At 72.3% G+C, this 55,115-nt stretch carries 55 protein-coding genes, 1 tRNA gene and 1 pseudogene (2 of these 57 cut by a window edge); 34 read left to right on the top strand and 23 right to left on the bottom strand.

Translation table 11 applies throughout. The annotated features are described in order from the left end of the window. The 5 genes from eboE to SGA01_RS26315 all read left to right on the top strand — a co-directional run. Positions 1–401 carry the final stretch of a metabolite traffic protein EboE gene (gene eboE / locus SGA01_RS26335; protein ID WP_141299037.1) on the top strand. It extends 811 nt beyond the left edge of the window, so the window shows 401 of its 1,212 coding nt (coding positions 812–1,212); its start codon lies beyond the left edge, outside the window; the stop codon is at positions 399–401. Positions 402–426: 25 nt separating this feature from the next. Then, positions 427–1,824, top strand: coding sequence for an alkaline phosphatase family protein (locus SGA01_RS26330; RefSeq protein WP_141299035.1), 1,398 nt, complete (start codon positions 427–429; stop codon positions 1,822–1,824). A gap of 65 nt (positions 1,825–1,889) precedes the next feature. Further along, positions 1,890–2,975 carry a sugar phosphate isomerase/epimerase family protein gene (locus SGA01_RS26325; RefSeq protein ID WP_141299033.1) on the top strand — a complete coding sequence of 362 codons (1,086 nt, stop codon included), beginning with the start codon at positions 1,890–1,892 and terminating at the stop codon, positions 2,973–2,975. 225 nt (positions 2,976–3,200) lie between these two features. After that, positions 3,201–3,285: transfer RNA gene (locus SGA01_RS26320), tRNA-Leu, on the top strand. Positions 3,286–3,390: 105 nt separating this feature from the next. Then, positions 3,391–3,759, top strand: coding sequence for a zinc ribbon domain-containing protein YjdM (locus tag SGA01_RS26315; protein ID WP_304364580.1), 369 nt, complete (start codon positions 3,391–3,393; stop codon positions 3,757–3,759). Between the two features lie 24 nt (positions 3,760–3,783). Here the strand turns inward: SGA01_RS26315 and SGA01_RS26310 are convergent, their stop codons facing one another. The 3 genes from SGA01_RS26310 to SGA01_RS26300 are packed head-to-tail and all read right to left on the bottom strand — an operon-like array spanning position 3,784 to position 5,499. Next, positions 3,784–4,494: a class I SAM-dependent methyltransferase gene (locus SGA01_RS26310; protein WP_141299031.1), complete on the bottom strand. Its 711-nt coding sequence runs from the start codon at positions 4,492–4,494 to the stop codon at positions 3,784–3,786. Positions 4,495–4,528: 34 nt separating this feature from the next. Continuing rightward, positions 4,529–5,050, bottom strand: coding sequence for a hypothetical protein (locus SGA01_RS26305; RefSeq protein WP_174867502.1), 522 nt, complete (start codon positions 5,048–5,050; stop codon positions 4,529–4,531). 5 nt (positions 5,051–5,055) lie between these two features. Next, positions 5,056–5,499, bottom strand: coding sequence for an ATP-binding protein (locus tag SGA01_RS26300; RefSeq protein WP_141299029.1), 444 nt, complete (start codon positions 5,497–5,499; stop codon positions 5,056–5,058). A 262-nt stretch (positions 5,500–5,761) separates the two neighbouring features. Here SGA01_RS26300 and SGA01_RS26295 point away from each other — a divergent pair. From SGA01_RS26295 to SGA01_RS26285, 3 genes and pseudogenes are all read left to right on the top strand, one after another. Next, positions 5,762–6,637: pseudogene (locus SGA01_RS26295) on the top strand (Sco1979 family transcriptional regulator). After that, on the top strand, positions 6,638–6,874 hold the full coding sequence (locus SGA01_RS26290) for a DUF397 domain-containing protein (RefSeq protein ID WP_055640502.1): 237 nt from the start codon (positions 6,638–6,640) through the stop codon (positions 6,872–6,874). A gap of 73 nt (positions 6,875–6,947) precedes the next feature. Then, positions 6,948–7,754: an SAM-dependent methyltransferase gene (locus tag SGA01_RS26285; RefSeq protein ID WP_055640501.1), complete on the top strand. Its 807-nt coding sequence runs from the start codon at positions 6,948–6,950 to the stop codon at positions 7,752–7,754. Between the two features lie 82 nt (positions 7,755–7,836). On the opposite strand, the gene SGA01_RS26280 is transcribed toward SGA01_RS26285, so the two are convergent. Both SGA01_RS26280 and SGA01_RS26275 read right to left on the bottom strand, forming a co-directional pair. Beyond that, positions 7,837–9,753 carry a M64 family metallopeptidase gene (locus SGA01_RS26280; protein ID WP_141299027.1) on the bottom strand — a complete coding sequence of 639 codons (1,917 nt, stop codon included), beginning with the start codon at positions 9,751–9,753 and terminating at the stop codon, positions 7,837–7,839. A gap of 91 nt (positions 9,754–9,844) precedes the next feature. Beyond that, positions 9,845–11,188 carry a 6-phospho-beta-glucosidase gene (locus tag SGA01_RS26275; RefSeq protein ID WP_141299025.1) on the bottom strand — a complete coding sequence of 448 codons (1,344 nt, stop codon included), beginning with the start codon at positions 11,186–11,188 and terminating at the stop codon, positions 9,845–9,847. A gap of 177 nt (positions 11,189–11,365) precedes the next feature. On the opposite strand from SGA01_RS26275, the gene SGA01_RS26265 reads away from it, so the two are divergent. Further along, positions 11,366–11,812 (top strand): YchJ family protein, encoded by a 447-nt coding sequence (locus SGA01_RS26265; protein ID WP_174867496.1) that lies wholly within the window; start codon positions 11,366–11,368, stop codon positions 11,810–11,812. Between the two features lie 50 nt (positions 11,813–11,862). Here SGA01_RS26265 and SGA01_RS26260 read toward each other — a convergent pair whose 3' ends face one another. From SGA01_RS26260 to SGA01_RS26250, 3 genes are all read right to left on the bottom strand, one after another. Continuing rightward, positions 11,863–13,965 (bottom strand): MDR family MFS transporter, encoded by a 2,103-nt coding sequence (locus SGA01_RS26260; RefSeq protein WP_141299021.1) that lies wholly within the window; start codon positions 13,963–13,965, stop codon positions 11,863–11,865. Positions 13,966–14,029: 64 nt separating this feature from the next. Further along, the gene (locus tag SGA01_RS26255) at positions 14,030–14,281 is read right to left on the bottom strand and encodes a hypothetical protein (RefSeq protein WP_024761539.1); all 252 of its coding nucleotides are present in this window, start codon (positions 14,279–14,281) and stop codon (positions 14,030–14,032) included. 462 nt (positions 14,282–14,743) lie between these two features. Beyond that, the gene (locus SGA01_RS26250; RefSeq protein ID WP_141299019.1) at positions 14,744–15,802 is read right to left on the bottom strand and encodes an ATP-dependent DNA ligase; all 1,059 of its coding nucleotides are present in this window, start codon (positions 15,800–15,802) and stop codon (positions 14,744–14,746) included. A 53-nt stretch (positions 15,803–15,855) separates the two neighbouring features. On the opposite strand from SGA01_RS26250, the gene ligD reads away from it, so the two are divergent. Together ligD and SGA01_RS26240 are read left to right on the top strand one after the other, a co-directional pair. Continuing rightward, positions 15,856–16,899 carry a non-homologous end-joining DNA ligase gene (gene ligD, locus SGA01_RS26245; RefSeq protein WP_141299017.1) on the top strand — a complete coding sequence of 348 codons (1,044 nt, stop codon included), beginning with the start codon at positions 15,856–15,858 and terminating at the stop codon, positions 16,897–16,899. A gap of 163 nt (positions 16,900–17,062) precedes the next feature. Next, positions 17,063–18,010 (top strand): alpha/beta hydrolase, encoded by a 948-nt coding sequence (locus tag SGA01_RS26240; protein WP_141299015.1) that lies wholly within the window; start codon positions 17,063–17,065, stop codon positions 18,008–18,010. Position 18,011: 1 nt separating this feature from the next. Here SGA01_RS26240 and SGA01_RS26235 read toward each other — a convergent pair whose 3' ends face one another. The 3 genes from SGA01_RS26235 to SGA01_RS26225 all read right to left on the bottom strand — a co-directional run bounded on the left by SGA01_RS26235 (position 18,012) and on the right by SGA01_RS26225 (position 21,587). Beyond that, positions 18,012–19,814, bottom strand: a complete 1,803-nt coding sequence (locus SGA01_RS26235; RefSeq protein WP_167534183.1) for an RCC1 domain-containing protein — start codon at positions 19,812–19,814, stop codon at positions 18,012–18,014. Between the two features lie 217 nt (positions 19,815–20,031). Continuing rightward, entirely contained in the window at positions 20,032–20,712 is a 681-nt protein-coding gene (locus SGA01_RS26230; RefSeq protein WP_141299011.1) for a TetR/AcrR family transcriptional regulator, read from the bottom strand. An 83-nt stretch (positions 20,713–20,795) separates the two neighbouring features. Beyond that, a complete protein-coding gene (locus tag SGA01_RS26225; protein ID WP_141299009.1) occupies positions 20,796–21,587 on the bottom strand; it encodes an IclR family transcriptional regulator in 792 nt (263 codons plus the stop codon). A gap of 199 nt (positions 21,588–21,786) precedes the next feature. Between SGA01_RS26225 and SGA01_RS42970 the strand changes: the two genes are divergently transcribed. From SGA01_RS42970 to SGA01_RS26190, 8 genes are all read left to right on the top strand, one after another. Continuing rightward, on the top strand, positions 21,787–21,900 hold the full coding sequence (locus SGA01_RS42970; RefSeq protein WP_371866159.1) for a putative leader peptide: 114 nt from the start codon (positions 21,787–21,789) through the stop codon (positions 21,898–21,900). A gap of 334 nt (positions 21,901–22,234) precedes the next feature. Beyond that, a complete protein-coding gene (locus SGA01_RS26220; protein ID WP_141299007.1) occupies positions 22,235–23,269 on the top strand; it encodes an ABC transporter substrate-binding protein in 1,035 nt (344 codons plus the stop codon). 82 nt (positions 23,270–23,351) lie between these two features. Further along, complete coding sequence (locus SGA01_RS26215; protein WP_141299005.1) at positions 23,352–24,356, top strand: ABC transporter substrate-binding protein; 1,005 nt, start codon at positions 23,352–23,354, stop codon at positions 24,354–24,356. Further along, positions 24,353–25,174 (top strand): ABC transporter permease, encoded by an 822-nt coding sequence (locus SGA01_RS26210; protein WP_141299003.1) that lies wholly within the window; start codon positions 24,353–24,355, stop codon positions 25,172–25,174. Before SGA01_RS26215 ends, SGA01_RS26210 begins: the two co-directional genes overlap by 4 nt. Beyond that, a complete protein-coding gene (locus SGA01_RS26205) occupies positions 25,171–25,917 on the top strand; it encodes an ABC transporter ATP-binding protein (protein WP_141299001.1) in 747 nt (248 codons plus the stop codon). The genes SGA01_RS26210 and SGA01_RS26205 overlap by 4 nt, the downstream gene beginning before the upstream one ends. Next, on the top strand, positions 25,914–26,777 hold the full coding sequence (locus SGA01_RS26200; protein WP_141298999.1) for an ABC transporter substrate-binding protein: 864 nt from the start codon (positions 25,914–25,916) through the stop codon (positions 26,775–26,777). Before SGA01_RS26205 ends, SGA01_RS26200 begins: the two co-directional genes overlap by 4 nt. A 99-nt stretch (positions 26,778–26,876) precedes the next feature. Next, complete coding sequence (locus SGA01_RS26195) at positions 26,877–27,926, top strand: LLM class flavin-dependent oxidoreductase (RefSeq protein ID WP_141299058.1); 1,050 nt, start codon at positions 26,877–26,879, stop codon at positions 27,924–27,926. Between the two features lie 46 nt (positions 27,927–27,972). Next, a complete protein-coding gene (locus SGA01_RS26190) occupies positions 27,973–28,230 on the top strand; it encodes a WhiB family transcriptional regulator (RefSeq protein ID WP_141298997.1) in 258 nt (85 codons plus the stop codon). Between the two features lie 36 nt (positions 28,231–28,266). Here SGA01_RS26190 and SGA01_RS26185 read toward each other — a convergent pair whose 3' ends face one another. From SGA01_RS26185 to SGA01_RS26175, 3 genes are all read right to left on the bottom strand, one after another. After that, on the bottom strand, positions 28,267–29,241 hold the full coding sequence (locus tag SGA01_RS26185) for an acyl-ACP desaturase (protein ID WP_056647071.1): 975 nt from the start codon (positions 29,239–29,241) through the stop codon (positions 28,267–28,269). 277 nt (positions 29,242–29,518) lie between these two features. Then, positions 29,519–29,734 (bottom strand): hypothetical protein, encoded by a 216-nt coding sequence (locus SGA01_RS26180; RefSeq protein ID WP_141298995.1) that lies wholly within the window; start codon positions 29,732–29,734, stop codon positions 29,519–29,521. 14 nt (positions 29,735–29,748) lie between these two features. Next, the gene (locus SGA01_RS26175) at positions 29,749–30,600 is read right to left on the bottom strand and encodes a helix-turn-helix domain-containing protein (RefSeq protein ID WP_141298993.1); all 852 of its coding nucleotides are present in this window, start codon (positions 30,598–30,600) and stop codon (positions 29,749–29,751) included. Between the two features lie 184 nt (positions 30,601–30,784). On the opposite strand from SGA01_RS26175, the gene SGA01_RS26170 reads away from it, so the two are divergent. Beyond that, positions 30,785–31,258 carry an ATP-binding protein gene (locus SGA01_RS26170; protein WP_229917841.1) on the top strand — a complete coding sequence of 158 codons (474 nt, stop codon included), beginning with the start codon at positions 30,785–30,787 and terminating at the stop codon, positions 31,256–31,258. Positions 31,259–31,339: 81 nt separating this feature from the next. Here the strand turns inward: SGA01_RS26170 and SGA01_RS26165 are convergent, their stop codons facing one another. The 3 genes from SGA01_RS26165 to SGA01_RS26155 form a co-directional block, all read right to left on the bottom strand. Continuing rightward, entirely contained in the window at positions 31,340–32,980 is a 1,641-nt protein-coding gene (locus SGA01_RS26165; RefSeq protein ID WP_141298991.1) for an ABC-F family ATP-binding cassette domain-containing protein, read from the bottom strand. 230 nt (positions 32,981–33,210) lie between these two features. Beyond that, positions 33,211–33,627: a spore wall synthesis regulator SsgD gene (gene ssgD / locus SGA01_RS26160; protein WP_141298988.1), complete on the bottom strand. Its 417-nt coding sequence runs from the start codon at positions 33,625–33,627 to the stop codon at positions 33,211–33,213. 141 nt (positions 33,628–33,768) lie between these two features. Further along, the gene (locus SGA01_RS26155) at positions 33,769–34,236 is read right to left on the bottom strand and encodes a (4Fe-4S)-binding protein (protein WP_141298986.1); all 468 of its coding nucleotides are present in this window, start codon (positions 34,234–34,236) and stop codon (positions 33,769–33,771) included. 102 nt (positions 34,237–34,338) lie between these two features. Between SGA01_RS26155 and SGA01_RS26150 the strand changes: the two genes are divergently transcribed. Then, positions 34,339–35,421 carry a WD40/YVTN/BNR-like repeat-containing protein gene (locus SGA01_RS26150; RefSeq protein WP_141298984.1) on the top strand — a complete coding sequence of 361 codons (1,083 nt, stop codon included), beginning with the start codon at positions 34,339–34,341 and terminating at the stop codon, positions 35,419–35,421. A gap of 41 nt (positions 35,422–35,462) precedes the next feature. Here SGA01_RS26150 and SGA01_RS26145 read toward each other — a convergent pair whose 3' ends face one another. After that, complete coding sequence (locus tag SGA01_RS26145; protein WP_141298982.1) at positions 35,463–35,762, bottom strand: YciI family protein; 300 nt, start codon at positions 35,760–35,762, stop codon at positions 35,463–35,465. 83 nt (positions 35,763–35,845) lie between these two features. Between SGA01_RS26145 and SGA01_RS26140 the strand changes: the two genes are divergently transcribed. After that, on the top strand, positions 35,846–36,571 hold the full coding sequence (locus tag SGA01_RS26140) for an endonuclease V (RefSeq protein ID WP_141298980.1): 726 nt from the start codon (positions 35,846–35,848) through the stop codon (positions 36,569–36,571). 96 nt (positions 36,572–36,667) lie between these two features. Continuing rightward, positions 36,668–37,039 (top strand): VOC family protein, encoded by a 372-nt coding sequence (locus SGA01_RS26135; RefSeq protein WP_141298978.1) that lies wholly within the window; start codon positions 36,668–36,670, stop codon positions 37,037–37,039. 30 nt (positions 37,040–37,069) lie between these two features. On the opposite strand, the gene SGA01_RS26130 is transcribed toward SGA01_RS26135, so the two are convergent. Continuing rightward, positions 37,070–38,380, bottom strand: a complete 1,311-nt coding sequence (locus SGA01_RS26130; RefSeq protein ID WP_141298976.1) for a saccharopine dehydrogenase family protein — start codon at positions 38,378–38,380, stop codon at positions 37,070–37,072. Positions 38,381–38,561: 181 nt separating this feature from the next. On the opposite strand from SGA01_RS26130, the gene SGA01_RS26125 reads away from it, so the two are divergent. From SGA01_RS26125 to SGA01_RS26110, 4 genes are read left to right on the top strand one after another with little or no spacing between them, the layout of a single operon-like run. Next, positions 38,562–39,707 (top strand): CaiB/BaiF CoA transferase family protein, encoded by a 1,146-nt coding sequence (locus tag SGA01_RS26125; protein WP_141298974.1) that lies wholly within the window; start codon positions 38,562–38,564, stop codon positions 39,705–39,707. Continuing rightward, positions 39,704–40,846, top strand: coding sequence for an acyl-CoA dehydrogenase family protein (locus SGA01_RS26120; protein WP_055640475.1), 1,143 nt, complete (start codon positions 39,704–39,706; stop codon positions 40,844–40,846). The genes SGA01_RS26125 and SGA01_RS26120 overlap by 4 nt, the downstream gene beginning before the upstream one ends. Before the next feature lie 54 nt (positions 40,847–40,900). Continuing rightward, entirely contained in the window at positions 40,901–42,115 is a 1,215-nt protein-coding gene (locus SGA01_RS26115; protein WP_055640474.1) for an acetyl-CoA C-acetyltransferase, read from the top strand. A 38-nt stretch (positions 42,116–42,153) separates the two neighbouring features. Then, positions 42,154–44,328: a 3-hydroxyacyl-CoA dehydrogenase NAD-binding domain-containing protein gene (locus tag SGA01_RS26110; RefSeq protein ID WP_141298972.1), complete on the top strand. Its 2,175-nt coding sequence runs from the start codon at positions 42,154–42,156 to the stop codon at positions 44,326–44,328. Here the strand turns inward: SGA01_RS26110 and SGA01_RS26105 are convergent. Continuing rightward, entirely contained in the window at positions 44,315–45,043 is a 729-nt protein-coding gene (locus SGA01_RS26105) for a MerR family transcriptional regulator (RefSeq protein WP_141298970.1), read from the bottom strand. The two genes, SGA01_RS26110 and SGA01_RS26105, sit on opposite strands and share 14 nt — an antisense overlap. A gap of 91 nt (positions 45,044–45,134) precedes the next feature. Here SGA01_RS26105 and SGA01_RS26100 point away from each other — a divergent pair, with 91 nt between their 5' ends. Further along, positions 45,135–45,617 (top strand): macro domain-containing protein, encoded by a 483-nt coding sequence (locus SGA01_RS26100; protein ID WP_141298968.1) that lies wholly within the window; start codon positions 45,135–45,137, stop codon positions 45,615–45,617. 93 nt (positions 45,618–45,710) lie between these two features. After that, complete coding sequence (locus tag SGA01_RS26095; protein ID WP_141298966.1) at positions 45,711–46,196, top strand: hypothetical protein; 486 nt, start codon at positions 45,711–45,713, stop codon at positions 46,194–46,196. A 29-nt stretch (positions 46,197–46,225) separates the two neighbouring features. Here SGA01_RS26095 and sph read toward each other — a convergent pair whose 3' ends face one another. Beyond that, the gene (gene sph, locus SGA01_RS26090; protein ID WP_141298964.1) at positions 46,226–47,227 is read right to left on the bottom strand and encodes a sphingomyelin phosphodiesterase; all 1,002 of its coding nucleotides are present in this window, start codon (positions 47,225–47,227) and stop codon (positions 46,226–46,228) included. A gap of 158 nt (positions 47,228–47,385) precedes the next feature. Here sph and SGA01_RS26085 point away from each other — a divergent pair, with 158 nt between their 5' ends. Beyond that, a complete protein-coding gene (locus SGA01_RS26085; RefSeq protein ID WP_055640469.1) occupies positions 47,386–47,874 on the top strand; it encodes a F0F1 ATP synthase subunit B family protein in 489 nt (162 codons plus the stop codon). Between the two features lie 146 nt (positions 47,875–48,020). Further along, positions 48,021–48,905 (top strand): oxygenase MpaB family protein, encoded by an 885-nt coding sequence (locus SGA01_RS26080; protein WP_141298962.1) that lies wholly within the window; start codon positions 48,021–48,023, stop codon positions 48,903–48,905. A gap of 19 nt (positions 48,906–48,924) precedes the next feature. Here SGA01_RS26080 and SGA01_RS26075 read toward each other — a convergent pair whose 3' ends face one another. Further along, positions 48,925–50,496 carry a M1 family metallopeptidase gene (locus SGA01_RS26075; protein ID WP_141298960.1) on the bottom strand — a complete coding sequence of 524 codons (1,572 nt, stop codon included), beginning with the start codon at positions 50,494–50,496 and terminating at the stop codon, positions 48,925–48,927. A gap of 213 nt (positions 50,497–50,709) precedes the next feature. On the opposite strand from SGA01_RS26075, the gene SGA01_RS26070 reads away from it, so the two are divergent. From SGA01_RS26070 to SGA01_RS26060, 3 genes are all read left to right on the top strand, one after another. After that, the gene (locus SGA01_RS26070; RefSeq protein WP_371866158.1) at positions 50,710–52,752 is read left to right on the top strand and encodes a Xaa-Pro dipeptidyl-peptidase; all 2,043 of its coding nucleotides are present in this window, start codon (positions 50,710–50,712) and stop codon (positions 52,750–52,752) included. Between the two features lie 5 nt (positions 52,753–52,757). Continuing rightward, the gene (locus SGA01_RS26065) at positions 52,758–54,128 is read left to right on the top strand and encodes a M14 family metallopeptidase (RefSeq protein ID WP_141299052.1); all 1,371 of its coding nucleotides are present in this window, start codon (positions 52,758–52,760) and stop codon (positions 54,126–54,128) included. Between the two features lie 118 nt (positions 54,129–54,246). Then, complete coding sequence (locus SGA01_RS26060) at positions 54,247–54,549, top strand: hypothetical protein (protein ID WP_141298959.1); 303 nt, start codon at positions 54,247–54,249, stop codon at positions 54,547–54,549. Between the two features lie 84 nt (positions 54,550–54,633). Here SGA01_RS26060 and SGA01_RS26055 read toward each other — a convergent pair whose 3' ends face one another. Continuing rightward, positions 54,634–55,115: the 3' portion of an FAD-dependent oxidoreductase gene (locus SGA01_RS26055; protein WP_141298957.1), read on the bottom strand. It continues 475 nt past the right edge of the window; 482 of the gene's 957 nt are visible here — the last part of the coding sequence; its start codon lies off the right edge, out of view; it ends in the stop codon at positions 54,634–54,636.

Genomic DNA, 55,115 nt, shown 5'->3' with positions numbered 1-55,115 from the left:
ACCAGACCCGTACGCGGACCGCCGCCGGTCTGCGGGGAACCGACGACCTTCCCGAAGCCCTCGCCACTCCCGAAGCCGGTCACGCCCCGGGTCCCGGAACCGGCCCCGGCCCAGGCCTTCCCGACGCGAGGCCCTGGCGCGCCCACTTCCACGTCCCGCTCCACGCCCCGCCCGCCCCTCCGCTCGGCTCCACGCTCCCCGTCCTCCAGGAGACCCTCGCCCTCCTCGTCGGCGGACCCCACCCGCTGACCCGGCACCTGGAGGTCGAGACGTACACCTGGCAGGCCCTTCCTGCCGACCGGCGCCCCCGCACCCGCGCCCGGCTCGCGGAGGGCATCGCAGCCGAGCTGACCCTGGCCCGCGACCTGCTGACCGACCTCGGCCTCAAGGAACTGCCATGAAGGAACCGTCCCCGAAGGAACCGTCATGAGCGACACAGCGCCGCCCGCCACGCCCACTCCTCTCCTGGTGCTCGACGTCGTCGGCCTCACCCCGCGGCTCCTCCACCACATGCCCCACCTCACCGCCCTTGCCCGAGCGGGATCCCAGGCCCCGCTCTCCACCGTCCTGCCCGCTGTCACCTGCAGCGCCCAGACCACCTTCCTCACCGGCACCCTCCCCGCCGAACACGGCATCGTCGGCAACGGCTGGTACTTCCGCGAGCTCGGCGACGTCCTCCTCTGGCGCCAGCACAACGGCCTCGTCGCCGGAGACCGCCTGTGGGACACGGCCCGCCGCGCCCACCCCGGCTACACCGTCGCCAACATCTGCTGGTGGTACGCCATGGGCGCCGACACCGACATCACCGTCACCCCCCGCCCCGTCTACTACGCCGACGGCCGCAAGGAACCCGACTGCTACACCCGGCCGCCGGCGCTCCACGACGAACTCACCGAGGAACTGGGCACCTTCCCCCTCTTCCACTTCTGGGGTCCCGGCGCCGACCTCGTCTCCAGCCGGTGGATCATCGACGCCACCCGCCACATCCTCCGCACCCGCCGACCCGACCTCGCCCTCTGCTACCTCCCGCACCTCGACTACGACCTCCAGCGCTACGGCCCCGACGACCCGCGCTCCTTCCGGGCCGCCGCGGCCCTCGACACCGCCCTCGCCCCGCTCCTCGCCGACGCCCGCGCCGAAGGACGCACGGTCGTCGCCGTCTCCGAGTACGGCATCACCCGGGTGAACCGGCCCGTCGACATCAACCGCGCCCTGCGCCGTGCCGGGCTCCTGGAGGTCCACACCCAGGACGGCATGGAGTACCTGGACCCCATGACCTCCAGGGCCTTCGCCGTCGCCGACCACCAGATCGCGCACGTCTACGTCCGCCGCCCCGAGGACCTGCCGGCCGTCCGGGAAGCACTGACGGAGCTTCCCGGGGTCGAACGCCTCCTCGACGACGAGGGAAAGAAGGAACACGGCCTCGACCACCCGCGCTCGGGCGAGCTCGTCGCCCTCGCCGAGCCCGACGCCTGGTTCACGTACTACTACTGGCTCGACGACGCCCGCGCGCCCGACTTCGCCCGGCTCGTCGAGATCCACCGAAAGCCCGGCTACGACCCCGCCGAACTCTTCATGGACCCGCTCGATCCGTACGTGCGGCTCAAGGCGGCCAGGGAGATCGCCCGCAAGAAGCTCGGCATGCGCTACCGGCTCGCGGTCGTCCCCCTCGACCCCTCACCTATTCGCGGCAGCCATGGCCGCCTCCCCACGAGCGATGACGAAGGTCCGCTCATTCTGTGCTCCACCCCCCGCGCCGTGAGCGGCCGCGTCGCGGCCACCGATGTGAAGTCCCTGCTGCTCCGACTGGCCGGACTTGCCTGAGGCGCCGACCGCCGACCTGACTCCAGTGAAACAGCCCGCACCGACACCAGAGGAGTTATCCACAGATGAATCGCACCCGCCGTACGGAAGCCACCGACCCCGAGCTCTCCCACCGGCTCAGCAGGCGCAACATGCTCGGCGTCGCCGCCGGCGCGACCGCCGCCGCGCTGCTGGGCGCGGCGGCCACCCCCGCCGCCGCGGCCGTCGAGGCCGGCGGGTCGTCCGCCGGATCCGACGCCGACTCCCGCGGCGCAGGCCACGGCCGCCCCGTGCTGCCGCCCGGCCGTCTCGGCATCCAGCTGTACTCGCTCCGCGACAAGATCGCCGCCCTCGGATTCGCCGCCGTCTTCGCCGAGCTCCGGAGGTTCGGCTACGACGAGGTCGAGTACGCCGGCTACACCCAGGGCACCGGCGGCCCCCTCACGCTCGCCGAACTCAAGCGCCTCACCCGCGACCACGGGCTGCGCGGCATCGGCAGCCACGTCGGCTACTACGCGAGCGATCCCGGTGCCTACACCTTCGCCCAGAACCTCGACCGGGTTCTCGACGACGCGGCGGCCCTCGGCCTGCCCCATATCGGCACCGCCTCCGGGCCCTGGCGGTACGGCGCCACCGTCGACGGCTGGAAGCGCTGCGCCGAGGAGTTCAACCGGTTCGGCGCGGAGGCGCGGAAGCGGGGCATGAAGTTCTACCAGCACAACCACTCCGAGGAGTTCTCCTTCGCCACCGACCGCCCCGACGTGCGGCTCTACGACGTCCTTCTCGCCGAGACCGACCCGGACCTCGTCCACCTGGAGATGGACGTCTTCTGGGCGTACGTGGGCCAGTACCGCTACTCGACGCGTCCGGACGGCACCCCCGCGCCCTTCGACCCCCTCGACTACGTCCTCGCGCAGCCCCACCGCTACCCGCTGTTCCACGTCAAGGACGGCGACCGCGACGACTCCGCCGTCCCCTACGGCTACCGCATGACCGATGTCGGGGACGGGGACATCGACTACCGGCGCTTCATCTCGGCGGTCAACCGCACCCGCCACGGCCGGCACGCCCACCACTGGCAGGCCGAGCGCGACAACCCGGTCGACTCGCTCGACTTCGCCCGCAGGTCCAGCGCCCACCTGCACTCCCTGCGCGAGAAGGGCGGCCGCTGACCCGCCCCTCGGGCCCCTCGCGAAGAGGGGCCCGAGGCCGCACCGCGACCGTTCGTACACACCTTGCGACGCGCAGTACACACCGTCGGACAATTCGGACTGGATCATGATGGCTGGGGCTGTTCCACCCCGCTGACCACGGAAAACCCTGGTGAAGGGCACCTCGAACCCCTGGTAGAGTTATCTCTGTCGCCGCGGGGGAAACCCCGAAACGACAAACACCTAGTCCGGGTGGCGGAATGGCAGACGCGCTAGCTTGAGGTGCTAGTGCCCTTTATCGGGCGTGGGGGTTCAAGTCCCCCCTCGGACACCGAAGAGAAGTGCCGGTCGATCTCGAATCGACCGGCACTTCTCGTTTTCCACAGGCGGGTGATCGGCCCCACCGGCGATGCAGGCCGACGCCTATCCTGGGGGAGTGATCGAGAACATTCCCCCTTGTCCCCAGTGCTCCAGCGAATACACGTACGAGATGAACAACCTCGTGGTCTGCCCGGAGTGCGGCCACGAGTGGGTCCCGGCCGCCGAAGGCGCGACGGACGCCGCCGGTACGGCAGCGGCGGGCGAGCGCGTGATCAAGGACGCCGTCGGCAACGTCCTCAACGACGGCGACACGGTGACCGTGGTGAAGGCTCTCAAGGTCAAGGGCAACCCGTCCGGCATCAAGGCGGGCACCAAGGTGCGCAACATCCGCCTCGTCGACGGAGTCGACGGCCATGACATCGACTGCCGGATCGACGGCTTCGGCGCGATGCAGCTCAAGTCCAGCGTGGTCAAGAAGGCCTGACCCGAGGCCGGCGCGCGAAGCCCCCTAGGCCTTCCGGGCCACCACCAGTCGGCAGTGGGGGCTGCCGTCGGCGCGTCTGCCCAGGGACTCGATCGGGGTCAGGGTGACCTCGAAGCCGGCTTCCTCCAGGCGGGCGCGGACGTCCGGGAGGCGGAAGGTGCGGTAGTACATGACGAACCGCGGGTGCCACAGTGCGTTCCGGACACGCATCGCGGCGTCGAAGCCCCACAGCGTCCAGTAGAGGCGCGAGCCGACCAGAGGTGGGGCCGGGAGCGGGAAGGCGAAGGTGCCGCCGGGGCGGAGCGCGGCGTGGACCTGGGTGAAGAGTGTGCGCTGGGCGTCCGGGACGAAGTGGCCGAAGGCGCCGAAGCTGACGGCCAGGTCGAAGACGGGGGCGAAGGGCAGGGCCAGGGCGTCCGCGCGGACCAGGGTGGCCGTGGGGTGGGCGCGGCGGGCCCGGGTCAGCATGCCCGTACTGAAGTCGACGCCCGTGACGCGGCCCGCGCACACGGAGCGGAGGACGTCGAGTCCGGCGCCGGTGCCGCAGCAGACGTCGAGTCCCGACCCGAAGGGGCCGAGCTCCTCCAGGGTGTCGGCCACGGCGGTCAGGAGGCGGTCGGAGGTGCGGAAGGGGGTCGCGTCGAACTTGTTCGCGAGCAGGTCGTAGCCGTGCTCGACCGAGGAGAGGGCCTGGACGGTCAGCTCACGGAGGCTGGGGCCCTGCGGGGTGAACATGCTCCCGAGCCTATGCCGTCACCGGCCCTGAGCGTCAGAGCGCACTGCGCACGGGGGGCGCCGGGGGCGTGGACCACGCGGGGGCGATGCCCGTCAGCTGGCACACGAGCAGGTAGAGGGGGATCGGCGGCGTGTAGGGAGAGGTGCCGTCGGGGTGGTGGACGAGGCGGGGTCCGCGGTCCGGGACCTCGGCGCCTCGCGCGTAGCAGGCGGGCAGCGGCCAGGTCAGGTCCAGGTCGGAGCCGGCCGGGACGAGCCACCACCACCAGTCGGTGTCGGCGTAGACGCAGCCTTTGGCGGGGAGGCGGGAGAGGATCTTGAAGCCGAAGCGGGCGGGGACGCCGACGGCGTCGCAGCCGAGGCCCGTGCGCAGGCCGACAGGGACGGCCAGGCGGGTCGAGCCGAGTTCCGCGGAGTCGAGAGTCCTGGAGCCTGGCGACGCCGAGCCCAGGGGCTTGGCCTGCGGTCCCTTGGGGTCCGAGGCGCCGCGCTGGCGCGGGACGGTGGCGTTCTCCGACGGCTTGCGGGCCGACCGGGGGATCAGCAGGGTGGCCATCGACCTCAGCACGGTTCCCCCATGCCGTGGGCCAGCTCCGCCCAGACGATCTGCGCCGTGCCGTGCCCGGTGCGGTCGGCGCCCCAGGCGGTGCACAGCGCGTCGACTATGAGGAGTCCGCGGCCGCGTTCCTCCTCGCCGCAGTCCCGCATCCGCGGTCCGGCGGGGCCGCCCTCGTCCCGTACCGCTATACGCAGGGTGTCCTCGCCCTCACGTATCTCGCAGATCACCCGCCCGCTCGCGGTGTGGACGACGGCGTTGGTGACGAGTTCGGAGACGACCAGGGCGACCGTGTCGCGGATGCCGGGGCCGCAGCCCCAGAGGATGAGGCGCTCCTCCGCGAGCCGGCGGGCCCGTGCCACCGAGGAGGTCAGGGCCGGGAGCTCGAAGGCGAAGCGGCGCACGGAGTCGGCGCGGGTATCGGTCCGGGGTTCTGGGCGCGGGGCCATGACTCGAGGGCTCATGAGACCTGAAGGCTGCGCGTTACCAGAAGCCACGACCGGTTCCTCACAACAGTGGGCAGGACTGCCGTACGGCGCTGCCCCCGAGGCGCGATGGCGCACGGCGGCAGCGTGTACTGGTTCACCGGAACACTGTCCTCCTGACTCGGACACTTGGCAAGTGGCACTCTGAAAATTGCAGAGTGCTGTGTTCTCTCTGGCTCGGCTTCGTGGCACACTCGTCGAAACAGTGCGTCGGGGAGGTCTGAGAGTGAGCGAGCCGCGGTCCGCCCCCACGGTGGGACAGGTCGTTCTCGGAAGGCGCCTGCAGGATCTGCGTGAGCGGGCCGGCCTGAAGAGGGAAGAGGCCGCCAAGATCCTCCGAGTGGCCCCGGCCACCGTCCGGCGCATGGAAACGGCCGAGGTCGCCCTGAAGGTTCCGTACGTACAACTCCTGCTGAAGGAGTACGGGATCGCGGACGCCGAGGCGGAGGCCTTCGTCGCCCTCACGGAGGAGGCCAACCTCCCGGGTTGGTGGCAGCGGTTCCACGACGTGCTGCCCGGCTGGTTCTCCATGTACGTGAGCCTGGAGGGGGCGGCCAGCCTGATCCGGGCCTACGAACCCCAGTTCGTCCCCGGTCTCCTGCAGACCGAGGCCTACGCCCGAGCCATTCTGCGCAGCGGGGCGGTCGGTGGCGGCAGCGATGCCGGCAAGGACGAGGACGCCGAACGCCATGTAGCCCTACGGATGGAGCGCCAGTCCCTGCTGACGCGGGAGGACGCTCCGAAGTTCTGGGTGATCATGGACGAGACGGTGTTCCGCCGACCGGTCGGTGACGGGCCCGAAGTGATGCGCGACCAGCTCGACCGGCTGCTCGAAGCGTCCGAGTTGCCGAACGTCACCCTGTAGATCGCGGAGTTCGCGTCCGGCCACCACCCCGGCACCTACGGACCGTTCGTCCTCTTCCGCTTCGCCATGCCCGAACTCCCGGACATGGTCTACAGCGAGTACCTGACCGGCGCCGTCTACCTCGACGCGCGCCCCGAGGTGGCATCCCACCTGGAGGTCATGGACCGCATGGCGGCTCAGGCCGCGACTGCACAACGCACGAAGGAGATCCTCCGGGATCTCCGCAAGGAGCTGTGAATGGATCGCATATACAACGGCATGCCCGCCGCTGAGCTCGGTGCCGATGGCTGGCACAAGCCCTGGAGCGGCGGGAACGGGGGCAACTGCGTGGAGGCCATGAAGCTGGCCGACGGCAGAGTCGCCGTGCGACAGTCCGCAGACCCTGAAGGACCCGCGCTCATCTACACCCACGGGGAGATCGCCGCTTTCATCCAGGGGGCCAAATCCGGTCAGGCTGACTTTCTCCTCACCTGACCCTTCCGCCCCGCCCGCTCCGTCGCGTAACTCTTGTTGCAGTGCCACCCGTTCGTCCCGACCAGGAGAGCCGATGACCCAGGACCCCGCATCCGTGAGGATCGACACCAGTAAGCCGCATCCGGCGCGCATGTACGACTGGTTCCTGGGCGGCAAGGACAACTACCCGGTCGACGAGGCGATGGCGAAGCAGCTGCTCACCGTCGACGCCCGGGGCCGGGACATGGCCCGCGTCAACCGGGCCTTCATGCACCGCGCCATCCGCTGGCTCAGCGCCCACGGCGTCCGGCAGTACCTGGACGTCGGTACGGGCATCCCGACCGAGCCCAACCTGCACCAGATCGCGCAGGAGGCTGCGCCGGACTCCCGCATCGTCTACTGCGACAACGACCCGATCGTGCTCGCGCACGCGGCCGCCCTGCTGCGCTCGACCCCGGAAGGGGCCACCGAGTACATCCAGGCGGACGCCCGCGACCCCGAGATCATTCTCGAAAGGGCCGGAAAGGTCCTTGATTTCGACAAGCCCATCGCGCTGTCGATGCTCGCCCTGCTGCACTTCGTCGGGGACGAGGACGGGGCGTACGACCTGGTCGCCAAGCTCGTCGACAAGCTGGCGCCCGGCAGCTACGTCGTCCTCTCCCACGTCACCGGGGACTTCGACCCGGAGGGCGCGGCGAAGGCGAGCGCCATGTACAAGGCGCGCGGGCTGACTCTGCGGCCCCGCTCGCGGGACGAGCTGGCAGCGTTCTTCGAGGGCCTGGAGTTCGTCGAGCCGGGTGTCTCGCTCACCGCCGAGTGGCACCCGGAGCTGGGCGAGCCCGTCCCGGTCCAGGGCGACGACCCGATCCCGGGCTGGGCCGCCGTGGCCCGCAAGCCCTGACGGGATCTCTGAACAGTGCGGCGCGAAGGCCCGCGGACCGGAAGGTCCGCGGGCCTTCGTTCATGCGAGCCCGTCGACGTCCTCAGCCCGCCGGTCGGTCGGCACCGGCCCGCTCGACCAGCGTCACGCGGAAGCTCCGGGCCCGGCTCACGTTGCCGGCTGCGTCGATCGTGCGGTGCTCGATCGTGTGCGTGCCGTAGTCAGGGGTGGCGTCGTCCCACGGCACCACCCGGCTCCGGCCCAGCTTCCCGTAGACGAGGTCGTCGATGACCGTGCCGCTCGGCGAGAAGCGGAACGGCGCGTCGGCGTCCGTCGGCCAGCCGTAGTACGTGTACCAGCCGTCGCCGTCGACGCGGAACTGGCTCACCACGGCGCCGTCCTGGTCGTCGCGCGCGGTCAGCCGCATCGTGAACGGCCCGTCGTAGACGTACTCGACGGGGAGCCCGGGTCGCCGGACGGTGCGCAGCGGCGCGGACAGTTCGTACGAGGACGTCGCCGGACGGGCGTCGACCGCCCAGGCCAACTCCTCGGCCGTGCCCGGGATACGGGCCGTCAGCGTGTGCGTGCCGGGGGAGAGGTCCAGCGAACCCAGGTCCAGGTCACGGTCGTTGCGGCCGGACGGGTGGACGGGCCGGCCGTCCAGGCGCCAGTGCACGGCCGGGGTGCGGTCCGTCGGATGCGTGGTGTCCGCGTGGACGACCGACCGGCCGCCGACCGGGTCCCCGGTGGGGGTGTGCCCGGTGAACGCGGCTTCCACCGGCGCCTTTTGGGTGGTGAGCGAGGTGTCCACGGTCCAGTCGACGGTGCGGGTGAGCGCCGTCGAGGCGCGGACCGCCGGGTCGCGCACGAAGGGCGTCGGGTCGGTGACCGTCGCCGTGAGCGTGTGCGTGCCGGGGGAGAGGTCCAGCCTCCGCAGGTCGACCGTGCGGGCGCCGCGGGTGGGGAGGGTGCGCCCGTCCAGCCGCCAGGTCACGGCGAGTTCACCGCCGACGGGGTGCAGGGTGTCCACCCACACGGTCCGGTCCGCGCCGATCGGTGCGGTGTCGGGGGTGTGGTCCTGGATCAGGCTGACCTTCGCGGAGATCGCCCGGACCATCACCTCGCGCTCCACCTGGTCGAAGGCGTATCCGAGGGTCTTCATCAGGGAGTGCCGGCTGGGCCGCCAGACGCCCTTCGTGCTGTACAGGCCGCCCTCGTGGCGGCCGATGGTCCCGCCCGACTCGCTCTCCTCGCCGAGCCAGCGCCACCACTTGGCCCGCCGCTCCCGCATCTGGTCTTCCGTCAGGAGGGTGTGGTGGACGGAAGCGGGTTCCGGTCCCTCGTAGGTCTCGCCCGGCACCCCGCGCCCGTAGTAGTCGTACTCGTCCTGGAGGCCGCCGAGCGAGTGGCCTATCTCGTGCGGGGTGATGAGGGAGGACAGGGCGTTGCCGCCGGAGGCCGTGGCGTAACTCCCGCCCGCCCCGCCGTAGGTGGAGCTGTGGGCGAGGGCCACGATCTGCCGGTTCGTGCGGCTCGTGCCCGGGACGAGATCGGCGAGCGCGCCGGCCTTCGCGCTGTCGACGGTGAGCAGCCGCTGCACACTGCCCGGGTTGCAGCCGCCCCAGAAGCCCATGTCGAGCGCGGTGTCACGGGCGGGTGACGCCAGGCCCGGATCGCAGTCGACACCGGACTCGGCCGAAGGGACCTCCACCGCCCACACGTTGACGTACGAGCGGTACGAGGCGAAGGGTTCGATGCTCCACAGCGTGTTCAGATGCCGTTCCAGGTCGGCCCGGAAGGCCGGCATCTCCGCGGCCGTGTAGCCGTCACCCATGAACACCAGGTTGAACCGCCGGTCCGCGGGGCCGGTCGTCTGGACGGGGACGACGACCGGACCGTCGGCCGTCGTCGGTGTCTCGGCGGCCGCCGGTCCCGTTCCCACGAGTCCGACGGCCAGCAGACAGACCGCGACGAGGCGGGCCAGGCCTCTCCGTGCTCCCTTGCGACGCTGTGAGGTCATGGGGCGCGAGCCTAAGCCGCGCCCCCGATCCCGTAAAGATGTTCGTCAGTCGTACTGCTCCACGACGATTCCGTGAACGCTCCGCGTCGGTTCAGCGCCGCAGATAGGCCAGACCGGGGTGCTCCGCCGTGTAGTTCTCCACCAGCCGCCGGGCCACCGACACCGAGTCGACCAGCGGATGCAGCGCGAAGGCCTTGACGGCCGTCGCCCGCGAGCCGCTCTCCACCGCCACGAGCACCTCCCGCTCCACCGCCTTCACGGCGGTCACGAGACCGACGGCGTGGTACGGCAGCGGGGACACCGACACCGGATGGGCGCCGTTGGCGTCGACGAAGCAGGGGACCTCGATCACGGCGTCCGCGTCGAGGGCGGCCAGCGTGGATCCGTTGCGCACGTTGAGGATCAGCGTGGTCCGCTCGTTACGCGCCACCGCCCGCATGAGGGCGAGTGCCACCTTCTCGTAGCCGCCCGACTCCAGGTCCTCCTCGTCGCGTTCGCCGATGCCGGCGGCCTCGCGGTTGGCGGCCATGTATGTGGCCTCCCGGTCGGCGAGCGTCCGGTGCCAGGTGTCCAGGGCGGGCGTGTCGGGCTTGCCCATCTCCTCGTAGAAACCCGCCTGTTGGTCGCGCAGATAGGCGCCGCGGGTGCGCTCCGCGGTCCGGTAGGCGTGTACGGCCTCCCGGTTGAAGTAGTAGTAGTGCAGGTACTCGTTGGGGACGGCACCGAGCGAACGCAGCCACTCCGGGCCGAACAGCCTGCCCTCCTCGAAGGAGCCGAGCGCCTGCTCGTCGGCGAGGAGCCGGGGGAGTACGTCGCGCCCACCGACCCGCAGACCGCGCAGCCAGCCCAGGTGGTTGAGGCCCACGTAGTCGATCCACACCTCGTCCGGGTCCGCACCGAGGACCCGGGCGACGCGGCGGCCCAGGCCCACGGGGGAGTCGCAGATGCCGACGACCCGGTCGCCGAGGATCCGGGACATGGCCTCCGTCACGAGCCCGGCCGGGTTGGTGAAGTTGATGACCCAGGCGTCGGGGGCGAGTTCGGCGACCCTGCGGGCGATGTGCTCCGCGACGGGCACGGTCCGCAGGCCGTACGCGATCCCGCCCGCCCCCACGGTCTCCTGCCCGAGGACCCCCTCGGCGAGTGCGATCCGCTCGTCCGCCGCCCTGCCCTCCAGGCCGCCGACCCGGATCGCGGAGAACACGAAGTCGGCCCCGCGCAGCGCCTCGTCGAGATCCGTCGTCGCCGTCACGGCGGGCGCGTCCGGCACCCCCTCGCCCTGCTCCACGAGCACCCTGGCGATGGCCGACAGGCGGCCCTCGTCGAGGTCGTACAGGGTGACGTGGGTGACCCGCCCCTCGGCGTGGTCGCCGAGGAGAGCGCCGTACACCAGCGGCACCCGGAATCCGCCGCCTCCGAGAATCGTCAGTTTCATGCCCGTACGCTACTCGGGCGCACCCGGCCGGCAGCGGGACGACGGGCGGGCGTCCACGGCGGAGTCCACATGGCGAGCGCCGGACCGGCGAGGACCGGACAGGCCAGGGCCGGACAGGCGAGCTCCGGACCGGCGAGGACCGGACAGGCGGGTCGCCACCTGAGAGAGAATGGCGGCATGTCCCGACGCAAGACCCGCCCCCGTACCGCCCCGGCCGCCGTCGCCCCGGCCTTCACCGCCGACTCCCCCTGCCCCTGCGGCCTCGACGCCGCGTACGGCGCGTGCTGCGGCCGATTCCACAGCGGTACGGCGGGCACGGCACCGACGGCCGAGCTGCTCATGCGCTCCCGCTACAGCGCCTTCGTCGTCCGCGACGAGGCGTACCTGCTGCGCACCTGGGCGCCGGAGACCCGTCCCGGCGAGGTCGACTTCGATCCGGCGCTGCGCTGGACCGGCCTGGAGATCCAGGCGGCCACCGACGGCACCGCCTTCCACCAGCACGGCACCGTCACCTTCACGGCGGGCTACGTCCACGGCGGCGAGCCGGGCGCACTGCGCGAGCGGAGCCGCTTCGCCCGCCACGAGGGCGCCTGGGTGTACGTGGACGGCGACGTCAGCGAGTAGCTTCGGGTGCCGTGACCGCACAGTGGCGCGCGGTCGGCCGCCTCACCGCCTCACCGCGTCACGGACACGGGTGCCCGGTCCTCCGTCCCCCGCCCCGGGAGTCCGGTCGCCAGGTCCTCGGCGACGACCTTCTTGGCGATGGCGTCCGTCGCCACCCGCAGCTCCGGGCCGCTCGGCCGGCCGCGCTCCTGCTCGATCCGGTCGGAGAGCCAGTCGCCCCAGGCCCGGGTGATCACCGTCGCCTCGCGCTCGCCCGCCGGGGTGTGCGAGAGCAGATTGCCGTCCCGGGTCAGGAAGCCCTCGTCGACCATCCGCTCGAAGACCGGCAGGAGCACCTCGGGCGGCACCCTCCGGCCGGCCGCGATCAGGCCGAGGCTCGCGTGCCCGACGGTCCGGGTGTAGAGCTCGACCTGCATCACCGCCCAGGCGCCCGCCGTGTCGAGCCGGGTGTCGGAGACGCGGACGATCCGCCGTGCGGTGTCGAGGTCGATGCGGCGCAGGAGCCGCCCGACGGAGAGTTCGAGGAGCTTCGCCGAGTCGCCGGACGAGGTGGGGGAGGCGAAGCCCTCGCCCATGTCCGGTGCGGCGGCACGGGCCGAGTCGCGGAGCGTCACCTGCTTGAGGAAGAGGGCCACGACGAACCCGACGGCGGCGACCGGCACCGTCCACAGGAAGACGGTGTGGAGGGTGTCGGCGTAGGCGTGCACGATCGGTTCCGCGACCTCGGGCGGCAGGCCGTGCACCCCGGCCGGGCTCTGCGCGGCCTGCGCCAGGCCGGCCGGGTCGATGCCGAGGCTGCCGGCGACCGCCGCGGCCTCGCCGACCCCCGCCGCGAGGTTGGGCTTGAGGGAGTTGACGTAGATCGTGCCGAAGACGGCCGTGCCGAAGGAACTGCCGAGGGTACGGAAGAAGGTGACGCCCGAGGTCGCCGTGCCGAGGTCGGCGTAGTCGACGGTGTTCTGCACGGCGATGGTCAGGACCTGCATGCACAGGCCGATGCCGACGCCGAGGACGAACATGTACAGCGACGCCAGCCAGGTGCTGGTCTCCGGCCCCATGAGCGAGAGCAGATAGAGGCCGACGCCCATCACGAAACAGCCCGCGATGGGGAAGACCCGGTAGTGGCCCGTCTTGCTGACGACGTTGCCGCTGAAGATCGAGGCGATGAGCAGTCCGACGACCATGGGCAGGGTCCGGATGCCGGAGACGGTCGCCGAGTCCCCGTCGACGTACTGGAGGTAGGTCGGCAGGAAGGTCATCGCGCCGAGCATCGCGAAGCCGACGACGAAGCTCAGTACGGAGCAGACGGTGAAGACGGGGTTGGCGAACAGCCGCATGGGCAGCATGGGTTCGGCCGCCCGGGTCTCCACCCAGCAGAACAGGCCGAGGGCGACGAAGCCGCCGACGAAGAGCCCGATGATGACGCCGGACGTCCACGCGTACTCGTTGCCGCCCCAACTCGTCGCGAGGATCAGGGCGCTGGCGCCGACGGCGACGAACGCGATGCCGGCGTAGTCGATGACGGGGCGGCTCGCGGAGCGTACGGAGGGGATGGTGCGGGCGGCGGCGATCACGACGAGGATCGCGATGGGGACGTTGACGTAGAACGCCCAGCGCCAGCTCAGGTGGTCGGTGAACAGACCGCCGAGGAGCGGGCCGATGACGGTGGCGACACCGAACACGGCCCCGATCGCGCCCTGGTACTTTCCGCGTTCGCGCAGCGGGATCACATCGGCGATGAGGGCCATCGAGGTGACCATGAGGCCGCCGGCGCCGATGCCCTGGAGACCGCGCCAGGCGATCAGCAGCGTCATGTTCGTGGCGAGCCCGCAGAGGAACGAGCCGGCGATGAAGACGATCGCCGAGATCTGGAAGATCAGCTTGCGGCCGAAGAGGTCGCCGAACTTGCCGACGAGGACGGTCGCGACGGTCTCGGCGAGCAGATAGGCGGTGACCACCCACGACATGTGCGCGGCGCCGCCGAGATCCGAGACGATCGTGGGCAGGGCGGTGCCGACGATCGTCTGGTCGAGGGCGGCGAGGAGAACGCCCAGCATGATCGTGCCGAACACGATGTTGCGGCGGCGCTTGTCGAGCACGGGTGGTTCGGTGGCGGCCGGGGGCGCGGGCACTGCGTCGCTGGTCGTGGTCACCTTCGCAGCGTCACACCGCCACCGGCCGCATGCATGCGGGGGACGGCCGAACAGGTGTACTGGGTCAGGGGGTGACCGGCAGCTGGGGGTGGTGCTTGGCGAGGATCTTGTTGGCCCGCGCCAGTGCCGCGAGGGCGTGCTCGCGGTCCGCCCGGTCCTCCGCGCAGAGCGGCCCCCGGAACCGATACACCTCGCGCGCCGCGCAGTCCGCGTCGACCTCGGCCTGGAGGACGTGCAGCGGAAGACAGGCGCCGATCAGTGCGGCCACGCTGTCGGGGATCGGTACGGGGACGAGGGGCGAGGGCGAGGCGATCACGGGTCAGTCCTTGTGGGTCCGGGGAGGGTGCGAAGTGTCTCCACCTCCAATACGTACCGGATCGCGGTACGGGTTCCGGCACGGGGCTGTCCCGACGGCGCGACGACAGGACGCCCCGCGGGAGCGGAAGACGACCGCCGGGGGAGCGGGGGCCGCGCCGGGGGCCGACAGCGCCGGCGGCGTTCCCGCAGGTGCGGGGGTGGTCGGCGGCTCGCGCGAGGAGTCGCGGTCCCCGCTCATCGAGAAGGAGTTCGACGAACGTCTTCTCGATGGCGAGGTGTTGGAGAGATCGTCGGCTCGCGGAATGTGAAGCATCTCACTCGCCGCTCCGACGGCTTCCGCCCGCGACCATTCCGTGCGTACGTGCTGTGCACGGGTGTGCGATCCACCCGATCCACCCGATCCACCCGATCCACCCGATCCACCCGATCCACCCGATCCGCCTGAGGTGATCCGTGGGTCCTACGAGAGGATCTCGGACAGGTCGTACGAGACGGGCTCGTCCAACTGTCCGTAGCCGCAGGACTCCGGCGTCCGGTCCGGGCGCCAGCGCTTGAACTGGGCGGTGTGCCGGAAGCGGTCGCCCTCCATGTGGTCGTACCCGACCTCGCACACCCGCTCCGGCCGCAACGCCACCCATGACAGGTCCTTCTTGCCCGACCAGCGGCTCGGCGCACCCGGCAGCCGCGCCCCCGCGTGCGCGGACTCCTCCGTCCACGCCGCCCACGGGTGCCCGTCCGGCGGATCCATCCGCAGCGGTTCCAGCTCCTCGATCAGCTCGGCGCGCCGGGCGGCGGTGAAGGCCGCGCACACGCCGACGTGCTGGAGGACGCCCCCGTCGTCGTACAGGCCGAGCAGCAGCGAGCCGACCACCGGTCCGCTCTTGTGGAAGCGGTAGCCGGCCACGACCACGTCGGCCGTCCGCTCGTGCTTGATCTTGTACATGAGGCGGGCGTCCGGCCGGTACGGCAGGTCGAGCGGCTTGGCGATCACCCCGTCGAGCCCCGCGCCCTCGTACTGCTCGAACCAGCGGGCCGCGACCTCGGCGTCCCGGGTCGCGGGCGCCAGATGGACCGGCGCGTCGACCCCGTCGAGTACCCGCTCCAGGGCCGCCCGCCGCTCGCTCAGCTCCACGTCCAGCAGGGACTCGTCCCCGAGGGCGAGCAGGTCGAAGGCGACGAACCGTGCCGGAGTGGTCTCCGCGAGCATGCGGACCCGGGAGTCGGCCGGATGGATCCGCTCGCTGAGCCGGTCGAAGTCGAGGTGGCCGTCGTGCTCGATCACGATCTCGCCGTCGACCACGCAGCGCTCCGGCAGCCGGGCCGCGAGCGCCTCGACCAGCTCGGGGAAGTACCGGGTCAACGGCTTGCCGGTACGGCTCCCGATGACGAGCTCCGGCCCGTCGCGGTGGACGATCGCGCGGAATCCGTCCCACTTCGCCTCGTATTGCATCCCGGGCGGAATCTTCTTCACGGACTTGGCGAGCATCGGCTTCACGGGCGGCATCACCGGCAGATCCATGGGCCCGATTGTCCGGTATGCGGGACTTGTCGGCGAACCCTAGGCTGGCCCGCATGGCAGGCAAGGCGGCAGCGGTGGAACTGGAAGTCGGCGACCGGACCGTACGCGTGTCCAATCCCGACAAGGTGTACTTCCCCGAACCCGGATACACGAAGCTCGACATGGTCAGCTACTACCTGGCCGTGGGCGACGGCATCACCCGCGCCCTGCGGAACCGGCCCACCACCCTGGAGCGCTACCCCGACGGGGTGACCGGCGAGTCCTTCTTTCAGAAGCGCGCCCCCAAGTACCTCCCCGACTGGATCCCGACGGCCCACATCACCTTCCCCAGCGGCCGGTCGGCCGACGAGATGTGCCCCACCGAACCGGCCGCCGTCCTCTGGGCCGCCAATCTCGGCGCCGTCACCTTCCACCCCTGGCCGGTACGGCGGGAGGACACCGACCACCCCGACGAGCTCCGCATCGACCTCGACCCGCAGCCCGGCACGGAGTACGCCGACGCCGTCCGCGCCGCCCACGAGCTGCGCTCCGTCCTCGACGGGCACGGGCTGCGCGGCTGGCCGAAGACCTCGGGCGGCCGGGGGCTGCACGTCTTCGTGCCGATCACGCCCGACTGGACCTTCACGCAGGTCAGAAGGGCGGCCATCGCCTGCGGCCGGGAGCTGGAGCGGCGGATGCCGGAGCGGGTGACCACGAAGTGGTGGAAGGAGGAGCGCGGGGAGCGGATCTTCGTCGACTACAACCAGACGGCCCGGGACCGGACCATCGCCTCCGCCTACTCCGTACGCCCGCGCCCGCACGCCCCCGTCTCGGCGCCGCTGCGCTGGGACGAGATCGACGACGCCGTGCCGCGGGACTTCGACATCAGGACCATGCCGGCCCGCTACGCCGAACTCGGCGACATCCACGCCGACATGGACGACGAGCGGTTCAGCCTGGAGTCCCTGCTCGAACTGGCCCGGCGGGACGAGGCGGACCACGGCCTCGGCGACCTGCCGTATCCGCCGGAGTATCCGAAGATGCCGGGCGAACCGAAGCGGGTCCAGCCGAGCCGCGCGAAGAAGGACCCGAAGCAGGAGCCCTCCGAAGAGGCGTGACGGGGCCGGTTCGGTGCGCGACGAGGCGGGTCGGGCAGTGCGCGACAGGGCGGGCCGGCCCGTTCCGGGTGGGGGCGGGCCCGCCCTGTCGCCTCGACCATAAAACAACACGAACGGTCGTGCTAGCATTTTCTCGTATCCAGGCCGACCGAGGAGATCCGGCATGTACCCGATGGCTCCGCTCGTACGCACCGTCCTGAACACCACCGCCCGCCTCGCCCCCGGGCCCGCCGGACGCATGGCCTTCCACCTCTTTGTCCGCCCACTCGGCCGGGCCCGCCCGCGGCCGGAGGAGCAGGCGCTCTTCGCCGCCGCCCGTACGGGACGCCTCCGCGTCCGGGGCAAGGACGTCGTCACGTACGCCTGGGGTGACGGGCGCCGGCCGGTTCTGCTCGTCCACGGCTGGTCCTCGCGCGCCTCACGGCTCACCGCCTTCGCCGAGGCCCTGCTCGCACGCGGCTACAGCCCGGTCGCCTTCGACGCTCCGGGGCACGGCGAGTCCCCGGGCAGGGCGAGCAACATCATCGAATACCGGTACATCATCAGGGAGTTGCACGCCAGGCACGGGGACTTCGACGCCGTCGTCGCCCATTCCTTCGGTGTCCTCGCCACCCACCTCGCCTTCCGCGACGACCAGGGGGAAGGTGTCCGCGCCGCTCGCTTGGTGGGGCTCGGCGGGGTCGGCTCCTTCACCATGCTGCTCGCGGGCTTCCGGGCCGGCTTCGGCGTGTCCGACCTGGTCGTCCGGGGCATGCGCGCGTACGTCGAGCGACGGATCGCGCCCGGCGAGCCCGGCATCTGGGACCGGTTCGACGCCGACGGGGCAGCGGCCGAACTCGACCTCCCCGTCCTGTTGTTCCACGACGAGGACGACGACATGGTCCCCGTCGTCCAGGCGCGCCGGCTGGCCCGCGCCCACGGCGACCGGGCCCGGCTCGTCGTCACCCGCGGCCTCGGCCACCGCCGCATCCTGACGGACCCGGGGGTGGTGGCCGAGGCCGTGGAGTTCGTGACAGCCGGATCCATGCCGGAGCCGGCGGTCATGGCGCCCGAGGGCGGGATCGCGCGCGAAGGCAGGACCGCGCCCGAGAGCAGGATCGCGACAGGCTGAGTCAGCTCACCGGCGTCGTGATCACGGCCGAGTTGTTGTTCGGCCTGGGGTCGGGCGTGTCACTGGTCGCGAAGACGATGTTGGTGACGGGGTTGGTGACGCCTCCGGCGCCGGTGGCCGAGCGGACCTTCACCGCGATCGTGACGGTGGCGGCCCCGCCCCTGGGCACGGTGCCGAACGAGCAGGTCACGGTGTCCGTGGTGCCGGTCGGCGGAGTGTCGCAGTGGCCCGTGGACGGGCTCGCGGAGGAGTAACGGACGCCGACCGGGAGCTGGTTCGTGAGGACCACGTTCTCCGCGGCGGTCGGACCGTAGTTGTGGACGCGCACGGTGTAGGTCAGCGTCCCGCCGTTGGCGACCGGCTCGGGGCTCGCCGCGATCGACGTCGCCAGGTCGGCGAGCGGCTGGAACACGACGACGGTGTGCCGGTCGCCGGCGGTGATCGCGGTGGCGCCTTCGAGGAACTGGGTGCAGGGAGCGGTCTGGCCGTGGGCGCAGACCCGGATGGGTGAGGTGCGGTCGGTCGTGGTGCCGTCGCCGAGCTGGCCGTATGCGTTGTGTCCCCAGGCGCGGAGCGAGCCGTCGGAGCGTAGCGCGAGGCTGTGCAGACTTCCGGAGCCCGCGGCGACGTTGACAACACCCGTCAGGACTCCCGCGCAGCCGCCCGGCGCACACACCTGGACCGGGACCGGCCGGCTGAGGGTGCTCCCGTTGCCGAGCTGTCCGAAGAAGTTGTTGCCCCAGGCGACGGCGGTTCCGTCACCGCGTGCCGCGAGGCTGTGGATCGCGCCCGCCCCCACGGACTTCACGCCCGAGAGGAAGGCGGTGCAGGGCGCGATCTGCCCGATCGCACAGACCTGTACGGGGGTCGTCTGCTGCGCGCCGACCCCGTCGCCCAGCGCGATTCCGGTGCCCCAGGCGCGAGCGGAGCCGTCACTGCGGGCCGCGACACTGTGGGAGACGCCGCCGGCCACGGAGACCACGTTGGTCAGGCTGGAGACGCTCACCGGGGCGTTACGGTTGTCGAGCGTGCCATCGCCGAGCTGGCCCTCGTTGTTGATGCCCCAGGAGCGGACGTCGCCGTCGGCGCGCACCGCGAGACTGTGCTGGAAGCCGGCCGCGATGCTGGTGATGTTGGTCAGGTGCGACGTGCACGGGGCGACCGAGCCCACGGCGCAGACCCGGACCGGCGACGTCTCGTGGTTGATCACGCTGCCCGCACCGAGCTGGCCGCTGGTGTTGTTGCCCCAGGCCACGACGGTCCCGTCGGTGAGCAGAGCCAGGCTGTGGAGGGCGCCGACCGCGACGGAGACGACGCCTTTGAGGAACGAGGCGCACGGAGCGGGCTCGCCGACCGCGCAGACCCGGACAGCTGTGGTGCGGTCGGTCGTGGTGCCGTCTCCGAGCTGGCCGCTGAAGTTGGCACCCCAGCCGATGACGGAACCGTCCTCGAGTACCGCGACGCTGTGCGCCTGGCTGCCCGCGACCTGCACGACCTTGCCGAGCGGCGTCGTGCAGGTCGCGTTCCCGCAGACCCGCCCGGGGATCGTGCTCTGCCCGGCGGTGTTGCCGTCGCCGAGCTGGCCCGACTCGTTGGTTCCCCAGACGAGGGCGGTGCCAGGCGGCGCCGTACGGATGTCCCGCGAGCCCGCGCTGTCGGCGTACGCGGGGGAGGGGACGGACAGGCCGACACCGGGCAGTACCAGGGCGGCGGCCAGCGAGGTGGCCAGGGCGGCCATCGCGGCGAGTGGTCTTCGAAGACCGGCCCTCCGGCGGGCGCCGGGACGGGTGTCCGAGACGGACATACGCGCTCCTCTCACGGGGCGGACCGGACCGCGGGCGGGATCGCCGAGGGCTCCGGCCGACGCGCTCACCATGGGGGCGCGCCCCGGCGCGTACGCGTGAACGACACCCGGCCTTCACCTGATCAGTTCCCGGGCAGGAGTCGGGTGGACTGCCCGGGGTGCGGAGACCGGCGGGACGTGAGAGGAAAGACTCTTGGGGGGAGGAAGGCGGAGGAGCTCAGGCCTGTTCGGCGAGCGCCGCGCGGCCCTGCTCCGTGGCCGAGGAGCGCAGCCGGGCCGTGACGCCGCGCTCGGCGCGGCCGTACGCGTGGGTGTCGCCGAGCAGCACGGACTGCGCGTTGGCCGCCTCCATGAGGGCGATCACCTCGAAGGCCAGCTGCTCCACGTCCAGGTCCTCGGTGAAGTCCCCGACGGCACGTGCCTCCGACAGGGTCCGTTCCATGTACGTGGTCCAGTCGAGGCGCGTCCGGGCCACGGCGTCGTGGACCGGCCCCGTACGGGCGTCGAACTCGGCCGAGACCGCGTAGAAGAAGCAGCCGCCCGAGAAGACGCGGTCCGAGGAGTACGTGAGCCAGTTCCGGCACAGCGCGCGCACGCGCGCCGCCCCCGGGGGCACGTCCTTGAGGGGGGCGACGACCTGTTCGGCGAAGACGGCGACGGCGGCCCTGACGGTGGCGAGCTGGAGCTCCTCCTTGGAGCCGAAGAGGGCGAAGACGCCGCTCTTGCTCAGCTCCAGCTCGGTCGCGATCCGGCCCAGGGACAGGCCTTCGAGGCCCTCGACGGACGCGATGTCCATCGTCCGGCCGAGCACGAGGCGTCGTGTCTGGTTGCCGCGCTCGACACGCCCGTCCGTCTTGGTGTCGGTACCCGTGGTGCCGCTTCCGGTGCTGCCGCTCATGCCCTCATCGTACTGAACGCACGACCGTGCGGAAATCTCCGTCCGCCCGGTCGTCGGATCCCGCCCCGGGTGAAGGGAGGCCGTCAGGGCCGCTCCCCGGGGTCCCGCCGTTCCGTCGGGGCGAGGAGAAGGACCTCCAGCGCCCTGGCGCACTCCCGTGCCTGCGTCAGGTACCAGTCGAGCCGCGCGTCGGTGATCAGCTCCGGCGTCGCGCGGACCGCGAGCGCGAACCGCGCGTGCCCCGCCCGCTCCAGGACCGGTACGGCCACGGTCCGCACCCCGTGGGCCGACTCGCCGTCGTTGAGCGCGTACCCCGCCTCCCGTACGCGTGCCAACTCGGCTGCCAGGGCGGGAGGTTCGACGATGGTCCGCTCGGTGAACGCGGGCAGCGCCGGCAGGGAACGGGGGCCGCCCTCGCCCGCGCGCGGCCAGGCGAGCAGCACCTTCCCGAGCGCCGTGGAGTGCAGAGGCCGGCGCAGACCGACCTTCGGCGTCACCGAGCCGCCCGCCACGATCACCACGTGCGGACCGCTCCGCAGTGCCAAGTCGGCCGTCGCGCCCGTCCGTTCGGCCAGATCGGCGAGCTCGGGCGTGGCCAGGTGCAGCCCCCGCTGGTGGTACGAGAGGCGGCCCAGCTCCGTCATCGCCGGACCGAGCCGGTAGCGGGCGGTCCGTGCGTCCTGCTCCAGGAAGCCGGCGCCGAGCAGGGTCCGCGCCAGCCGGTGCGCCGTGGAGGTGGAGAGCTCGAGCCGGCGCGCGAGGTCGGAGGCGCTCAGGTCGGGCCCGTTGTCGTGGAAACAGTGCAGTACGTCCAGCGCGCGGCGCACCGCCTGGGCGCCGGCCGGGGGTCGGAGGATGCCGGCCTCGGTCGTCATAGGGTTCGCTCCCCGTGGGTGATCGGGCCCCCACGCTCCCACATGACGGGAGCCGAATCGGGTGGGGGACGGGGTCGGAAACACTCTGTTCATACGCAATCCCACATCGTGGGAGTCGAGTTGTGAGGGGCGGAACTTCCGTGGCAGGGTTCCGGCCAACACACCACAGCGGTGACGACGCGAAGGGAGCAGGCCGACGATGAACGGACGACGTACCGCACGCACCACGCCCGCCGTCTCTCCCGAGGTGCCCGCGCTCACCCGGCGCCGCCACATCGACCTGGCACGCGTCGCCGCCGCCACCTGTCGCTGAGCCGTCGTCCCGGCACACTCGCGCCCTGTTCGCGGCCGGATCGGCGCGCTCACCGCGCCGCCCGCTCCGACGCCGATGGGCGCTGACCGGCGTCGACGGCGTCGACCGGCGCCGAGCCCGCTGACATCGATTCCGGCCGGCCCCGGTTCGCGTCGACCGCAGCGCACGCTGACCCCAGGGTGCGCCGACCCCGGTTCGCGCCGACCTGCCCCCGCCGTCCCAGGCCCCTCCCCACGTACTCGGTGACCCCCATCCGGTCCCGCCCCTCGCGTCGCGTCGCGCTGCCGACTCGCATACGCACACCTCCACGCCACCACACCCCGGGAATTCCTCCATGACCCCTGCCCGCGTCCCCGACACGCTCTGGTTCACCCGCTGCCCGGTCCCCACCGCCACCGGCGTCGCCGCCGACCGCGGCTGGCTGGCCGGGGAGTTCGCCCCGGACGGGATCGCCGTCCGCTCGCTCCAGGACGCCGAACCCGGCGCCGACCGCGCCGCCCACTTCACCCACGCCCTTCCCGGACTCTTCCGCGAGGGCGGCAACGTGCCCGCGCTGTGGGCCCGTTCACGCGGCGAGCGCACCCGGCTCGTCGGCCTCACCTGGATCGAGGAGCGCCAGGCCGTGCTCGTCGCCCCCGGCTCCCCGCTCCGCGGGGCCGCCGCCCTGCGCGGCCTCCGGCTCGCCGTGCCCCGCCACTCCGTGCCGATCGACTTCTGGCGGGCGATGGCCCTGCGCGGCTTCGAGGGCGTCCTCGCCTCGGCGGGGTACGGACTCGACGACGCCGTCCTCGTCGACGTACCGGCCGACGGGCACTCCGGACAGTGGGCCGCCGAGCTGGCCGCACTGCGCCGGGGCGAGGTCGACGCCGTGTACGTGAAGGGGGCCCTCGCCGTCGAGGCGGCCCGCCGCGCCGGAGCCGAGGTCGCCGTGGAACTCGACGAGCTCCCCGACCCCGCGCACCGCGTCAACAACGGCACCCCGCGCCCCCTCACCGTGCACCAGGACCTCCTGGACGAGCATTCCGAGCTGGTGGCCCGCTTCCTCGCCGTCCTGCTCCGCGCCGCCGACTGGGCCGCCGACGAGCCCGCCGAGGTCGCCCGCATCCTCGGCGCCGAGACCGGCGCGGGCGCCGAGGGCGTCGCCGGTGCCTACCGGCCCGGCACCCACCGCACCCTGCACCCCGACCTGTCGGCCACCCGGCTCGACCTGCTCGCCCGACAGGAGGAGGCGCTGCGCGCGCACGGCTTCCTGCCCGAGGCCGTGGACGTACGGGCCTGGGCCGACCCGGAGCCCCTGCGCCGCGCCCGCCTCCTCACCCCCGACCCCGCCACCGCCACCGGGCGGCGGTCCCCGCACCCCGCCCCGTAACCCGAAGCGCCGCCCGGCTCGCTCCGCATCCCCGCCCGGCTCGCTCCGCATCCCCGACCCGCCTCCGAGAAGGACGACCGTCATGCGCCCACTCACCCCGCTCGCCGCTCTGGCGGCCCTCGCCGTCCTCTCCACCGTCACCGCCTGCGGCGGCGCCTCCACGGGAGCGGACGCGTCCAAGGGAGCGGGCGGCACCGTCACCGTCCGCATCCCCGACCCCGGCAACGCGGGTGTCCTCGCCCGCGGCAAGAAGGACGGCAGCCTCGACAAGGCACTCGCCGCCGTCGGCGCCAAGGTCGCGTGGACCGGCAGCGCCGGCCCCTTCGCCCCCGCCGCCCAGGCCATGAACGCCGACCAGCTCGACATCGCGACCGGCTCCATCACCTCCGGCATCACCTCGCTCTCCCAGAGCCCCGGCTTCGCCTTCTTCACGGCGACCGACCCCGACCCCGTCGGCGAGGGCATCCTCGTTCGCGAGGGCTCGGACATCACCTCCGTCTCGGACCTCGTCGGCCGCAAGGTCGCCGTCAACAAGGGCGGCACCGGCGAGTACCTGCTGCTCAAGGCCCTCGCCCGGGCAGGCGTCCCCGCCGACAAGGTCGAGCGCGTCTATCTGCGCCCCGACCAGACGGCCGCCGTCTTCAACGCGGGCCAGGTCGACGCCTGGGCCGTCTGGTCCACCTACGCGGTCGCCGAGATCGGCTCCGGCAAGGCGCACTTCGTCGCCGACGGCACCGCGATCGGATCCGACAACTACAGCCTCAACGCGGTCCGTTCGGACTTCGCCACGCAGCACCCCGAGGTCGTGAAGGCGCTCTACCGCTACCTCCACGAGAACAGCGCCAAGGAGAAGAGCGACCCGGCCGCCTACCTCAACGTCTTCACCGACGCGGGTCCCACGGCCGTCAACGGCAAGGCCAAGGAGGTCCAGATCGACTTCACCCGCCGGGGAGGCACCGTCGACCCGATCGGCGCCGAGGACATCAAGCGCTTCGAGACCGTCGCCCGGTTCTACGCCGATCAGAAGGTCACCCCGAACAAGGTCGACATCGCCGCCCACCTCCTCGACATCGAGAAGCTGTCGTGACCGTCACCGGACTCGTCGCACCCCGCCCGCCCGTCCGACGTCCCCGCTCCCGGGCCCGCTCCGTCACCGTCCGCGCCCTCGGGCCGGTCGCCCTCCTCGCCCTGTGGTGGATCTCCTCCGCCACCGGCCTCCTCACCCCCGACGTGCTCGCCTCTCCACCCCAAGTCGTCGATGCAGTCGGAGAGTTGTGGGGGAACGGTCAGCTTCCCGACGCGCTCGCCACCTCCCTCACCCGCTCGGGCATCGGACTCGTCATCGGCCTTGCCGCCGGGCTCACCCTCGGTATCACCACCGGCTTCACCCGGCTCGGCGACGAGCTCCTCGACTCCTCCCTCCAGACCCTGCGGACCATCCCCTTCCTCTCCCTCGTCCCGCTCTTCATGGTGTGGTTCGGCATCAACGAGACCGCGAAGATCCTGCTCATCGCCGTCGCCACCACCTTCCCCATGTACGTCTCTACCTCCGGCGGCGTCCGCAACACCGACCGCAAGCTCGTGGAGGCCATGCGCAGCTTCGGACTCGGCCGCCTCGCGATCGTCCGCCAGGTCGTCCTGCCCGGCGCGCTGCCCTCGCTCCTCGCCGGACTGCGGCTCTCCATGACGCTGAGCGTGATCGCGCTCATCGCCGCCGAGGAGATCAACGCCACCGAAGGCATCGGCTACCTGATGTCCCAGGCCCAGAGCTACGCCCGCACCGACATCCTCGCCGTCTGCATCCTCGTGTACGGACTGCTCGGCCTCACCGCCGACGTCCTCGTCCGCGGACTGGAGCGGGTCCTCATGCCCTGGCGCACCGCCGGACCGGGAGGGACTAAATGACCGCCGTACACGTACGAGGACTCCGCCGGGTCTTCGGTGACCGCGCCGTCATCGACGGTCTCGACCTCACCATCGGGCGGGGCGAGTTCGTCGCCCTGCTCGGGGCGAGCGGCAGCGGCAAGACGACCCTGCTCCGCATCCTCGGCGGCCTCGACGGCGCCGACGGGGGAGAGGCCCTCGTCCCCGCCGCCCGCACGATCGTCTTCCAGGAACCCCGGCTCATCCCCTCCACGAAGGTCCTCGGCAACGTGACCGTCGGGCTGCCGCGCGGAGCGGCCACCAGGGAGATCGGCCTCCGGGCCCTCGCCGAGGTCGGTCTCGACCGTCATGCCGAGGCCTGGCCGGCCACCCTGTCCGGCGGCGAGGCCCAACGCGTCGCGCTGGCGCGGGCGTTGGTGCGGGAGCCCGAACTCCTCCTCCTCGACGAGCCGTTCGCCGCGCTCGACGCGCTGACCCGGCTCCGTATGCAGGACCTCGTCGGCGAGCTGCGCCGCGTGCACCACCCCGCGGTCCTGCTCGTCACCCACGACGTCGACGAGGCCGTGCGCCTCGCCGACCGGGTCGCCGTCCTGCGCGACGGGCGGCTCGTCACCGACGTACCCGTCGCCGTCGACCGGCCCCGCGACCCAGGCGACCCGGCCTTCGTCGCCCTGCGCCGCCGCCTCCTCGCCGACCTCGGCGTCCACGTGTCCGAGGAAGCACCCACCGCCGACCCCCTCCCTCTCGAAGGAGCCCCCGCATGACCGTCACCATCGGTGTCCACCGCAGCAACCCCTCCCTCTACCACCTCTCCCGCCTCGGCTTCGCGGAGCAGGAGCTCGCCGCCCTCGGCGAGACCGTGACCTGGCATCCGTACACCGACGGCGTCCGCACCGGGGCCTTCCTGGCCGACGGCACCATCGACTTCGGCGGCACCGGCTCCACCCCGCCCGTCACCGCGCAGGCCGCCGGCCACGACATCGTCTACACCGCCGTCTCCGCGCCGCGCCCCGACCACGGCGCCCTCCTCGTCCCCGAGGACAGCCCGGTCCGCACCGTCGCCGACCTCAAGGGCGCCACCGTCCACCTCGCCGTCGGCTCCTGGCAGACGCATCTCGTCGCCAAGGCCCTCGACGACGCGGGACTGTCCTACGCCACCGACATCACCCCCGTACGCGGCGACTCCACCAGCGAGGCGAAGCTCCGCTCCGGTGAGATCACCGCCTGGGTCGCGCAGGGCGCCGAGCTCGCCGCCGCCCGCCGCACCGGGGGACTGCGCACCCTGATCCGTACCGGTGAGGTCATCACCGACCGGTCCGTCTTCTTCGCCCGCCGCGACCTGGCCGAGCAGCGGCCCGAGCTGGTCGAGGCGCTCACCCGCGCGCTCCGGCGGGCCGACGACTGGGCCGCCGCGCATCCGCGCGAGGCCGCCGAGATCGCCGCCGCCGACCAAGGCGGCACGGCGGACGACTGGGAGACCGCGCTGCGGGCCCTGCCCTGGACGATCGAGCCGGTCACGGAGGAGTTCATCGCCGAGCAGCAGGAGGCGGCGGACATCTTCCACCGCACCGGATTCATCGACCGCGCGATCACCGTCGCCGACGCCCTGCCCCGGAAGGCCTGACCCGTGACCTCCCCGACCCCCGGTACGGCTCCGGCCCCCGGAACCTCACAGACCGCCCCGGGCTCTCCGTCCTCCACGGCGCCCGAGGTCCTCTGGTACATCATCCCGCGCGAAGGTGCCTACCCGTGGGAGCCGGCGGGCCGCCGGCCCGTCGACCTCGGCTATCTCCAGCAGCTCGCCGGCACCGTCGAACGCCTCGGCTACACCGGCGCGCTGCTCGCCACCGACCTCTACGACGTCTGGCCGCTCGGCTCCGCGCTCGCCGCTTCCACCAGCACCCGCTTCAAGCCGCTGCTCGCCGTGCACCCGGGCCTGATCGCCCCGACCCTGCTCGCCAAGATGGCGCTCAGCTTCGACAACCTCTTCGGCGGCCGGCTCCGCTTCAACGTGGTCAACGGCTCCACCTCGGCCCTGCGCGAGTACGGACTGCACGTCGGGCACGACGAGCGCTACGAGCTCAGCGCCGAGTACTGGTCGATCGTCAAGCGGCTCACGGCGGGGGAGGTCTTCGATCACAAGGGACGCTTCTACGACCTCAAGGACGCGGGCGCCTCCTTCAGGGACCTGAGGCCCGTCCAGGAACCGCACGTCCCGCTGTGGTTCGGCGGCTCCTCGGAGCCCGGCATCGAGATGGCCGCGGAGCACGTCGACGTCTATCTCACCTGGGGCGAGCCCCCGCACCTGCTGAAGGAGAAGCTCGACCACGTACGGGCCCGGGCCGCGGCCCACGGCCGTACCCTCCGGATCGGTCTCCGGCTCCACCTCATCGTCCGCGACACCGAGGACGAGGCATGGGCGGCGGCCGACCGGCTGCTCGGCGTCACCAGCGAGGAGACCTACGCCCGGCAGCTCGGCGGGCGGGCCGGCGAGGACGGCGTCGGCTGGCAGCGCCAGTTCCGGCAGCACGGCGGCCGGGTGCCCGCGCGGGCGCGTGAGCTGGAGGAGTACCCGAACCTCTGGCCGGGCATGAGTCTGTTCCGGCCCGGTCCCGGAACGGCGGTCGTCGGCTCCACGGCCCAGGTCGTCGAGCGGTTGCGGGAGTACCAGGAGCTCGGCGTGGACACGTTCATCCTGTCCGGGAACCCGCTCCTGGAGGAGGCCTACCGGGTTGCCGAGACGGTCCTCCCGGCACTGGGTATACGCCATTGATCGAACGTTGATGGCCTGTTTACGCCCGGCAGGCAAGGTGTCGGTCATGCAGACGGATACCGACGTGCTGACCGCTCCCGACTTCTCCTGGCGTGAGAACGCCCTGTGCGCCCAGGCGGGCCCGGAGTTCTTCTTCCCGGCCCCCGGCTCGTCGACGCGCGAGGCCAAGATGCTGTGCGGGGCGTGCGAGGGGCGCGTGGCGTGCCTGGAGTACGCCATGGATCACGACGAGCGGTTCGGGGTGTGGGGCGGGCTCTCCGAGAAGGAGCGCGTGCGGCTCAAGCGGCAGCAGGGCCGTCGCTGAACCGCACGCGCTCCTCCCCGGGGCGCGGAGTGTGGATCAGCCGGCCGCTCGGGCCGCCATGCGGGCCTTGCGGGCCGCGAGCTTCTCGTCGAACTTGGAGGCCTCGCTGTCCAGGCCGTTCATGTACAGACCCAGCTCGTCCTGGGCCTGGAGGCCCTCCGGGCCGAGCCCCTCGATCTGCAGGACCTTGAGGAAGCGCAGGACGGGCTGGAGCACGTCGTCGTGGTGGATGCGCATGTTGTAGATCTCGCCGATCGCCATCTGCGCCGCGGCCCGCTCGAAGCCCGGCATGCCGTGTCCGGGCATCCGGAAGTTCACGACCACGTCCCGCACGGCCATCATGGTCAGGTCCGGGGCGAGCTCGAAGGCCGCGCCCAGCAGGTTCCGGTAGAAGACCATGTGCAGGTTCTCGTCGGTGGCGATGCGGGCCAGCATGCGGTCGCAGACCGGGTCGCCCGACTGGTGGCCGGTGTTCCGGTGGGAGATGCGGGTCGCGAGCTCCTGGAAGGCGACGTACGCCACGGAGTGCAGCATCGAGTGCCGGTTGTCGGACTCGAATCCCTCGCTCATGTGCGACATCCGGAACTGCTCCAGCTTGTCCGGGTCGACGGCGCGGGAGGCCAGGAGGTAGTCGCGCATCACGATGCCGTGGCGGCCCTCCTCGGCGGTCCAGCGGTGCACCCAGGTGCCCCAGGCGCCGTCGCGGCCGAAGAGGCTGGCGATCTCGTGGTGGTAGCTCGGGAGGTTGTCCTCGGTGAGCAGGTTGACGACGAGGGCGATCTTGCCGATCTCGGTGACCTTGGACTGCTTCGGGTCCCAGGCCTCGCCGTCCTCGAAGAGGCCGGGGAAGTTCCGGCCGTCGGACCACGGCACGTACTCGTGCGGCATCCAGTCCTTGGTGACCTTGAGGTGCCGGTTGAGCTCCTTCTCCACGACCTCTTCCAGCGCGTAGAGCAGGCGCGCGTCGGTCCACTCCGCGGAGCTGCCGAGGTGGGGAGAGGTGAGCGTCACGGGGACTCCTGGGGACGGAGAGAAGGGCATACGGGATTACCTACGGATTCGTAGGTTACGAGACCGTAGGTTAAGGCTCCGTAAGGCGTCGGCCAAGCCCGATCGGACGATGTCCGATTACGTTCCGTTATGTGCGCTGCTCCGCCGGGGTGCTGGAGACGCAGGTCACGCCCCGTCCGGCCACTCCAGGTCGACGGCTCGGCTACGCAGAGCAGATGAATCGGAGCGGACGGTTCAGGGGTGGACGCGTCAGGGGCGACGGTTCAGGGGCGACGGGTCAGAGCAGGTGGTCCGCCGCGCCGGCCTTCACCGCGGAGATCAGGGCGCGGAGTGCCTCCACCGAGTCGCTGACGTACTCGTCGGGGGCCAGGGTCGAGCCGATGTAGGCCCGGCCGGAGTCGTCGAGGCCGAACCGGAAGCAGTTCGCGCCCTCGCTGCAGAAGGCCTCGTTCCAGTCGATGTCGACGGCGTGGGGGGTGGTGGTGACGTCCATGGTGGGGCGGTCCTTCACAGATCCTGGGCGATGGTGCGTATGAAAGCGCGCGAGTCGGTCGTGGGCAGGGCGAGCCCGCGCAGCCGCTCCAGGAGCCCCCGGTAGCGGCGGAGCTGCATGTCGGCGTCGAGGAGGATCGATCCGTGGGAGGAGTCGAGCTGCACGGTGTCGAGCTGCGGCACGGGCGCGGACACATAGGTGAACGACTGGCCCGCGCCCGGGAAACCCCCCGTGGCGAAGGGGATGACGCGGACGGTCACGGTGTCCCGCTCGGAGTACGCCAGGATGTGCTCCAGCTGGTCCCGCGCGACCTTCGGTCCGCCGAACTGCATGCGCAGCGCCGCCTCGTGGATCACGGCCTCGTAGGGCACGGGCCGGTCCCGGTCCAGGACCTCCTGGCGGCGCAGCCGCAGGGCGAGGCGGGCCTCGAGATCGGGTTCCGGCAGGAGCGGGACGGCGGTGTCGAAGACGGCCCGCGCGTGCTCCTCGGTCTGTAGGAGGCCCGGGATGTGGGTGGTGACCGCGCTCTGCAACTCCGAGGCGTGGAACTCCAGTTCGGCGATGTCGGTGAGTGCGGGCGGCAGCAGGCCGCGGTTCTCCTCCCACCAGCCCCGGTCCCGCTCCCGGGCGATGTCGGCGAGCAGGTCGACCAGGGCTGTGTCGGGGCAGCCGTAGTTGAAGGCGAGGGTGCGGACGCGCTCGGGGCTGATGCCGAAGCGGCCCGACTCGATGTTGGGGATACGGGTGCGGTCGACGCCCAGGAGGGCGGCGGCCTGCTGCGCCGACATGCCCGACTGTTCGCGCAGTTTGCGCAGTTCGCCTCCGAGGCGCTGCTGTCTTGCGGTCGGGCTGCTCCTGGGTGGCACGCTCGTTCTCCCCTTGCGTTGCGTGACGTCGGCGACCCCCGCGGATCGCCGTTTCGGCCGGAATGGCACGACTACCCGCAAGTAGTAGCACTGTGCTCCGCTCGTGCGCTACGGTCGGTAGCGCAAGTCTCACACGGGGCGACCGACCCCGTGTGTGTGCGTACCCCCCCAATGCGCAAGAAATGTGAGCAACCCGATGAAGGGCGCACTGCGTTGCCTCCCGTCCGCCGTGGCGGCCGGACCCATACCTCCCGCCACGGAGAACCTCAGCTACTCGATGCTCCTCCCCGGAGGTGCCTACTGCGCCGGACTCGCCCGTGAGGCGGTCGGCACGCTCCTCACCCGGCACGGCCTCTCCGAGCTCTGCGAGACCGCCGCACTCGCCACCTCGGAACTCGTCGCCGCGGCGTACCGCTTCACCCCCGACCGCGAGATGATCCTGCGCGTCCGCTGGCAGTACGAGGCACTGCGGATCGTGCTCTACGACCAGCACCCGGCCCATGGCTCACCCACCACCGCCGAGGAATGCCGCGACCGCCGAAGCCGCAGCATGTGGCTGCTGGCCGCGGCGGTCGACGCGCACGGAGGCGACTGGGGCCTCGCCCCCGTACTGACACCGGGTGGCGGCACCAAGTCCTGGGCCTTACTTCACCGTTGACACACCGGATCCCCATCCTGACGGTTCGCCGCTCCGTCCCGACGGCCCGACCCCGACGGATCGCCGCCCCGTCCCGGCGGCCTAACCGCGAGAAGCCACTCCCCGAACCTCTTCCGCCGTCGTCGGCCGCAGCTCACCGTCGAGCAGCAGCCAGCGCGTGATGCCCAGCGACTCCAGGAACGTCACGTCGTGGCTCGCCACGATCAACGCCCCCTCGTACGCGTCGAGGGCCGCCGTCAGCTTCCGGACCGACGCCATGTCCAGGTTGTTCGTCGGCTCGTCCAGCATCAGCAACTGCGGAGCCGGCTCCGCCAGGAGCAGCGCCGCGAGCGTCGCCCGGAACCGCTCCCCGCCCGAGAGGGTGCCCACGGGCTGATCCGCCCGCGCCCCCCGGAACAGAAACCTCGCCAGCCGCGCCCTGATCGCGTTCCCCGTCGCCGTGGGCGCGAAGCGGGCCACGTTCTCCACCACACTCAGCCCGTCGTCGAGGACGTCGAGCCGCTGCGGCAGGAAGCGGAGCGGTACCCGCGCGTCCGCCTCGCCCGACAGCGGCTCCACCTCTCCCGCGATCGTCCGGAGCAGCGTCGTCTTGCCGGCGCCGTTCCGGCCGACGAGCGCGATCCGCTCCGGACCGCGCAGCGCGAACTCGCCGCCGACCTCGGCCCCGTACCGCAGCTCCAGTTCGCGCAGGAACAGGACCTCGCGGCCCGGCGGCACGGACGTGCGGGGCAGTTCGACGCGGATCTCGTCGTCGTCCCGTACCGCCTCCACCGCCGCGTCGAGCCGCTCCCTGGCCTCGGAGAGGCGCTCCGTGTGCAGGGTGCGGTGCTTCCCGGCCGCGACCTGGGCATCGCTCTTGCGGCCGTTCGCCACGATCTTCGGGACGACCTTGTTGTCGTAACTCTTCTGCGCGAACCGCTTGCGGCGCGCCAACTTCGTCTGGGCGTCGCTCAGTTCGCGCTTCTGGCGCTGGACATCGGCCTCGGCGACCCGCACCATCCGCTCCGCGGCCTCCTGTTCGGCGGCGAGTGCCGTCTCGTACGCCGACCAGGGGCCGCCGTACCAGGTGACCTCGCCGTCGCGGAGGTCGGCGATCTGGTCGACGCGCTCCAGGAGTTCACGGTCGTGGCTGACCACGACCAGGACCCCGGACCAGCCCTCCACCGCCTCGTACAGGCGGGCGCGGGCGTGCCGGTCCAGATTGTTCGTCGGCTCGTCGAGCAGCAGGACGTCCGGCCGGGCGAGCAGCAGCGCGGCGAGGCGCAGCAGGACGGACTCGCCGCCCGAGACCTCGCCGACCGTCCGGTCGAGACCGACGGAGACGAGCCCCAGCTGGTCGAGGGTGGCGCGGGCCCGCTCCTCGACGTCCCAGTCGTCGGAGAGTGCGGTGAAGTGCTCCTCGGCGGGATCGCCCGCCTCGATGGCGTGGAGCGCGGCGCGCTTCGCCGCGATGCCGAGGATCTCGTCGACCCGCCGCGAGGTGTCCAGGACGACGCTCTGCGGCAGATAGCCGAGCTCGCCCGTGACGCGGACCGTCCCCTCCGTCGGGGTCAGTTCCCCCGCGAGGAGTTTCAGCAGGGTCGACTTGCCGGAGCCGTTGAGCCCGACGAGCCCGGTGCGGCCGGGACCGACCGTGAGACGGAAGTCGTCGAGGACCTCGGTGCCGTCCGGCCAGGAGAAGGAGAGCGAGGTACAGGTGAGAAAAGTGGGGTGATGCGCCATGGAGGCCTCCCGGTTGCGCGAGCGCGAGCATGAATGGGCGACGCGAGAGACACCGGGGCGCGGGCAGTGGAAAGAACGGCTCGTACGCCGAGGTCGAGAACGGCACACGCGGCACAGGGGGCACGCGCGGCGCGGTGTCTCGCAACCTCAGACGAGCAACGTCCTTCTCCGATCAACGACAACAAGGTCAGGTACGACGGTACGACCCGGACCGGGCGGGGGCAAACGAATTACGGGCGCTCGCGCAGCAGCTCCGCCAGGTCCTGGTCCCAGTTCAGGTACTCGCGCTCGCTTCCGGCCGGCACCAGGTGCTCCGAGCGCGCCAGGAAGCGGCGCAGCTCCGAGGTCCGGACGTGCACCATCGCGACACCCTCCGGGGCGTGGAACTCGACCACCGTACGGTCGTACCCGTACGGTCGCAGGCGGACGTCGCCGACCCCCGCCGGGCGCTCGACGCCCTGGACGAGCAGCTCGCGGGCGAAGGCCCAGGAGACCTCGACGCCCTCCAGGGTCGCCGGGGGCGGGAAGGCCATGCTCACGGCGTACGGGTCCTCGCGGTCGTACCGCAGGGTGGCGGGGACCGTCTCCATCCGCGGTGCGGATGCGACCAGACGGGCCTGGACGGACTGCTCGATGACGGCGGGCAAGACCGGCTCCTCTCGCGCGGCTTCGGATCCTGTGCGTCTCCCCGACACCAGGGCAGCTCACACCAAGCAAGACGAGCGGCGCGGCCGGAACGTGCACTCGGGGACCACGTGACCTGCGTCACCGGGCGGAGGCGTCCGAGGTCAGCGCCGATCGGCGTCGTCGTCGTCCGGCTCGGCGCAGGGGCCGGAGTGGTCGCAGTACGGCTGGTTCGCGGAGGCGCCGCAGCCGCACAGCATCACCCTCGTCTCGTGCCGCTCCCCGTGCGGGCCGGTCACGAGCAGGTCCCCGCGCAGAACGAGCTGGCCGGAGGGGGTGCGGCGCACGGAGGTGGGGGAGTCCGGGGGCTCCGCCCCGGCCTCCGCCGGGTGGTACTGGAGCGCCCCCGAAGGACAGCGGCGGATCACCTCGGCGACCAGGCCGGGATCGGCGGCGTCGGGCTGCACCCACGGGCGCCGGGACAGATCGAAGACCTCGGGCAGGCCGCGTACGCACTCGGTCGCGTGCAGACAGCGCCGTGGCTCGAAAGTGACGGTGATGCCCTCGCCCTCGTACTCCTTGAGCCTCGGCTTCTCCTCGGTCGGCGCACGCTCGCCGGGACGATCGCTCATGCGACCCAGCCTAGGAACGCCCGGCCGGGGACGCACCCCGGGGACGCACCCCGGGGACGCACCCTGGACGGGGACCGCCCCGGGGCACTAGCTTCCGGCGCCATGACGTCCATGGGGAAGACGAGACGAATGATGTCGGTGGGGCTGATCGGGGCGGCGCTCGCGCTGAGCCTGGCGGCCCCGGCGCGCGCCGGGGAGACCCCCACGGCCGCGGCCGGCTGGCAACTGACACCGACCGGCACCGACGCCCGCTTCCGCGGGCTCGCGGCGGTCGACCGCAGGACCGCGTGGGCCGCGGGCTCCAAGGGCACGGTGCTGCGCACCACGGACGGCGGTCGGAGCTGGCGAAACGTCTCGCCACCCGGCGCGGGCGAGCTCGAGTTCCGCGACGTGGAGGCCTTCGACGCCCGCCGGGCCGTCGTGCTCGCGATCGGGGAGGGCGAGGCCTCGCGCCTGCTGCGCACCGAGGACGGCGGCGCCACCTGGACCGAGTCCTTCCGGAACACCGACCCGCGCGCCTTCTACGACTGCGTCACCTTCTTCGACCGGCGGCACGGACTCGCCATGAGCGACCCCGTCGACGGGAAGTACCGCATCCTCTCCACCAGCGACGGCGGCCGCTCCTGGCGGGTGCTGCCGAGCGCGGGGATGCCGGACGCGCTCCCCGGCGAGGCCGGCTTCGCGGCGAGCGGCCAGTGCCTGGTGTCCTCCGGACCCCGGGACGTCTGGCTCGCGACGGGCGGCGGTGCCACGGCCCGTGTGCTCCACTCCGCCGACCGCGGTCTCACCTGGACCGCCACCGCCACGCCGATCCCCGCCGGGGATCCGGCCAGGGGCGTCTTCGGCCTCGCCTTCCGCGACCGTACGCACGGCATCGCCGTCGGCGGCGACTACCGCAAGGACCAGCCGTCCCCGCAGGCCGGCGCCGTCTCCACGGACGGGGGCCGTACCTGGCGCGCCTCGGACACGCCCCCGCCGGCCTACCGCTCGGGCGTCGCGTGGCTCCCGCACAGCAGGACGGCGGCGCTCGCCGTCGGCCCGACCGGCACGGACCTGACGACCGACGGCGGCCGCACCTGGCGCACGCTCGACACCGGCTCGTACGACACGGTGGACTGCACGAACGACGGCTGGTGCTGGGCCTCCGGCGAGAAGGGCAGGATCGCCCGCCTCGGCCGCGGTTAGGCCCCGCCCGGCGAGGCCCGCAGTGCCCGCCTCCGCCGAGGTCAGGAGGGCAGCTGCTCCCGGTACGCGGCGATCTCGTCGGCCGTCTTGGTCGCGTAGAACTCCGTGATCCGGTACGCGCACACGCCCTCGGTGCTGAACGGGTCGGCCGCCGCGATCGCCTCGATCTCCGCGCGGCCGACCCCGGCAGCCAGGATCACCCCGCCGTCGCGCGGGTTCTTCCGCCCCGAGGCGATGAACACCCCGGCGGCGTACTGCGCGTCGAGCCACTCGATGTGCGCGTCGAGCAGCGCGTCCACCCGCTCGACGGGCGCGGTGTAGGTCAATTCCAGTACGAACATGATCGCCAGGCTACCGGGCACCCGGCGGGCGCCGACGAGGCGTTCCGGTCCTCGGAACGGGGAACCGTAGGGTGGCTCGCACTATGACGATCATCGGTATTCCGGCGGGCTGGCCCGCCGACGAGGACACCGCGCGGGACGTCCAGCGGGAGCTGCGCGGGCGGATCGAGCTCGACGAGCCGGGGCCGGCCGTCGGCGAAGGGCACGTCACCGGGCTCGACGTGGCCTACGACGACGAGCGCGACCTCGTCGCCGCGGCGGCCGTCGTTCTCGACGCCCGCACCCTCGACGTGGTCGAGGAGGCCACGGCGGTCGGCCGCGTCTCCTTCCCCTACGTCCCCGGGCTCCTCGCCTTCCGCGAGATCCCGACCGTGCTCGCCGCGCTCGACGCCCTGACCGCCGACCCCGGCCTGCTCGTCTGCGACGGCTACGGCCTCGCCCACCCCCGCCGCTTCGGCCTCGCGAGCCACCTCGGGGTGCTCACCGGGCGGCCGTCCATCGGCGTCGCCAAGAACCCCTTCACCTTCACGTACGAGCAACCCGGCTCCGCGCGCGGCGACTTCGCCCCGCTCCTGGCCGAAGGCGAGGAGGTGGGGCGGGCCCTGCGGACGCAGCCCGGGGTGAAGCCGGTCTTCGTCTCCGTCGGCCACCGGATCTCCCTCGCCAACGCCTGTGCCCACACCCTCCACCTCGCCCCGCGCTACCGCATCCCCGAAACCACCCGCCACGCCGACTCGCTCTGCCGCCGCGCCCTGAAGGAGGCGCTCGGGGACTCAGACAGGGGCGCCGATCACCTCAGGAAGCCCTGAGTACGCGTACGGATGCCGGAGTCCCGGACGGCCCGGCATAGTGGGGTTCATGACAACACCCCGTGCCCTGTACATCCTCGCTGTCCGGACCCCCGTGTGATCGGGCGGTTGCGGAGCCTCGTACTCGACTGCCCCGATGCCCGGGAACTCGCCGAGTTCTACCGGCAGTTGATCGGCGGTCAGGTGGAGAGACCGGAAAGCCGATGGGCCGTCGGCGAGGGCTCCGCCGTGTTGCGCGGCGAGCGGGGTCCGGTCCTGACCTTCCAGAGCGTGGCCGATCACCGACCGCCCGTCTGGGGTGCGCCCGAGCAGCAGTTCCACCTCGACGTGCGGGTCGAGGACCTGGGCGCCGCCCATGAGGCCGTCCTCGCGCTCGGGGCCGTACCGCTCGACGGCGGGAGTGATGACGCGGCCTGGCGTGTCTATGCAGACCCGGCCGGTCACCCCTTCCGTCTCGTGCGGTTCTGAGGGCGAGCCCGCCCCGATCCGCCGCGCGCCTCACCCCCGGTGCGCCACCCGGAAGTCGATCCCCGCCGCGCGGAGCCGCTCGATCAGCGCGTCGCCCATCGCGACCGCCGTCGTCACCTGGCCCGCCGTCTTCGGCAGCGCGTCGAAGGCCAGGCAGAGCGCCGACTCGGCGAGCATCTTGGCCGTCTCGTCGTACCCCGGGTCGCCGCCCGACACCTCGGTGAAGACCCGGCGCCCGCCGCCCTCGCCCACGAAACGCACCGAGAACCAGCTGCGGGCGCGCCGCTCCTCCGACGGGCCCTGACCCGGACGGTAACGGTCCATCAGCCAGCGCCGGACCGGGGGGAGTTGGGCCGCGGCCACGCCCGCGCCGATGGCCGCCGTGCCGCCCAGGGCCATCGGGAGCGTCTTCACGGAGGCGTAGTGGCGGTAGCGGAAGTCCGGACCGTACCGGTCGAGGGCGGCGGCCGAGCGGGCCACCACCTGCGGGTCGAGCGTCGGCAGCGGCAGGGCCCAGGTGCCCGTCTCCCGGCTGAAACGGGGGCTGCCCAGCGGCGCGCGGGCCCGCCGCCCCATCAACCTCGGTGCGTACAGGCGCCGTTCGCGGGCGGCCTCCAGGATCTGCGGGCCCCGGCCGAACGCGGTCAGCGCCGAGGCGAAGGTGCCACCGGAGAAGGTGGCCCCGACCCGCACGAAGCCGTCGACGCGGAGCGGTACGTCCGCCGGGAGCTGCTGGACGGTGAAGTACGCGCCCAGGTCGTGCGGGACGGAGTCGAAGCCGCAGGCGTGCACGATCCGGGCCCCGGTCTCACGGGCGCGCGCGTCGTGCCGGACGTACATGAGGTCCACGAACTCGGCCTCGCCGGTGAGGTCCACGTAGTCCGTCCCGGCCTCCGCGCAGGCGGCGACCAGGCCCTCCCCGTACCAGACGTAGGGGCCCACGGTCGTCGCCACCACCCGGGTGGACTCGGCGAGCGCGCGCAGCGCCTCCGGATCGTCGGCGTCGGCGACGAGCAGCGGCAGCTCCGCGCAGTGCGGCCACCGGGCGGCGAGCCGCTCGCGCAGGGCCGTGAGCCCGGTGCGGCTCCGCCCCGCGAGCGCCCAGCGGCACTCCGCGGGGGCGTGCTCGGCCAGGTACTCGGCGGTGAGCCCGCCGACGAACCCGGTCGCTCCGAAGAGCACCACGTCGTACGTCCGCCGGGCACCGTCTCCGGCTGCCGAGCCGCCCCACGCCGCCGAGCCACGCTCCGCGCCCGCTCCGTCCGCCGCGCCTCCCGCTCCGTCCGCCGCGCCTCCCGGTCCGGCTCCGGCCCCGTGTCCCGCGCCCGCCCCTGTCTCCATCCAGCCCCTCATTTCGGCCGTACCGCGCCGCCGCGCGCGGTTGTCGTCGGCGGAGAATAGCGGAACTCCGCACCGACGTGATTTCCAAGCGCTTGCTCGGCCGGGGGGCTTGTGCCGAGTGGAACACGTTCCTAGCATCTCCGGTGTTACATCATTGGTGTCACACACTCCTGGGGGCTCGATGAGCACGACCCACACCGCCCGGAACGGCCCGCTCGCCGGGGTGCGCGTGGTCGAACTGGCCGGCATCGGCCCCGGCCCCTTCGCCGCCATGCTCCTGGCCGACCTCGGAGCGGACGTCGTACGCGTCGACCGCCCCGGCGGCGCCGGCCTCGGCATCGACCCGGCCCGCGACCTCACCAACCGCAACAAACGCTCCGTCCTCGTCGACCTCAAGGCCGAGGACGGGCCCGCCACCGTGCTCGACCTCGTCGCGCGCGCCGACATCCTCGTCGAGGGCTACCGCCCCGGCGTCGCCGAACGCCTCGGCGTCGGCCCCGAGCCCTGCCTCGCGCGCAACCCCCGGCTCGTCTACGGCCGGATGACCGGCTGGGGCCAGGACGGGCCGCTCGCCACGACCGCGGGGCACGACATCGGGTACATCGCGATCACCGGCGCCCTCGGCATGATCGGACCCGACCCGGACGGCCCGCCCACCGTCCCCGCCAACCTCGTCGGCGACTACGCGGGCGGCTCCCTCTACCTCGTCATCGGCGTCCTCGCCGCCCTCCAGCACGCGCGGACGCACGGCGAGGGCCAGGTCGTCGACGCCGCCATCGTCGACGGCACCGCCCACCTCACCACCATGATCCACGGCATGCTCGCGGCCGGCGGCTGGCAGGACCGCAGGGGAGTCAACCTCCTCGACGGCGGCTGCCCCTTCTACGGCGTCTACGAGACCTCCGACGGCGGCCACATGGCGGTCGGCGCCCTGGAAGGACAGTTCTACGCGGAGTTCGGCCGCCTCCTCGGCATCGAGGACGCCGACGTCCTGCGGGGAGACCTCGCCCGCTGGCCCGAACTGCGCGCGGCCGTCGCCGACCGCTTCCGGAGCCGTACGCGCGAGGAGTGGACGTCCGTCTTCGAGGGCACCGACGCCTGCGTCGCCCCGGTCCTCTCCCTCCGTGAGGCGCCCGCCCACCCGCACCTCGCGGCCCGCTCCACCTTCACCGAGCACGCCGGCCTCACCCAGCCCGCCCCCGCACCCCGCTTCTCCGTCACCCCCGGCACCCTCCGCACAGGCCCCGCCCTGCCCGGTGCCGACACCGCCGCCGTCGCCCGCGACTGGGCCGTGCCCGCCCTGAAGAGCCAGGAGCCCGAAGCATGAAGCGCCAGCTGTACACCGCCGACCACGAGGCCTTCCGCGCGACCGTGCGCACCTTCCTGGAGAAGGAGGTGCTGCCGCACTACGCCCAGTGGGAGAAGGACGGGATCGTCTCCCGCGAGGTCTGGCTCGCGGCCGGACGGCAGGGGCTGCTCGGGCTCGCCGTCGACGAGGAGTACGGCGGCGGGGGCAACCCCGACTTCCGCTACGGAGCCGTCCTCGCCGAGGAGTTCACCCGCGCCGGCGCCCCCGGACTCGCCATCGGCCTGCACAACGACATCATCGGCCCGTACCTCACCTCGCTCGCCACCGACGAACAGAAGCGGCGCTGGCTGCCCGGCTTCTGCTCCGGCGAGACCGTCACCGCCATCGCCATGACCGAACCCGGCGCGGGCTCCGACCTCCAGGGCATCCGCACCACTGCCGAGGACCACGGCGACCACTGGATCCTCAACGGCTCCAAGACCTTCATCTCCAACGGCATCCTGGCCGACCTCGTGATCGTCGTCGCCCGGACCACCCCGGAGGGCGGCGCGCACGGCCTCTCCCTCCTCGTCGTCGAGCGCGGCGCCGAGGGCTTCGAGCGCGGCCGGAACCTCGACAAGATCGGCCAGAAGTCCCAGGACACCGCCGAACTCTTCTTCACCGACGTCCGCGTCCCGAAGGAGAACCTCCTCGGCGAGCTCAACGGCGCCTTCGTCCACCTGATGACCAACCTCGCCCAGGAGCGCCTGGCCATCGCCGTCGCGGGCATCGCCGGGGCCGAGCACCTCCTGGAGATCACCAGCCGGTACGTCAAGGAGCGCGAGGCCTTCGGCCGGCCGCTCGCCAAGCTCCAGCACGTCCGCTTCGAGATCGCCGAGATGGCCACCGAGTGCGCCGTCACCCGGACCTTCGTCGACCGCTGCATCGAGGAGCACGCGAGCGGCGCACTGGACGCCGTCCACGCCTCCATGGCCAAGTGGTGGGCGACCGAGCTCCAGAAGCGCGTCGCCGACCGCTGTCTGCAACTGCACGGCGGGTACGGCTACATGAGCGAATTCCCGGTCGCCCGCGCCTACACCGACGGCCGGATCCAGACCATCTACGGCGGCACCACCGAGATCATGAAGGAGATCATCGGCCGGTCACTCCTCGGCTGACCTCCCGCAGCCCGCCCGCCCCACGAACACCACCCTCATCGCGAAAGGCTTTACGTGAGCACCGAAGCGTACGTGTACGACGCGATCCGCACCCCGCGCGGACGCGGCAAGGCCAACGGCTCCCTGCACGGCACCAAGCCGATCGACCTGGTCGTCGGCCTCATCAGGGAGATCCAGGCCCGTCAGCCCGGACTCGACCCGGCCGCCATCGACGACATCGTCCTCGGCGTCGTCGGCCCGGTCGGCGACCAGGGCTCCGACATCGCCCGGATCGCCGGCATCGCCGCCGGGCTCCCCGACACCGTCGCCGGCGTCCAGGAGAACCGCTTCTGTGCCTCCGGCCTCGAAGCGGTCAACATGGCCGCGATGAAGGTCCGCTCCGGCTGGGAGGACCTCGTCCTCGCCGGTGGCGTCGAGTCCATGTCGCGGGTGCCGATGGCCTCCGACGGCGGCGCCTGGTTCGCCGACCCGATGACCAACCTGGAGACCAACTTCGTCCCGCAGGGCATCGGCGCCGACCTCATCGCCACCATCGAGGGCTTCAGCCGCCGCGACGTCGACGAGTACGCCGCCCTGTCCCAGGAGCGCGCCGCCGCCGCCGTCAAGGACGGCCGCTTCGCCCGCTCGATCGTCCCCGTGAAGGACCGCGCCGGACTCACCGTCCTCGACCACGACGAGTTCCTGCGCCCCGGCACCACCGCCGACTCCCTCGCCCGCCTCAAGCCCTCCTTCGCCGACATCGGCGAGCTGGGCGGCTTCGACGCCGTCGCCCTGCAGAAGTACCACTGGGTCGAGGAGATCGACCACGTCCACCACGCCGGCAACTCCTCCGGCATCGTCGACGGCGCCTCCCTCGTCGCCATCGGCTCGAAGGAGGTCGGCGAGCGGTACGGACTGACCCCGCGCGCCCGGATCGTCGCGGCCGCCGTCTCCGGCTCCGAGCCGACCATCATGCTCACCGGCCCCGCCCCGGCCACCCGCAAGGCGCTCGCCAAGGCCGGCCTCACCATCGACGACATCGACCTGGTCGAGATCAACGAGGCCTTCGCGGCCGTCGTCCTCCGCTTCGTCAAGGACATGGGCCTCTCCCTGGACAAGGTCAACGTCAACGGCGGCGCCATCGCCCTCGGCCACCCGCTCGGCGCCACCGGCGCGATGATCCTCGGCACCCTCGTCGACGAGCTGGAGCGCCAGGACAAGCGCTACGGCCTGGCCACCCTCTGCGTGGGCGGCGGCATGGGCATCGCCACCATCGTCGAGCGCGTCTGACGGTCCCGTCCGAACCCCTCTCACAGAGAAGCAGAGACATGAGCGAGAGCACCACCATCCGCTGGGAGCAGGACGCGACCGGGATCGTCACCCTCGTCCTCGACGACCCGAACCAGTCCGCCAACACCATGAACCAGGCCTTCCGGGCCTCGATCATCGCGATCGCCGACCGCGTGGAGGCCGAGCAGGACTCCATCCGGGGCATCATCTACACCTCCGCGAAGAAGACCTTCTTCGCCGGCGGCGACCTCAAGGACATGGTCAAGGCCGGCCCCGAGCACGCCCAGGACATCTTCGAATCCGCCCTCGGGATCAAGAACGCCCTGCGCCGCATCGAGACCCTCGGCAAGCCCGTCGTCGCCGCGATCAACGGCGCGGCCCTCGGCGGCGGCTACGAGATCGCGCTCGCCTCCCACCACCGCGTCGCCCTCGACGCCCCCGGCTCCAAGATCGGCCTGCCCGAGGTCACCCTCGGCCTGCTGCCGGGCGGTGGCGGCGTCGCCCGTACCGTACGCCTCATGGGCATCACCGACGCCCTGCTCAAGGTGCTCCTCCAGGGCACCCAGTACACCCCGAAGCGCGCCCTCGACAACGGCCTCGTCCACGAGGTGGCCGCCACCCCCGAGGAGATGATGGCCAAGGCCATCGCCTTCATCGACACGCACCCCGAGTCCCGCCAGCCCTGGGACGTCCCCGGCCACCGGATCCCCGGCGGCACCCCGTCGAACCCGAAGTTCGCCGCCAACCTGCCGGCCTTCCCCGCCAACCTGCGCAAGCAGCTGAACGGCGCGCCCTACCCGGCGCCCCGCGCCATCATGGCCGCCGCAGTCGAGGGCTCCCAGGTCGACTTCGAGACCGCGAGCACCATCGAGAGCCGCTACTTCACCGAGCTGGTCATCGGGCAGACCGCGAAGAACATGATCCAGGCGTTCTTCTTCGACCTCCAGGCCGTGAACTCGGGCGCGAGCCGCCCGAAGGACGTCGAGAAGCGGCAGGTCCGGAAGGTCGCCGTCCTCGGCGCCGGCATGATGGGCGCCGGCATCGCGTACTCCTGCGCCCGCGCCGGCATCGAGGTCGTCCTCAAGGACCTCTCCGCCGAGTCGGCGGCGAAGGGCAAGGCGTACTCCGAGAAGCTCTGCGCCAAGGCCGTCGCCCGGGGCCGCACCACCCAGGAGAAGGCCGACGCCCTCCTCGCCCGCATCACCGCGACCTCCGACGTCCAGGCCCTGGCCGGCTGCGACGCCGTGATCGAGGCGGTCTTCGAGGACACGTCCCTCAAGCACAAGGTCTTCCAGGAGATCCAGCACGTCGTCGCCCCCGACGCCCTGCTCTGCTCCAACACCTCGACCCTGCCCATCTCCGTCCTCGCCGAGGGCGTCGAGCGCCAGTCCGACTTCATCGGCCTGCACTTCTTCTCGCCCGTCGACAAGATGCCGCTCGTCGAGATCATCAAGGGCGAGCGCACCGGCGACGAGGCCCTCGCCCGCGCCTTCGACCTGGTCCGGCAGATCAACAAGACGCCGATCGTCGTCAACGACTCGCGCGGCTTCTTCACCTCCCGCGTCATCGGCCACTTCATCAACGAAGGCGTCGCCATGGTCGGCGAGGGCATCGAGCCCGCCTCGATCGAGCAGGCCGCCGCCCAGGCCGGCTACCCGGCGAAGGTCCTCTCCCTCATGGACGAGCTGACGCTGACCCTGCCCCGCAAGATCCGCAACGAGACCCGGCGCGCGATCGAGGAGGCCGGCGGGGAGTGGGCCACCCACCCGGGCGAGGCCGTGATCGACCGCATGGTCGACGAGTTCGGCCGCCAGGGCCGCAGCGGCGGGGCGGGCTTCTACGACTACGCGGAGGACGGCAAGCGCGGGAAGCTGTGGCCGGGCCTGCGCGAGCACTTCACCAAGCCGGGGTACGAGATTCCCTTCCGCGACATGCAGGAGCGGATGCTGTTCTCCGAGGCGCTGGACACCGTCCGGCTCCTGGAGGAGGGCGTCCTGACCTCGATCGCCGACGCCAACATCGGCTCCATCATGGGCATCGGCTTCCCGGCCTGGACCGGCGGCGTGCTCCAGTACGTCAACGGCTACGAGGGCGGTGTCGCCGGCTTCACGGCCCGCGCGCGCGAGCTGGCGGAGACGTACGGCGAGCGCTTCACCCCGCCGGCCCTCCTCGTCGATAAGGCCGAGCGCGGCGAGGTCTTCACCGACTCCTGAACGCGGCGCGCAGCTCCTCGCGGAGCGAGCGCTGGAAGGCCGTGACCAGGGCCTGGACCACCATCGGCTGCATATGGGCCGAGAGCGACCGCATGGCGTTCAGGTGGTCCGGGTCCTCGGCGCTCTCCCGGTACGGGTTCCACACCTCGTCCCGGAAGAGCCGGGAGAGCTCCTGGGCGGCGGCGCGGGCGTGCTCCACGAGGACGGTGCGGGAGGCGAGGATCGTCTCGTGCTCGATCGGCACGTCGAGCAGCTCGACCCCGAGCCGCAGCAGCGTGCCGTCGAGCCGGAAGGTGTCGGCGTCGGCGGTCCGGTCCAGCACCCCCATGGCGGCCAGCCGGTCGACGTCCTGCCCGGTGAGCCCCCGCCCGGCCCGCCGCTCCAGCTCGCGCAGCGTGATCTCCTCGGCCGACTCGGGCGCCCAGGAGGCCACGAGCGCCCGGTGGATGGCCAGGTCCTGCTCGCTGAGGTCGGCCGGCAGCTGCTCCAGGTACCGCTCGATCGCGGCCAGCGTCATGCCCTGCCGCTGCAACTCCTCGATGAGCGCGAGCCGCGACAGATGCCCGGGCCCGTAGTGCCCGACCCTCCGGGCCCCGATGACGGGCGGCGGCAACAGCCCCCGCGTCCCGTAGAACCGCACGGTCCGCACCGTCACCCCGGCCCGCGCGGCCAGCTCGTCGACCGTATACCTCGGCTCGTGCTCCTCGTCGCTCACTTGGACAGTATTGCTGTCTCACCAGCTGTGTAAAAGACCACGGGGTAAAAGGCCGTCGCCACTGTCAGTGGCTGTCCGTAGCGTGATCGACATGAACGGGATCACATACGTCGAAGGTGACGCGACCGCGCCGCACGGCGAGGGCGTGAGGATCATCGCCCACGTCTGCAACGACGCCGGGCATTGGGGCAGGGGCTTCGTCGTCGCGCTCACGCGCCGCTGGCCGGAGCCGGAGAAGGCCTTCCGGCAGTGGCACCGTGACCGGGCGGGGAACGACTTCGGACTGGGCGCCGCACAGTTCGTCCGGGTCGAACCCGACCTGTGGGTGGCCAACCTCGTGGGCCAGCACGACATACGGACCGTGCGCAACCAGGCCGTGCCCGTGCGGTACGGGGCGATCGACGCCGCGCTCGCGCTGCTCGGCGACAAGGCGGCCGAGCTGGGCGCCTCCGTCCACATGCCGCGGATCGGCTGCGGGCTGGCGGGCGGCACCTGGGACGAGGTCGGGCCGCTCGTCGTCCGCAGGCTGGTGGACCGGGGGATACCGGTCACCGTGTACGACTTCGACGCGTAAGGGGCGCGGGGACGGGGCACGACAGGCGCGGCGGGCGGCGCGGGTTAGAGTCGGCGGCTGTTCGTATCGGGGGAACAGGAGCAGGGGAGTCGGATGTACGTGCAACTCAGGGAGACGGCCGATGAGTTGGCCCGCGTCCTGTGGCGGGAGCATACCGTGTACCGGGAGCGGGGTGGCGGGGTGGTCATCCGGGGCGAGCACGTGCGCCGCTGGATCAGTCTCGCCCCGACCGGGGGCAAGGACCGGGCGCTGCTGCGCGCCGGGCGGATACTCGACGGGGGGACCACCGCGCCCGCCCGGAGCGAGATCGTGGTCGATCTGACGTCCGGGACGGCGGAGCTGGCGACGATCTGCCGGCGGCTGCTCGCCGACGTCGCCGCCGGCGCCGACGCGGCCCCGGGGCCGTCCCGCGCGGGACGGCCCAAGGAGAAGGCGGGCAGGCCCGGCAAGCAGGCGAAGCCGGGGCGGCGGCCGCGTAGATCGCGGCACACGAGCCCCGGCTCCTGGTTCGTCCTGCTCTGCGTCGCCGCGGTCCTCGGCGCCTGGCTGTACAGCCTCTTCGGGCGAGCCGGGTACTAGCCGGGCAGGCGCCCCTCAGGTCCGGTCGGTCAGAAGGCGGTGACCGGGTAGTGGTCGGAGAGGTTGGTGTACGTGTAGCGCGTGCCCCAGCTGGAGACCGTCCACGGGGCGCTCTGCTCCAGGACCACGTGGTTGGTCCAGCCGGCGGGGCGGGCGTTGCCGGCCCGGTGGAGGACGTAGTCGAGGTCCTCGCGCGGGTCGTCCGGGTAGCGCTCGGAGGCGATCGAGTTCAGGTCGGTGTCGAAGGAGTACGTGTGGCCGGTGCGGGCGTCGGCCCCCACCAGGCCCGCGTCGGCGAGCATCGTGCCGTACTCGGGGGTGCGCGAGTCGACGTTCATGTCACCCGCGACGATGACCTGCTCGTTCGCCGGGATGTTCTTGGCGTCGAGGAAGGCGTCCATCGCCTTGAACTGGCGGCTGCGCATCTGCGCCGCCTCGCCCGCCGAGCAGCCCGGGTCGGTGGACTGGGCGTGGGTGCCGACGACGTGGACCCGGCTGCCGTTCACGTCCAGGACGGTGTAGACGAAGCCCTTGTTCGAGTACCAGTCGGCGCCGCAGGCGTCCTTGTAGACGTACTGCTCCTTGCGGACGATCGGCCACTTGCTGAGGATCGTCACGCCGCCGTCCTCGGGAGTGGTGGCCGAGTAGGCCCCGCCGGTGGCGTCCCAGCCCGTCTTGGAGCGGCCCATGACCGGCGTCTGGTGCGGGTACTGCGCGGCGGCGTTCGCCTTGAGCGCGTCGGAGGAGGAGTTGTCGAAGGCCTCCTGGATCACGACGACGTCCTGCCCCTGGAAGAAGGGGGCGGCGGGGATCGCCTTGGCCCGGTGGTCCTGGCCCCAGTTCGGGTACAGCGTCTTGGAGAAGAGGAAGGTGTTGTACGAGAGCACCTTCAGGCGCGGGGTCTCGGCGGTCGCGGCGGAGGCGGCGCCGGCGGCCGGGGCGGTCGCCGCGAGGGTGGCGGCGGCGAGCGCCAGCGAGAGGGCGGCGCCGGGGGCGCGGCGGAGCACGGCGAAGGACACGGGAACTCCCATATGAAGGTGGGGGGTTGGCCTGGCGCCGCACATACAATCAGTCGTGGTTACCTTCCGGTAGCCTTTGGGTGCCGGGAATCTTGCCGAACTCGCACAACCGCGCCAACTCTCCTCCCACTGTCTGAATTGTCCTTGTTTGATCCAGGTAGAATGCGCGCATGACCCTCGCGAGTAACCCCACCGTCTTCGAAATGGACCTTGGTCCCCTCAACCCCGTCTGGGCCGAGCTCATCCTCGGCGTGGTGTTGTTTGCGCTCACCTTCCTCATCCTGGCGAAGGGGATCCTGCCCAAGATCCGCCGCACGCTCGACGAGCGTGAGGACGCCATCGACGGCGGCACCGAGCGCGCCGACGACCTGCGCTCCGAGGCCACGCAGATCCGCGAGCAGTACGAGGCGGAGCTCGCCGAGGCCCGCCACGAGGCCGCGCGCATCCGCTCCGCCGCCATCGAGGAGGGCTCGGCAGCCATCGCCGCCGCCCGCGCCGAGGGCAGCGCCGAGCGCGACGCCATCATCTCCGCCGGTGCCGCGAAGATCGCCACCGAGCGCGCCGCCGCCGAGCGCGAGCTGACCGCGGACGTCGACGCCTGGGCCCACGCCCTCGCGGCCCGCATCGTCGGCGAGCCGGTCGGGGCCGACCGCTCCTGACCCACCCCGGTCCTCGCGAAGGGGCCGCCACCCGGGCAGCAGAACGCCTGCCCGGGCGGCGGCCCCTTCGTCATGGGACGGGTGGGTGCAGTCTGGATGTGTGAGACCGGTCGCGCACGGCCGGACGCGTGAGGAGAGCGACCGCAATGAGCCACCCGCAGCAGCCCGCCGCCCGGACCCCGGCCGGCGATCCCGCACCCCCGCCCGTCGGCGGCGTGCTGTGGAGCGTCGCCGGCGACATCCGGGCGCTCCTGATGCTGCCCGCCGCCCTCACCATGCAGGTCGCCCACCCCGCGATCGGCGCCGGCGTCGACGAGCACTCCGTCTTCCGCACCGACCCCTGGGGCCGCGGCGAGCGCTCCCTGCGCTCGGTCCAGCTGTGGGTGTACGGAGGCGAGGACGCCGCCGAGGAGGGCCGCCGCCTCCGGCGGCTGCACCGCGACATCCAGGGCACCGACGCCCACGGCCGCGCGTACCACGCGCTCACCCCGGCCTACTACTCCTGGGTGCACGCGACGGGCTTCCCCGTCTACCGGTACGGCCTCGGCCTCCTCGCCCGCCCCCTCACCGACGCCCAGGAACGGCAGCTGTACGCCGAGTGGCTCCAGGTCGGCCGCGTCCTCGGCATCCACGACCGGGACATGCCGCAGACGATCGACGAGTTCTGGCCGTACTACCGGAAGGTCCTCGCCGACGAGCTGGAGGCGACCGTCGTCGTCCGGGAGCTGCTCGACCCCGACCTGCCGGTGCCCGCCCCGGACCGTGGCCCCCTGCCCCTCCGGCCGGCCCTCCGGCTCGTCTGGCCCGCCCTGCGCCGCCCGTTCCTGCGGCTGCGGGCCTTCCTCACCGTGGGCCTGATGCCGCCGGACGCCCGCGAGGCCATCGGCCTGGAGTGGACGGACGCGCAGGAGCGCACGCTGCGCCGGTTCGCCCGGGTCGTCCGGGCCGTCGTCCCCGTCCTGCCCGAGCGGCTGCGCTACCTGCCCCTGGCCCGGACGGCACGCGAGGCCGCCCGCCGCGCGAAGCGCTGACGGACGGCCCCGGCCCGGCTCAGTGCTTGCCGTGGCCCACGTGCTCGTCGTGGTCGTGCACCGTGTTCGTCGCCGCGATCTTCTTCCACGACTTCGGCTGCACGGGCTTGGGAGCCGCCGACCGGGCCGCCGACCGCGCGGCGGGACCGGAGGCCGGAGCGGCCGCCTTGGGGGCGGACGGGCCGGCCGCGGCCGCCGTCGACGCGGCCGGCTTAGACGGCTGGTAGAGCCAGGTGTCGAAGAGCCCGGCCAGCGGCTTGCCGGAGACCCGCTCCGCGTACCGCACGAAGTCGCCGACGCGCGCGTTGCCGTAGGCGAACTCCTGCGGCCAGCCCTTCAGGATCGCGAAGAAGTCCTCGTCGCCGATCTCGTTGCGCAGGGCCTGGAGGGCCAGCGCGCCCCGGTCGTAGACGGCGATGTGGAACTGGTTCTCCGCGCCCGGGTCGCCCGGCTTGACCGTCCAGAACGGGTCCTCGGCCGTCCGCGTGGCGTACACGTAGTCCGCCAGCTCCTGGGCCGTGCCCTCGCCCTCCTTCTCCGACCACAGCCACTGGCTGTAGCGGGCGAAGCCCTCGTTGACCCAGATGTCCTTCCAGTCCCGGACGGACACGCTGTCGCCGTACCACTGGTGCGCCAGCTCATGGACGACGACCGACACGTTCGCTCCGTTGGCGAACTGCCGCGGGCTGTAGAACGGCCGGGTCTGCGTCTCCAGGGCGAAGCCGCTCGTCACGTTCGGCACGTACCCGCCGAGGGAGTTGAAGGGGTACGGCCCGAAGACCCCCTCCAGCCACTCCGCGACCTCGGTCGTCCGCTCGATCGAGGCGCGCGCCGCGCCCGCGTTGTCGCCGAGGTCCTTGCTGTACGCGTTGAGGACGGGCAGTCCGTTGGCCGTCTTGTCCGTCGTGATGTCGAACTTGCCGACGGCGAGCGTGGCCAGGTACGTCGCCTGCGGCTTGTTCGAGCGCCAGTTGAAGCGCGTCCAGCCGAGCCGCGAGGACTGCGACTGGAGCACACCGTTGCTGATGGCCTGCGTGCCGTCCGGCACCGAGACGGAGACGTCGAAGGTGGCCTTGTCCAGCGGGTGGTCGTTGGACGGGAACCACCAGACGGCCGAGTCCGGCTCCTGCGCGGCGACGCCGCCGTCCGGGGTGCGGGCCCAGGCCGACCAGCCGTCGACCTTGAACTCGGAGGGCTTGCCCGCGTAGCGGACGACGACCGAGATCGCCTTGTTCTTCTCCAGCGGGACGGCCGGGGTGACCTCCAGCTCGTGGTCGCCCGAAGTGGCGAACTTCGCGAGGCGCCCGTTCACCCGGACCTCGCTGACCTTCAGGCCGAGGTCCAGGTTGAAGCGGGACAGGTTCTGCTTCGTCGTGGCGACGATCGTCGCCGTGCCCTCGAGCAGGTCGGTCTCCGGCTGGTACTTCAGCCGCAGGTCGTAATGGGAGACGTCGTAGCCGCCGTTGCCGCTGGCGGGGTAGTAGGAGTCGCCGATGCCCGGGGCCCCGGGGGTGAAGTCGGCCGCCGATGCCGGGATCGCCAGCAGCAGGGAGGCCGCGAGGGCGCTCGGAACGATGATTCTGCGGTGCAAGGGTGCTCCCCAAGTCATAAGAAACGTAAGACGCGCGGGTGGTCGTCGGTCCTTAGCTCGGACCCTATTCAGCCCTCCGACGCACCGTCACGTCCAGAGGACCCGCTGTCACACGATCGCCATTCGGCCGACACGAACCGTCGGTCACCCTCATCGCCCTGAATCCCTTCGGCACTCTTTTGCGCGGGAGTTGACCGGGGTACGTTCCGGCGCATGCCGATGCGAAAGCGGAGAACCCGCGGAGCCCGCCTGCCGTACGGAACCCTCGTGGCCGCGGCCACGGCCGCCTTGCTCGCGACCCTGGTCACCCCGGCGGGCGCGAGCCCGGAGCCCTCAGCGCCCACCGCGCCCACCGCCTCCTCGGCGGGGTCGCCGCGCGAGTCACGGCCCGTCCACTCCTACGCCGACGCCATCCGTGAGTCCGTCTGGGTCGACACCGGCCTCGACGGCGACGGGGACGGTCGTACCGACCGGGTCGCCGTCGACATCATCCGGCCCCGGGAGCCCGCCGCCGCGGGCCGGAGGATCCCGGTCATCATGGACGCCAGCCCGTACTACGCCTGCTGCGGGCGGGGCAACGAGAGCCAGAAGAAGACGTACGACGCCGACGGGAACCCCGTGCAGTTCCCGCTCTTCTACGACAACTACTTCGTCCCGCGCGGCTACGCCTTCGTCGGCGTCGACCTCGCCGGCACCAACCGCTCCGACGGCTGCGACGACGTCGGCGGGCGCTCCGACGTCCGGTCCGCCAAAGCCGTCGTCGACTGGCTGAACGGCCGAGCCCGCGGCTACACCACCCGCACCGGCACGACCAGGGCCGGGGCCACCGGCTGGAGCACCGGCAACGTCGGCATGATCGGCAAGAGCTGGGACGGCACCGTCGCCAACGGCGTGGCCGCCACCGGCGTGGAAGGGCTGAAAACGATCGTTCCGATCGGTGCCATCTCGTCCTGGTACGACTACTTCCACTCCCAGGGCGCCCCGCTCTACAACGCCAACCCGAGCTGGCTCTCCGACTATGTGAGCAGCCCCGACGCGCGCACCCGTTGCGGGGCCGTCCAGGAGCGGATCGCCGCGGCCACCCCGTACAGCGGCGACTGGACCCCCGCCTGGAGCGAGCGGGACCACGTGCGGGACGCCTCGAAGGTGAAGGCGAGCGTCTTCGTCGTGCACGGACAGCAGGACCTGAACGTCCGCGCCAAGCAGTTCGGGCAGTGGTGGGACGCGCTCGCCGCGCAAGGCGTCGAGCGGAAGATCTGGCTCTCCCAGACGGGCCATGTCGACCCCTTCGACTTCCGGCGCGCCGACTGGGTCCGCACCCTGCACCGCTGGTTCGACCACTACCTGCTCGGATACGACAACGGCATCGACCGTGAGCCGGTCGCCGACATCGAGCGCGCCCCGGACCGCTGGACCACGGACCGGCAGTGGCCGCCGCGCGGCACCGCCGCCACCACCCTGCGCCCCGCCGCGGGCGCCGAGCCCGGCGTCGGCACCCTCGGCCGGACGCCCGCAGCCCCCGGCTCCACCGCGACCTTCACCGACGACCCCGCTCTCGGCGAACTGGACTGGGCCGCCCGCGTCGACTCCCCGACCCCCGAGAAGGCCGGGTTCGTCACCCGGCCGCTCTCCCGCGATCTGCGGATCTCCGGCTCCTCGAAGGTGACGGTCACGGCGACCCCGACGACCGCCACCGCGCACCTGTCCGCCGTCCTCGTCGACCTCGGCCCCGACACGATCCGCGACTACGGAGCGGCGGGGGAGGGCATCACGACGCTGGCCGACCGCAGCTGCTGGGGCGCGAGCACCCCCGGCGACAGCGCCTGCTTCAAGGAGACCCGGGCCAACACGGCGGACGTCGGGTACACGGTCGTCAGCCGCGGCTGGGCCGACCTCGGCACCTGGGCCGACCCCCGCGAGGAGCGGCCGCTGACCCCCGGCAGGGCGTACACCCTCACCCTGGACCTCGCCTCCGCCGACCACGTCGTCCCGGCGGGCCACCGTCTCGCCCTGATCGTCGGCGGCACCGACCGGGACCTGATCGACCCGCCGTCGACCACGCCGACACTGACGCTCGACCTCGGCCGTACGTCGGCGAAGCTGCCCCTGGTCGGCGGCCTGGCTGCGTTCGCCCGGGCGACGACGGGACCGGCCCCCGCCCTGCCCGCGCCCACCGCCCGGCCGTCCTTGGCCGGTCCCGTACCCCCGGCCGCCGTCGGCGGACCGCGCCTCCCCGCGTCAGGAGCCGCCCGATGAGCCCCATGAGGCCGACGAACCCGACGGACCGGACGAGCCGTTCGGAATCGACGAGCCCGACGACGCCGACGAGGCTCCGTACCGCGCACCGGAGTTCGCGGCGGGTGCTCGCCCTCGCGGCGGGTGCCGCCGTCCTCACCCTGCCCCTCGTCACCGTCCCCGCCAAGGCGGCGGACAGCGCGCCCCCGCGCCCCCTGCCACGCACCGGATTCGAGACCAGCCTCGGGGTCCGGTGGACCACGGAGGCCGAGGAGCGGGACTTCCTCGCGGCCGTCGACCGGGGGAGCGACCGGGTGTCGCTGCGCACGATCGGCACCACCTCGCAGGGCCGGCCGCTGCGGCTCGCCACTCTCGGCAGCGGCCGCACCACCGTGCTCCTCGTCTGCAGCCAGCACGGCGACGAGCCGGCGGGCCGCGAGGCCTGCCTGAGCACGCTGCGCGACCTCTCCACCGCCCGGGACGCGGAGACCTCGCGCTTCCTCGCCCGGACCACCCTCCTCGTCGTCCCCACCGCCAACCCGGACGGACGGGAGGCCGACACCCGGGGCAACGGCGACGGCATCGACGTCAACCGCGACCACCTCGCCCTGCGTACGGCCGAGGCCCGGGCCGTCGCCGCCGTCATCCGCGACCGGCGCCCCGAACTCGTCTACGACCTCCACGAGTACGGGGCCACCCCCCGCTACTACGACAAGGACCTGCTCGCCCTCTGGCCCCGCAGCCTCGACGCCGACCCGCACGTCCACGACGAGTCCCGGACGCTGTCGGAGTCCTACGTACGGCCCGCCGCCGGGCTCGCCGGCTACAGCACCGGCATCTACGGCATCTGGACCGACCCCCTCACCGGCAAGCCGCTCAAGCAGGTCGCGGGCGACGGCCAGGAGCGGATCCTGCGCAACACCGCGGGCATCAAGCACGCGGCGGGCCTGCTCGTCGAGACCCGCGTGGACGCTCTCGACGAGGTCGAGAAGGACGACCCGGCGCGTAACCACCGGCGCCGGGTGGCCACCCAACGAGTCGCACTGGAAGGGATGTTCGCCTACGTCGACGAGCGGCGCGGACCGCTCACGGCGGTCACGGCAGCCGCCCGGCTCCGGGGCTTCGCCGACCGGGGCCCGATCTTCCTCGGCGGCGCCGACAACGACCCGCCGGAGCCCGGGGAGATCCTCGCGGACCCGCCCTGCGGCTACCGCCTGGACGCCGAGCAGTACGCCGAGGCGGGCGACGAACTCGCCCTGCACGGGGTCCTCGTCCGGCCGGACGGTGCCGGGGTGTTCGTGCCGATGCGCCAGTCGCAGCGCGCCCTCGTCCCGCTCCTCCTCGACGGGCGCGCGACCTATCACCTCGTCAGTGGGAGTCCTGTGAAGGAATGTTGACGGTCCGGCACCAGGAGTGCGCATTGGCGTGAAACCGACTTTCGCACCGGTAAAGTTACTGGTCGGTATTGACCATGCCTCAAACCGGTGTCCCTTGCCGGGAAGTTGGAGAACCACCATGCGCCACACACTGCCCCTGCGCCGCACCCTGACGGCCGTGCTCACCACGACGCTGCTCGCCGGGGGCGTGCTGCTCGGCCAGACCGCGGCCGCCGAGCCCGCGGCCGCGGCCAGGATCACCTGCAACATCGACAAGCTGCGGTCGGACGCCCACAAGGAGCGCACCCGCGCCGCCCAGCTCCGCGGCCTCGGCGCCATGGCGGAGGCCCGCAAGGCCGCCGCCCGCGCCGACGCCCTGGAGCGCCGCGCGCAGCAGTGCCACGACGCGGAGAACAACAACCGCCCGCCGCTCTGGAAGTAGCGGCTCGCGCGGGGCGGGTGCGGTCCGAGAGGAACCGCACCCGCCCCGCGGCCGTTCCCGGCCGCCGGACACCCCCTGGCGCCGTCAGCCACCCACCAGTTCGGCGGCCCGCTCCGCGCAGCCCCAGGCGACCGTGACCCCCGCGCCCCCGTGCCCGTAGTGGTGCACCAGCCGCCCGCCGCCCGGCAGCGGCACCGCCTCGATCCGGACACCGCCCGCCCGCGCCGGCCGCAGGCCGACCCGGTGGCCGAGGACCCGCGCCCCCGCGATCTCCGGCCGCACCCGCGCACACCGCGCGATGATCGCCGCCGCCGTCACGGGGTCGGCGTCGAGCCGCTCCGACCCCTCCTCGGCCGTCCCGCCGAGCACCAGCCGCCCCGGCTGCGGGAAGAAGTACGTCGTCTCGCCCGCCCCCTCGTCCGCCGCCGTGAACCACTCCTCGACGCCCGGGTTCTCCACCAGCACCAACTGCCCCCGCACCGGCAGCAGCCCGGCGTCCGGTACGAGCTCCCGCGCGCCGAGCCCCGTGCAGTCGACGACCACCCGCGCCCGGGCCGCCGCCTCCG

This window comes from Streptomyces gardneri (assembly GCF_006539185.1).
GTDB classification, from domain to species: domain Bacteria; phylum Actinomycetota; class Actinomycetes; order Streptomycetales; family Streptomycetaceae; genus Streptomyces; species Streptomyces gardneri.
This window is presented reverse-complemented; position numbering and strand designations above follow the sequence as displayed.

Bases quoted from the DNA above. Each gene is read 5' to 3' on its own strand.
- SGA01_RS26220 (WP_141299007.1), top strand. From the start codon at position 22,235: ATGACCCCTGCCCGCGTCCCCGACACGCTCTGGTTCACCCGCTGCCCG.
- SGA01_RS26070 (WP_371866158.1), top strand. From the start codon at position 50,710: ATGCCGATGCGAAAGCGGAGAACCCGCGGAGCCCGCCTGCCGTACGGA.
- SGA01_RS26215 (WP_141299005.1), top strand. From the start codon at position 23,352: ATGCGCCCACTCACCCCGCTCGCCGCTCTGGCGGCCCTCGCCGTCCTC.
- SGA01_RS26190 (WP_141298997.1), top strand. From the start codon at position 27,973: ATGCAGACGGATACCGACGTGCTGACCGCTCCCGACTTCTCCTGGCGT.
- SGA01_RS26145 (WP_141298982.1), bottom strand. From the start codon at position 35,762: ATGTTCGTACTGGAATTGACCTACACCGCGCCCGTCGAGCGGGTGGAC.
- SGA01_RS26300 (WP_141299029.1), bottom strand. From the start codon at position 5,499: ATGGCCCCGCGCCCAGAACCCCGGACCGATACCCGCGCCGACTCCGTG.
- SGA01_RS26125 (WP_141298974.1), top strand. From the start codon at position 38,562: ATGAGCACGACCCACACCGCCCGGAACGGCCCGCTCGCCGGGGTGCGC.
- SGA01_RS26065 (WP_141299052.1), top strand. From the start codon at position 52,758: ATGAGGCCGACGAACCCGACGGACCGGACGAGCCGTTCGGAATCGACG.
- SGA01_RS26310 (WP_141299031.1), bottom strand. From the start codon at position 4,494: ATGTTCACCCCGCAGGGCCCCAGCCTCCGTGAGCTGACCGTCCAGGCC.
- SGA01_RS26275 (WP_141299025.1), bottom strand. From the start codon at position 11,188: ATGAAACTGACGATTCTCGGAGGCGGCGGATTCCGGGTGCCGCTGGTG.
- ligD (WP_141299017.1), top strand. From the start codon at position 15,856: ATGGCAGGCAAGGCGGCAGCGGTGGAACTGGAAGTCGGCGACCGGACC.
- SGA01_RS26230 (WP_141299011.1), bottom strand. From the start codon at position 20,712: ATGAGCGGCAGCACCGGAAGCGGCACCACGGGTACCGACACCAAGACG.
- SGA01_RS26225 (WP_141299009.1), bottom strand. From the start codon at position 21,587: ATGACGACCGAGGCCGGCATCCTCCGACCCCCGGCCGGCGCCCAGGCG.
- SGA01_RS26100 (WP_141298968.1), top strand. From the start codon at position 45,135: ATGAACGGGATCACATACGTCGAAGGTGACGCGACCGCGCCGCACGGC.
- SGA01_RS26250 (WP_141299019.1), bottom strand. From the start codon at position 15,802: ATGGATCTGCCGGTGATGCCGCCCGTGAAGCCGATGCTCGCCAAGTCC.
- sph (WP_141298964.1), bottom strand. From the start codon at position 47,227: ATGGGAGTTCCCGTGTCCTTCGCCGTGCTCCGCCGCGCCCCCGGCGCC.
- SGA01_RS26150 (WP_141298984.1), top strand. From the start codon at position 34,339: ATGACGTCCATGGGGAAGACGAGACGAATGATGTCGGTGGGGCTGATC.
- SGA01_RS26095 (WP_141298966.1), top strand. From the start codon at position 45,711: ATGTACGTGCAACTCAGGGAGACGGCCGATGAGTTGGCCCGCGTCCTG.
- SGA01_RS26110 (WP_141298972.1), top strand. From the start codon at position 42,154: ATGAGCGAGAGCACCACCATCCGCTGGGAGCAGGACGCGACCGGGATC.
- SGA01_RS26325 (WP_141299033.1), top strand. From the start codon at position 1,890: ATGAATCGCACCCGCCGTACGGAAGCCACCGACCCCGAGCTCTCCCAC.
- SGA01_RS26205 (WP_141299001.1), top strand. From the start codon at position 25,171: ATGACCGCCGTACACGTACGAGGACTCCGCCGGGTCTTCGGTGACCGC.
- SGA01_RS26130 (WP_141298976.1), bottom strand. From the start codon at position 38,380: ATGGAGACAGGGGCGGGCGCGGGACACGGGGCCGGAGCCGGACCGGGA.
- SGA01_RS26280 (WP_141299027.1), bottom strand. From the start codon at position 9,753: ATGACCTCACAGCGTCGCAAGGGAGCACGGAGAGGCCTGGCCCGCCTC.
- SGA01_RS26165 (WP_141298991.1), bottom strand. From the start codon at position 32,980: ATGGCGCATCACCCCACTTTTCTCACCTGTACCTCGCTCTCCTTCTCC.
- SGA01_RS26330 (WP_141299035.1), top strand. From the start codon at position 427: ATGAGCGACACAGCGCCGCCCGCCACGCCCACTCCTCTCCTGGTGCTC.
- SGA01_RS26290 (WP_055640502.1), top strand. From the start codon at position 6,638: ATGGATCGCATATACAACGGCATGCCCGCCGCTGAGCTCGGTGCCGAT.
- SGA01_RS26060 (WP_141298959.1), top strand. From the start codon at position 54,247: ATGCGCCACACACTGCCCCTGCGCCGCACCCTGACGGCCGTGCTCACC.
- SGA01_RS26285 (WP_055640501.1), top strand. From the start codon at position 6,948: ATGACCCAGGACCCCGCATCCGTGAGGATCGACACCAGTAAGCCGCAT.
- SGA01_RS26305 (WP_174867502.1), bottom strand. From the start codon at position 5,050: ATGGCCACCCTGCTGATCCCCCGGTCGGCCCGCAAGCCGTCGGAGAAC.
- SGA01_RS26265 (WP_174867496.1), top strand. From the start codon at position 11,366: ATGTCCCGACGCAAGACCCGCCCCCGTACCGCCCCGGCCGCCGTCGCC.
- SGA01_RS26155 (WP_141298986.1), bottom strand. From the start codon at position 34,236: ATGAGCGATCGTCCCGGCGAGCGTGCGCCGACCGAGGAGAAGCCGAGG.
- SGA01_RS26140 (WP_141298980.1), top strand. From the start codon at position 35,846: ATGACGATCATCGGTATTCCGGCGGGCTGGCCCGCCGACGAGGACACC.
- SGA01_RS26085 (WP_055640469.1), top strand. From the start codon at position 47,386: ATGACCCTCGCGAGTAACCCCACCGTCTTCGAAATGGACCTTGGTCCC.
- SGA01_RS26240 (WP_141299015.1), top strand. From the start codon at position 17,063: ATGTACCCGATGGCTCCGCTCGTACGCACCGTCCTGAACACCACCGCC.
- SGA01_RS26235 (WP_167534183.1), bottom strand. From the start codon at position 19,814: ATGTCCGTCTCGGACACCCGTCCCGGCGCCCGCCGGAGGGCCGGTCTT.
- SGA01_RS26200 (WP_141298999.1), top strand. From the start codon at position 25,914: ATGACCGTCACCATCGGTGTCCACCGCAGCAACCCCTCCCTCTACCAC.
- SGA01_RS42970 (WP_371866159.1), top strand. From the start codon at position 21,787: ATGAACGGACGACGTACCGCACGCACCACGCCCGCCGTCTCTCCCGAG.
- SGA01_RS26180 (WP_141298995.1), bottom strand. From the start codon at position 29,734: ATGGACGTCACCACCACCCCCCACGCCGTCGACATCGACTGGAACGAG.
- SGA01_RS26080 (WP_141298962.1), top strand. From the start codon at position 48,021: ATGAGCCACCCGCAGCAGCCCGCCGCCCGGACCCCGGCCGGCGATCCC.
- SGA01_RS26120 (WP_055640475.1), top strand. From the start codon at position 39,704: ATGAAGCGCCAGCTGTACACCGCCGACCACGAGGCCTTCCGCGCGACC.